The 54,108-nt window shown below is 62.7% G+C and carries 60 protein-coding genes and 1 pseudogene (2 of these 61 running past the window's edge); 31 read left to right on the top strand and 30 right to left on the bottom strand.

The window, feature by feature from the left end:
• On the bottom strand, positions 1-468 hold the 5' portion of the coding sequence (ubiA, locus tag UB48_RS18000; protein ID WP_045199529.1) for a 4-hydroxybenzoate octaprenyltransferase. It extends 420 nt beyond the left edge of the window; only the first 468 of its 888 coding nucleotides appear in the window; its start codon is at positions 466-468; its stop codon lies off the left edge, out of view.
• Positions 468-1,031, bottom strand: coding sequence for a chorismate lyase (locus UB48_RS18005; protein ID WP_045199531.1), 564 nt, complete (start codon positions 1,029-1,031; stop codon positions 468-470). The genes ubiA and UB48_RS18005 overlap by 1 nt, the downstream gene beginning before the upstream one ends.
• A 168-nt stretch (positions 1,032-1,199) precedes the next feature.
• Between UB48_RS18005 and UB48_RS18010 the strand changes: the two genes are divergently transcribed.
• From UB48_RS18010 to UB48_RS18055, 10 genes are all read left to right on the top strand, one after another.
• The gene (locus UB48_RS18010; RefSeq protein ID WP_045199533.1) at positions 1,200-1,367 is read left to right on the top strand and encodes a rubredoxin; all 168 of its coding nucleotides are present in this window, start codon (positions 1,200-1,202) and stop codon (positions 1,365-1,367) included.
• 34 nt (positions 1,368-1,401) lie between these two features.
• Positions 1,402-2,550, top strand: coding sequence for an NAD(P)/FAD-dependent oxidoreductase (locus UB48_RS18015; RefSeq protein WP_045199534.1), 1,149 nt, complete (start codon positions 1,402-1,404; stop codon positions 2,548-2,550).
• Between the two features lie 187 nt (positions 2,551-2,737).
• Complete coding sequence (locus tag UB48_RS18020; protein ID WP_003213368.1) at positions 2,738-3,013, top strand: HU family DNA-binding protein; 276 nt, start codon at positions 2,738-2,740, stop codon at positions 3,011-3,013.
• A 181-nt stretch (positions 3,014-3,194) separates the two neighbouring features.
• A complete protein-coding gene (locus tag UB48_RS18025; RefSeq protein ID WP_045199537.1) occupies positions 3,195-3,413 on the top strand; it encodes a hypothetical protein in 219 nt (72 codons plus the stop codon).
• Positions 3,410-3,742 (top strand): hypothetical protein, encoded by a 333-nt coding sequence (locus UB48_RS18030; protein ID WP_045199539.1) that lies wholly within the window; start codon positions 3,410-3,412, stop codon positions 3,740-3,742. The genes UB48_RS18025 and UB48_RS18030 overlap by 4 nt, the downstream gene beginning before the upstream one ends.
• On the top strand, positions 3,739-4,119 hold the full coding sequence (locus tag UB48_RS18035; protein WP_045199541.1) for a hypothetical protein: 381 nt from the start codon (positions 3,739-3,741) through the stop codon (positions 4,117-4,119). Before UB48_RS18030 ends, UB48_RS18035 begins: the two co-directional genes overlap by 4 nt.
• A complete protein-coding gene (locus UB48_RS18040) occupies positions 4,116-4,646 on the top strand; it encodes a hypothetical protein (protein ID WP_052676540.1) in 531 nt (176 codons plus the stop codon). The genes UB48_RS18035 and UB48_RS18040 overlap by 4 nt, the downstream gene beginning before the upstream one ends.
• Positions 4,643-5,650 (top strand): sel1 repeat family protein, encoded by a 1,008-nt coding sequence (locus UB48_RS18045; protein WP_045199543.1) that lies wholly within the window; start codon positions 4,643-4,645, stop codon positions 5,648-5,650. The genes UB48_RS18040 and UB48_RS18045 overlap by 4 nt, the downstream gene beginning before the upstream one ends.
• Positions 5,641-6,030, top strand: coding sequence for a hypothetical protein (locus UB48_RS18050; RefSeq protein WP_045199545.1), 390 nt, complete (start codon positions 5,641-5,643; stop codon positions 6,028-6,030). Before UB48_RS18045 ends, UB48_RS18050 begins: the two co-directional genes overlap by 10 nt.
• A 117-nt stretch (positions 6,031-6,147) precedes the next feature.
• Positions 6,148-6,522 (top strand): helicase, encoded by a 375-nt coding sequence (locus UB48_RS18055; RefSeq protein ID WP_045199547.1) that lies wholly within the window; start codon positions 6,148-6,150, stop codon positions 6,520-6,522.
• 22 nt (positions 6,523-6,544) lie between these two features.
• Here the strand turns inward: UB48_RS18055 and UB48_RS18060 are convergent, their stop codons facing one another.
• The 6 genes from UB48_RS18060 to exbB all read right to left on the bottom strand — a co-directional run bounded on the left by UB48_RS18060 (position 6,545) and on the right by exbB (position 13,275).
• Positions 6,545-7,945, bottom strand: a complete 1,401-nt coding sequence (locus tag UB48_RS18060) for an aminoacyl-tRNA deacylase and HDOD domain-containing protein (protein WP_045199549.1) — start codon at positions 7,943-7,945, stop codon at positions 6,545-6,547.
• Positions 7,946-8,023: 78 nt separating this feature from the next.
• On the bottom strand, positions 8,024-10,099 hold the full coding sequence (recG, locus tag UB48_RS18065; protein ID WP_045199551.1) for an ATP-dependent DNA helicase RecG: 2,076 nt from the start codon (positions 10,097-10,099) through the stop codon (positions 8,024-8,026).
• 9 nt (positions 10,100-10,108) lie between these two features.
• Positions 10,109-11,029 carry a hydrogen peroxide-inducible genes activator gene (locus UB48_RS18070; protein WP_045199553.1) on the bottom strand — a complete coding sequence of 307 codons (921 nt, stop codon included), beginning with the start codon at positions 11,027-11,029 and terminating at the stop codon, positions 10,109-10,111.
• A 93-nt stretch (positions 11,030-11,122) separates the two neighbouring features.
• Entirely contained in the window at positions 11,123-11,860 is a 738-nt protein-coding gene (locus tag UB48_RS18075) for an energy transducer TonB (RefSeq protein WP_045199555.1), read from the bottom strand.
• Positions 11,857-12,282 carry a TonB system transport protein ExbD gene (gene exbD, locus UB48_RS18080; protein ID WP_045199557.1) on the bottom strand — a complete coding sequence of 142 codons (426 nt, stop codon included), beginning with the start codon at positions 12,280-12,282 and terminating at the stop codon, positions 11,857-11,859. Before exbD ends, UB48_RS18075 begins: the two co-directional genes overlap by 4 nt.
• Before the next feature lie 3 nt (positions 12,283-12,285).
• Positions 12,286-13,275: a tonB-system energizer ExbB gene (exbB, locus tag UB48_RS18085; protein WP_045199559.1), complete on the bottom strand. Its 990-nt coding sequence runs from the start codon at positions 13,273-13,275 to the stop codon at positions 12,286-12,288.
• A gap of 195 nt (positions 13,276-13,470) precedes the next feature.
• On the opposite strand from exbB, the gene UB48_RS18090 reads away from it, so the two are divergent.
• Positions 13,471-14,328, top strand: coding sequence for an SDR family oxidoreductase (locus tag UB48_RS18090; RefSeq protein WP_045199561.1), 858 nt, complete (start codon positions 13,471-13,473; stop codon positions 14,326-14,328).
• Positions 14,329-14,331: 3 nt separating this feature from the next.
• Here the strand turns inward: UB48_RS18090 and UB48_RS18095 are convergent, their stop codons facing one another.
• From UB48_RS18095 to UB48_RS18115, 5 genes are all read right to left on the bottom strand, one after another.
• On the bottom strand, positions 14,332-15,069 hold the full coding sequence (locus UB48_RS18095) for a hypothetical protein (protein WP_045199564.1): 738 nt from the start codon (positions 15,067-15,069) through the stop codon (positions 14,332-14,334).
• Positions 15,070-15,130: 61 nt separating this feature from the next.
• Complete coding sequence (locus UB48_RS18100; RefSeq protein WP_014340863.1) at positions 15,131-15,511, bottom strand: RidA family protein; 381 nt, start codon at positions 15,509-15,511, stop codon at positions 15,131-15,133.
• A 23-nt stretch (positions 15,512-15,534) separates the two neighbouring features.
• The gene (gene spoT / locus UB48_RS18105; RefSeq protein ID WP_045199568.1) at positions 15,535-17,643 is read right to left on the bottom strand and encodes a bifunctional GTP diphosphokinase/guanosine-3',5'-bis pyrophosphate 3'-pyrophosphohydrolase; all 2,109 of its coding nucleotides are present in this window, start codon (positions 17,641-17,643) and stop codon (positions 15,535-15,537) included.
• Positions 17,644-17,703: 60 nt separating this feature from the next.
• Entirely contained in the window at positions 17,704-17,973 is a 270-nt protein-coding gene (gene rpoZ, locus UB48_RS18110; RefSeq protein WP_045199570.1) for a DNA-directed RNA polymerase subunit omega, read from the bottom strand.
• A 242-nt stretch (positions 17,974-18,215) separates the two neighbouring features.
• Complete coding sequence (locus tag UB48_RS18115) at positions 18,216-19,094, bottom strand: LysR family transcriptional regulator (protein WP_045199572.1); 879 nt, start codon at positions 19,092-19,094, stop codon at positions 18,216-18,218.
• Positions 19,095-19,341: 247 nt separating this feature from the next.
• Between UB48_RS18115 and UB48_RS18120 the strand changes: the two genes are divergently transcribed.
• The 4 genes from UB48_RS18120 (at position 19,342) to UB48_RS18135 (ending at position 24,662) form a co-directional block, all read left to right on the top strand.
• A complete protein-coding gene (locus UB48_RS18120; protein ID WP_045199574.1) occupies positions 19,342-20,724 on the top strand; it encodes a glutamine synthetase family protein in 1,383 nt (460 codons plus the stop codon).
• Between the two features lie 17 nt (positions 20,725-20,741).
• Positions 20,742-22,235 (top strand): aldehyde dehydrogenase, encoded by a 1,494-nt coding sequence (locus UB48_RS18125; RefSeq protein ID WP_045199576.1) that lies wholly within the window; start codon positions 20,742-20,744, stop codon positions 22,233-22,235.
• A gap of 14 nt (positions 22,236-22,249) precedes the next feature.
• Complete coding sequence (locus tag UB48_RS18130; protein ID WP_045199578.1) at positions 22,250-23,029, top strand: gamma-glutamyl-gamma-aminobutyrate hydrolase family protein; 780 nt, start codon at positions 22,250-22,252, stop codon at positions 23,027-23,029.
• 112 nt (positions 23,030-23,141) lie between these two features.
• Positions 23,142-24,662: an APC family permease gene (locus UB48_RS18135; RefSeq protein ID WP_045199579.1), complete on the top strand. Its 1,521-nt coding sequence runs from the start codon at positions 23,142-23,144 to the stop codon at positions 24,660-24,662.
• A 21-nt stretch (positions 24,663-24,683) separates the two neighbouring features.
• Here UB48_RS18135 and gmk read toward each other — a convergent pair whose 3' ends face one another.
• Together gmk and UB48_RS18145 are read right to left on the bottom strand one after the other, a co-directional pair.
• Complete coding sequence (gene gmk / locus UB48_RS18140) at positions 24,684-25,304, bottom strand: guanylate kinase (RefSeq protein ID WP_045199581.1); 621 nt, start codon at positions 25,302-25,304, stop codon at positions 24,684-24,686.
• A 13-nt stretch (positions 25,305-25,317) separates the two neighbouring features.
• A complete protein-coding gene (locus tag UB48_RS18145) occupies positions 25,318-26,181 on the bottom strand; it encodes a YicC/YloC family endoribonuclease (RefSeq protein WP_045199583.1) in 864 nt (287 codons plus the stop codon).
• Positions 26,182-26,418: 237 nt separating this feature from the next.
• Here UB48_RS18145 and rph point away from each other — a divergent pair, with 237 nt between their 5' ends.
• A complete protein-coding gene (gene rph, locus UB48_RS18150) occupies positions 26,419-27,141 on the top strand; it encodes a ribonuclease PH (protein ID WP_045199585.1) in 723 nt (240 codons plus the stop codon).
• Positions 27,142-27,165: 24 nt separating this feature from the next.
• On the top strand, positions 27,166-27,534 hold the full coding sequence (locus UB48_RS18155) for a DUF4870 domain-containing protein (protein ID WP_045199587.1): 369 nt from the start codon (positions 27,166-27,168) through the stop codon (positions 27,532-27,534).
• Between the two features lie 66 nt (positions 27,535-27,600).
• Here UB48_RS18155 and UB48_RS18160 read toward each other — a convergent pair whose 3' ends face one another.
• Entirely contained in the window at positions 27,601-28,380 is a 780-nt protein-coding gene (locus UB48_RS18160; RefSeq protein ID WP_010225880.1) for an exodeoxyribonuclease III, read from the bottom strand.
• A gap of 80 nt (positions 28,381-28,460) precedes the next feature.
• On the opposite strand from UB48_RS18160, the gene pyrE reads away from it, so the two are divergent.
• Positions 28,461-29,102: an orotate phosphoribosyltransferase gene (gene pyrE / locus UB48_RS18165; protein WP_045199589.1), complete on the top strand. Its 642-nt coding sequence runs from the start codon at positions 28,461-28,463 to the stop codon at positions 29,100-29,102.
• 40 nt (positions 29,103-29,142) lie between these two features.
• On the opposite strand, the gene argB is transcribed toward pyrE, so the two are convergent.
• The 5 genes and pseudogenes from argB to coaBC form a co-directional block, all read right to left on the bottom strand.
• The gene (gene argB, locus UB48_RS18170) at positions 29,143-30,048 is read right to left on the bottom strand and encodes an acetylglutamate kinase (RefSeq protein ID WP_045199591.1); all 906 of its coding nucleotides are present in this window, start codon (positions 30,046-30,048) and stop codon (positions 29,143-29,145) included.
• A gap of 29 nt (positions 30,049-30,077) precedes the next feature.
• Positions 30,078-31,448: pseudogene (locus UB48_RS18175) on the bottom strand (phosphomannomutase/phosphoglucomutase); the annotation flags it as partial.
• A gap of 149 nt (positions 31,449-31,597) precedes the next feature.
• The gene (locus UB48_RS18180) at positions 31,598-32,416 is read right to left on the bottom strand and encodes a hypothetical protein (RefSeq protein WP_045199596.1); all 819 of its coding nucleotides are present in this window, start codon (positions 32,414-32,416) and stop codon (positions 31,598-31,600) included.
• Positions 32,413-32,868 carry a dUTP diphosphatase gene (dut, locus tag UB48_RS18185; protein ID WP_010225872.1) on the bottom strand — a complete coding sequence of 152 codons (456 nt, stop codon included), beginning with the start codon at positions 32,866-32,868 and terminating at the stop codon, positions 32,413-32,415. Before dut ends, UB48_RS18180 begins: the two co-directional genes overlap by 4 nt.
• 6 nt (positions 32,869-32,874) lie before the next feature.
• A complete protein-coding gene (gene coaBC / locus UB48_RS18190; RefSeq protein ID WP_045199598.1) occupies positions 32,875-34,083 on the bottom strand; it encodes a bifunctional phosphopantothenoylcysteine decarboxylase/phosphopantothenate--cysteine ligase CoaBC in 1,209 nt (402 codons plus the stop codon).
• Positions 34,084-34,216: 133 nt separating this feature from the next.
• Between coaBC and radC the strand changes: the two genes are divergently transcribed.
• Positions 34,217-34,891, top strand: a complete 675-nt coding sequence (gene radC / locus UB48_RS18195) for a DNA repair protein RadC (RefSeq protein ID WP_010225870.1) — start codon at positions 34,217-34,219, stop codon at positions 34,889-34,891.
• Here radC and UB48_RS18200 read toward each other — a convergent pair.
• The gene (locus tag UB48_RS18200) at positions 34,888-36,477 is read right to left on the bottom strand and encodes an ABC transporter substrate-binding protein (protein ID WP_045199599.1); all 1,590 of its coding nucleotides are present in this window, start codon (positions 36,475-36,477) and stop codon (positions 34,888-34,890) included. The genes radC and UB48_RS18200 overlap by 4 nt on opposite strands.
• 362 nt (positions 36,478-36,839) lie before the next feature.
• Here UB48_RS18200 and rpmB point away from each other — a divergent pair, with 362 nt between their 5' ends.
• Together rpmB and rpmG are read left to right on the top strand one after the other, a co-directional pair.
• A complete protein-coding gene (gene rpmB / locus UB48_RS18205) occupies positions 36,840-37,076 on the top strand; it encodes a 50S ribosomal protein L28 (protein WP_010225868.1) in 237 nt (78 codons plus the stop codon).
• 11 nt (positions 37,077-37,087) lie between these two features.
• Complete coding sequence (rpmG, locus tag UB48_RS18210) at positions 37,088-37,243, top strand: 50S ribosomal protein L33 (RefSeq protein ID WP_010225867.1); 156 nt, start codon at positions 37,088-37,090, stop codon at positions 37,241-37,243.
• A 95-nt stretch (positions 37,244-37,338) separates the two neighbouring features.
• On the opposite strand, the gene UB48_RS18215 is transcribed toward rpmG, so the two are convergent.
• Positions 37,339-37,542 (bottom strand): hypothetical protein, encoded by a 204-nt coding sequence (locus UB48_RS18215; protein WP_045199601.1) that lies wholly within the window; start codon positions 37,540-37,542, stop codon positions 37,339-37,341.
• An 81-nt stretch (positions 37,543-37,623) separates the two neighbouring features.
• The gene (locus UB48_RS18220; protein WP_045199603.1) at positions 37,624-37,983 is read right to left on the bottom strand and encodes a cupin domain-containing protein; all 360 of its coding nucleotides are present in this window, start codon (positions 37,981-37,983) and stop codon (positions 37,624-37,626) included.
• A gap of 199 nt (positions 37,984-38,182) precedes the next feature.
• Here UB48_RS18220 and UB48_RS18225 point away from each other — a divergent pair, with 199 nt between their 5' ends.
• Positions 38,183-39,676 carry an aldehyde dehydrogenase gene (locus UB48_RS18225; protein ID WP_045199605.1) on the top strand — a complete coding sequence of 498 codons (1,494 nt, stop codon included), beginning with the start codon at positions 38,183-38,185 and terminating at the stop codon, positions 39,674-39,676.
• An 86-nt stretch (positions 39,677-39,762) separates the two neighbouring features.
• Positions 39,763-40,902: an MFS transporter gene (locus tag UB48_RS18230; protein WP_045199607.1), complete on the top strand. Its 1,140-nt coding sequence runs from the start codon at positions 39,763-39,765 to the stop codon at positions 40,900-40,902.
• On the opposite strand, the gene UB48_RS18235 is transcribed toward UB48_RS18230, so the two are convergent.
• Together UB48_RS18235 and UB48_RS18240 are read right to left on the bottom strand one after the other, a co-directional pair.
• On the bottom strand, positions 40,899-42,455 hold the full coding sequence (locus UB48_RS18235; RefSeq protein ID WP_045199609.1) for a phospholipase D family protein: 1,557 nt from the start codon (positions 42,453-42,455) through the stop codon (positions 40,899-40,901). The genes UB48_RS18230 and UB48_RS18235 overlap by 4 nt on opposite strands.
• A gap of 59 nt (positions 42,456-42,514) precedes the next feature.
• Positions 42,515-43,945, bottom strand: a complete 1,431-nt coding sequence (locus tag UB48_RS18240; protein ID WP_045199611.1) for a PLP-dependent aminotransferase family protein — start codon at positions 43,943-43,945, stop codon at positions 42,515-42,517.
• A 178-nt stretch (positions 43,946-44,123) separates the two neighbouring features.
• Here UB48_RS18240 and UB48_RS18245 point away from each other — a divergent pair, with 178 nt between their 5' ends.
• Positions 44,124-44,354 (top strand): DUF1127 domain-containing protein, encoded by a 231-nt coding sequence (locus tag UB48_RS18245; protein ID WP_045199613.1) that lies wholly within the window; start codon positions 44,124-44,126, stop codon positions 44,352-44,354.
• Here UB48_RS18245 and UB48_RS18250 read toward each other — a convergent pair.
• A complete protein-coding gene (locus UB48_RS18250) occupies positions 44,351-45,655 on the bottom strand; it encodes an FAD-binding oxidoreductase (RefSeq protein WP_045199615.1) in 1,305 nt (434 codons plus the stop codon). The genes UB48_RS18245 and UB48_RS18250 overlap by 4 nt on opposite strands.
• 114 nt (positions 45,656-45,769) lie before the next feature.
• On the opposite strand from UB48_RS18250, the gene UB48_RS18255 reads away from it, so the two are divergent.
• Entirely contained in the window at positions 45,770-46,123 is a 354-nt protein-coding gene (locus tag UB48_RS18255) for a YkgJ family cysteine cluster protein (RefSeq protein WP_045199617.1), read from the top strand.
• 3 nt (positions 46,124-46,126) lie between these two features.
• Here UB48_RS18255 and dadR read toward each other — a convergent pair whose 3' ends face one another.
• Positions 46,127-46,615 (bottom strand): transcriptional regulator DadR, encoded by a 489-nt coding sequence (gene dadR / locus UB48_RS18260; RefSeq protein ID WP_008366790.1) that lies wholly within the window; start codon positions 46,613-46,615, stop codon positions 46,127-46,129.
• 156 nt (positions 46,616-46,771) lie between these two features.
• On the opposite strand from dadR, the gene dadA reads away from it, so the two are divergent.
• From dadA to UB48_RS18290, 6 genes are all read left to right on the top strand, one after another.
• Entirely contained in the window at positions 46,772-48,073 is a 1,302-nt protein-coding gene (gene dadA, locus UB48_RS18265; protein WP_045199621.1) for a D-amino acid dehydrogenase, read from the top strand.
• Positions 48,045-48,398 carry a RidA family protein gene (locus UB48_RS18270; RefSeq protein ID WP_010225843.1) on the top strand — a complete coding sequence of 118 codons (354 nt, stop codon included), beginning with the start codon at positions 48,045-48,047 and terminating at the stop codon, positions 48,396-48,398. Before dadA ends, UB48_RS18270 begins: the two co-directional genes overlap by 29 nt.
• 96 nt (positions 48,399-48,494) lie before the next feature.
• Positions 48,495-49,568 carry an alanine racemase gene (alr, locus tag UB48_RS18275; RefSeq protein WP_045199623.1) on the top strand — a complete coding sequence of 358 codons (1,074 nt, stop codon included), beginning with the start codon at positions 48,495-48,497 and terminating at the stop codon, positions 49,566-49,568.
• A 108-nt stretch (positions 49,569-49,676) separates the two neighbouring features.
• Positions 49,677-50,225: a cupin domain-containing protein gene (locus tag UB48_RS18280; protein ID WP_010225839.1), complete on the top strand. Its 549-nt coding sequence runs from the start codon at positions 49,677-49,679 to the stop codon at positions 50,223-50,225.
• Positions 50,226-50,382: 157 nt separating this feature from the next.
• Positions 50,383-50,787: a cytochrome c5 family protein gene (locus UB48_RS18285; protein ID WP_045199625.1), complete on the top strand. Its 405-nt coding sequence runs from the start codon at positions 50,383-50,385 to the stop codon at positions 50,785-50,787.
• 122 nt (positions 50,788-50,909) lie between these two features.
• Positions 50,910-52,823, top strand: a complete 1,914-nt coding sequence (locus UB48_RS18290) for an acetyl-CoA hydrolase/transferase C-terminal domain-containing protein (RefSeq protein ID WP_045199627.1) — start codon at positions 50,910-50,912, stop codon at positions 52,821-52,823.
• Between the two features lie 90 nt (positions 52,824-52,913).
• On the opposite strand, the gene UB48_RS18295 is transcribed toward UB48_RS18290, so the two are convergent.
• Together UB48_RS18295 and rep are read right to left on the bottom strand one after the other, a co-directional pair.
• Positions 52,914-53,486 carry a xanthine phosphoribosyltransferase gene (locus UB48_RS18295; protein WP_045199628.1) on the bottom strand — a complete coding sequence of 191 codons (573 nt, stop codon included), beginning with the start codon at positions 53,484-53,486 and terminating at the stop codon, positions 52,914-52,916.
• A 63-nt stretch (positions 53,487-53,549) separates the two neighbouring features.
• Positions 53,550-54,108, bottom strand: the final stretch of a protein-coding gene (gene rep / locus UB48_RS18300) for a DNA helicase Rep (RefSeq protein WP_045199630.1). The gene runs 1,451 nt beyond the window's last position; 559 of the gene's 2,010 nt are visible here — the last part of the coding sequence; its start codon lies off the right edge, out of view; it ends in the stop codon at positions 53,550-53,552.

Below are 54,108 nucleotides of genomic sequence, written 5' to 3' on the forward strand. Positions count from 1 at the left end.
GTAGGCCGCCCCCAGCACCACCTGCGGGTAGTAGGTGTAGCGCTTCATGAACGGGTAACAGGCCGCCAGCGCCACCGCGCCGAACGACAGCCACACCGTGGTGGCATTGGTGCACAGCACCAGCAAGAAACTCACCCCGACCAATACCGCAAACAGGGTCAGCGCCTCGCGGGCGTTGATCCGTCCGGCGGCCAGCGGGCGGTCGGCAGTGCGTTTGACGTGGCCATCGACCTTGCGGTCGGCGAAATCGTTGATGGCGCAGCCGGCAGCGCGCATCAGCACCACGCCGAGGGTGAATATCAGCACGTTGGCCAGGGTCGGCGCGCCCTTGGCGGCAATCCAGACGGCCGAAAGGGTCGGCCACAGCAGCAGGTAGATGCCAATCGGACGGTCCATCCGGCTCAGCTGGATGAAGTCCCAGGCCCGGGGGTGCAGGCGATTGAACGACTTGAGCAACTGCAGGTACATCAGCGGGTCTCCGATGGGGTGTCGGCGGCAATCCACAGTGTAGGCAAGAACACCTCGGCCACCAGCACGCTCAAGGCGTCGCGATCAAAGCGCGAACGGCGCCCCCACAAGCCGGCATGGCACTGCTCCAGCGGCAGCCAGGCCTGCGGATAGTGGCAGACCTCGATGGGCCGGCGGACAAAGCCCTGTTCGCAGAACAGCAGTTCGCCCAATGAGCGGCTGCCCAGCGCTTCCATGTCCAGGCCGCCACTTTCCAGCGAGCTGCGCGCGGCCACGCTGCGGGCAAACACCCAGGGCTGGCCATGGCCGCGCAAGTACACTTCGCGCACCCAGCCTTCGCTGCCCAACGGCAGGTCAAGGGCCTGGCATTCGTCTTCGCGCAGGCGTTGCCAGCCCTCGCAAAGGGGTGTCACGCAAAAGTGATCGGCGGATAATTGAATCAGGCGGCGGGTCAGGGAGCCCTGGTCGTACAACCAGTCGCGAGTCGTGGGCGATGTGCTGTCTGCCAGGTCAGGATGCTGCAGCCAGAGTGCAGCGGGCGCTTGCAATGTTTCGTACGGCACGGCGGTATCGAATAACAGGCCAGAGAGACGCCGAGCTTAGCATGATTGCCCGATCCGGCTTGCATGCTGGCACCAGGCTCCAGTACAAAGCCCTTTCTTTGATGGCCGCCACTGTAATCTTCACGAGAGCGGCCACTCCAATGCCTGAGTCTTTCGAGGAAGTGCGTTATGAAAAAGTGGCAATGTATTGTCTGTGGCCTGGTCTACAACGAAGCTGACGGTTGGCCGGACGACGGCATCGCTCCAGGCACCAGGTGGGAAGACGTACCCGAAGACTGGCTGTGCCCGGACTGCGGTGTCGGCAAGATGGATTTCGAGATGATCGAAATCAACTGATCACATTTCAATCAGATTTCAAGGAAGGCAGCGCATGACGGCTCCAGTGGTGATTGTCGGTACAGGTCTGGCGGGTTACAACCTGGCTCGCGAGTTTCGCAAGCTCGACGGCGATACGCCGTTGTTGCTGATTACCGCCGACGACGGCCGTTCCTACTCCAAGCCGATGCTTTCCACCGGTTTCGCCAAGAACAAGGACGCCGACGGCCTGAGCATGGCCGCACCCGGCGCCATGGCCGAGCAGCTCAAGGCCGAGGTGCGCACCCACACCCGCATCAGCGGCATCGACCCGGGCCACAAGCGCCTGTGGATCGGTGAAGAGCAGGTCCACTACCGCGACCTGATCCTGGCCTGGGGCGCCGAAACCGTGCGGGTGCCGGTCGAAGGCGATGCTGCTGAGCTGATCTTCCCGATCAACGACCTCGAGGACTACGCGCGTTTCCGTGCCGCCGCCGCTGGCAAGCAACGGGTGCTGATCCTCGGCGCCGGCCTGATCGGCTGTGAGTTCGCCAACGACATGAGCCTGGGTGGCTATCAGGTCGAGCTGGTGGCGCCGTGCGAGCAGGTCATGCCGACCTTGCTGCACCCGATGGCGGCAGCCGCGGTTCAGGCCGGCCTTCAAGAGCTGGGCGTGCGCTTGCACCTGGGCCCGGTACTGACCCGCCTGCAGCGGCTGGAGCAGGGCCTGGAAGCGCACTTGTCCGACGGCAGCGTGATTGCTTGCGACCTGGTGGTTTCGGCTGTTGGCCTGCGCCCACGCATCGACCTGGCCTCGGCTGCGGGGTTGCAGGTCAATCGCGGCGTAGTGGTTGATCGCCAGCTGCGTACCTCCCACGCCAACATCTTCGCCCTCGGTGATTGCGCCGAAGTCGATGGCCTCAATCTGCTGTATGTGATGCCGTTGATGAGTTGCGCCCGGGCGCTGGCGCAAACCCTGGCCGGCAACCCGACAGCGGTCGCCTACGGGCCGATGCCGGTTACGGTTAAAACCCCGGCCTGCCCGCTGGTGGTGTCGCCTGTGCCCCATGGCCGTGAGGGCCAGTGGAGCGTTGAAGGCCAGGGCGCCGACCTCAAGGTGCTCTGCCATGACGCAGACGGCCAACTGCTGGGCTATGCCCTGACCGGCACCGCCGTCATGGACAAGCTGGCTCTAAATCGGCAACTTCCGGCGCTGATGGCGTAAATAACCGGCGTTCTGTCGGATTTCCCCTGCCTTTGCCCCAACAATGGCCGCCCAGAGACTGGCGCGGCCCCTGAGGGCATGCCATTCTCACTCCGTCTGCCGCAGTTTAGAGCCTGCGGTGCCTTGGGCGCTGTTCTTCAAGAGCAGCACGGCATAACAACAAAAAAACCGTCAAAGAGGCTTCACTATGCGTAAACCAGAACTCGCCGCCGCCATTGCGGAAAAGGCTGATCTCACCAAAGAGCAAGCCAACCGCGTGCTCAACGCCGTGCTCGAAGAAATCACCGGCGCCCTGCACCGCAAGGACAGCGTGACCCTGGTCGGCTTCGGTACCTTCCTGCAGCGCCACCGCGGTGCCCGCACGGGCAAAAACCCGCAAACCGGCGAGCCGGTCAAGATCAAGGCCAGCAACACCGTTGCTTTCAAACCAGGCAAATCCCTGAAGGACAGCGTCAATCCGTGATGCCTCGCACAGATCGATTGCAGTGAAAAACGGGCACCGCACAAGGTGCCCGTTTTTTATTGCCGCCGCCCTGGCATCTGGCTAGCATACGCGGCCGCCGTCGCAAGGACGGGGAAGTGTCCAGGGAGGGCCGTGATGAAGACCGAAGGATTCGCACTAACCGCTAGCGCAGGGCAACGCCATGTATGACGGCTTGACCTTGCCCAACTACCTGGCGGGCGTTGCCGACAGCGACCTGTTCGGCAGCCTGGCCTTTGTCTGCCTGATATTGATACTCACCAGCCTGCACCGACGCTGGCGTGACCAGCTCTGGCATCGCCTGCTGACGTTCATTTGCCTGACCACCGTGGTGGTCATGGAACTGGTGGGTTCCTACTATGCGAACCTGCCGCCGGCATGAGCAAAGGCAAAGGGTTGGCCCTGGCGTTGCTGGTACTCCTGCTGCTGCCAGGCGTGACCACGCCGTTGTATTCGAACGCGCTGCTGCTGTGGATGGAGCCTGACAACTTCATCCCCGCCGAATCCTCAATGCTGACCTTCGAGCCCTACCAGATTTCCCAGGGCTCCTCGTCCTACTGGCTGTACGGCCAGGACAAGCACAACTACTACCACTTCACCTACGAAGCCGCGCACCCCTATCGCTATATCCCCCGCGACAACAACTGCCCGGGCTTCGACAGGAACGATGTGCGCAGCTGGTGCCAGGCTTTGCAAGGAAACTCCCGATGATCAAACGCTGGCTGATCGCCCTGGCCGTGCATGCGCTGGCTTGCTTCCTGTTCCTGGTGCTCAACGACATCGGGGTTCATTACTACAAGCAGATCTACGGCGGCTTCACCGCCCGCGGCGTGGCGTCTGGCGCGATTTTCTGGCTGGTGTTCGATGTGATGGTGATCTTCAGCCTGGTGATCGTTTTCGTGCCGAGGCTCAAACACAAACTCATGATCAATGGCGCGCTGGTGGCGTTGATCATCTACTGGCTGATGCCGGATCACCCGGTGCGTACGATGTTTTTCAGCCCGCTGGCCGGTGGTCTGACTTTCCTGGCGATAATGATTGCCCACTGGTTGGGCCGGCTGAATGTATTCAACAAGGATCGGTCTTGAAACGTAGGCACTATTTTGCCCTGGCGATGGTTGGGGCATTGGTACTTTGGGTGGGACACAACATCCAGGTATTGATCGACCGGCCAGGCGAAGTCAGGGTGGTCAGCGAATCGGGCCGTTATCTCATGGAGAATGTGCCGGTTGGTGGCTGGCTGGTGCCTTTCGATGACCTGGCCTACCTGCGTTTCATTGACCGCAGCAATCAAAAGCAGGTTTACCGCACGCCGCTGTTCTCGCAGACCTCTTTGGATATGCGCGATTACGAAGACAACGGCACTGTCGGCATCGTCTGGATCAGCTTGTACAAGGCTGATGGGCATATCGAGATCGCCATACCCAACTGGAATCCCCATTGGCTCAACTACTTCATCAGCAATACGCCCTATGACGTGGCCGACGAGCAAGCCGATTGCCGCAAGCCGGAAAACGTCCTGCGCTTTATCCGCGATGTGCTGGGTTACTGGCTGGGTTTCAGTGACTACTGGTGTACTCCCACTCAACAGCTGATCGACAGAGGCAAACCATGAAAGGCTTTGCGACGACGTGGCGGCAGTGGTTCTGCTCGTTCCTGCTGCTGGCCGGGGCGACAACCTGCGCTGGTGCCCCGGCGGACATGCCGGACTGCTCCGACAACGATTTTGGCGCCTTTTTCGCCGCTTTTGCCCAGAGCGAAGCGCTGCAGCAGTCGCTGGTGGCTGACCCGCTGATCGAGCAGCGGATCTACCCCGGTCGCAAGCAACCGCGTGTGGCGATCCGCAAGCTGGCCCCGGAGCAGCGCCCGTCGCTGGCCTTGCTACAGCCGGCCAAGCGTGCCGCGCTGGGGCTGGTGGTCGAGCAGGAGGGTAGCCGGCAAGTGGTGTTGCACGACACCAAGGGCGAACTGCTCAAGGTCTATACCTTTACCCGCGGCCAATGCTGGGTGTTACAGCGGATCGATGACTGGTCGCTGGCGGGCTTCTTTACCGGGCGCCAGGAGAAGGTTGCCGGCGAGCTGGATGTCGAGCGCGCCAGGCTCTATGAGAATCTGGGCAGGGCAGGGCTCTACGACAACCCTGGGCAACTGATGAACGCCGCCCTCAACAGCCTGCTCAGTGCCGCTGCCAAGGGCAACAACGAGGCCGCGGTCCAGGCGGTCATCCTGACTTTTTCAGGGGATGCCGAACGGCTGCCGGACTCGACCATCGTGCAGCTCCTGGAGGCGGCGATGGTCACTGAACGGGACGCCGGGGCCATGCTGGCGCACTTCGTTTGCTACGGCGAAGAGTATGCCGAGGACCGGGTCTGCCAGGACCCGGGCAAAGCGATTCAAGCCTTGCGCCAATCGGCGAAGCTGGAGTCGCCGCGGGGGCTGGTGGAGCTTGGCTTTGCCTACGAGGCAGGCAAGCTTGGCCAGCAGGACAATGACCGCGCCATGGCGTGCTACCAGCAAGCGGCACTGGAGGCCAGCGGTTACCGCGACAGCGCCGTGGACGGTATCAAGCGCCTGAGCGACAAAGGCGTGGTCGAAGACGAGACACAGAAATGCTTGTAACTCGCCCTTACCGCCTGGCAATCGCCCTGGTTGTGCACCTGTTGGCCATTGTCACTTACCTGTGGCTGCACAACACTGGCATGACAATGTACCGGCAGATGGCCGGCGGGCTGATGTCACGCGGCGTCGCGATCGGCATGGGCATGTACCTGATCTTCTACTTCGTGGTGTTGATGAACCTGGCGATCGCGCTGGTGCCGCGGCTCAAGTGGCGGTTGCTGCTGGCGGCGGCCATTCCTGCCGCAATCCTGCTCTACCTGTTGCCCCAGCATCCGCTGCGCGCAATGTTTTGCAGCGTGCTGGGGTTGTCTACGGCACTGGCGGCTGTCGGCGCGAACCAGTTGATTCTGTACGCGTTGAGCAGGTTCAGGCGTCAGTGAATAACCCGGTTACAAGGCCAACGGCGGCTATCATCGGGTAAAGCGCAGAGAACTATGGCGTTTTTGTAGCGAGACTATAAACTGCTTCGCCAGTCACTTTTTAGCCGAGGCGTGCACATGAAGTTTCGCTTTCTCCTTTGGGCCATGGGCCTGCTGATGGCCAAAGCCAGCCGCAACAACCCTGCCTTTCAGCAGCAACTGGCCGACAAGGACCTGGTGTTCCAGCTGCAGACCCTCGATGGCAAGGCGGCGCGCCATTTCATCGTCAAGGACCTGCGGATCAGCAGCAAATCCGGCACTCACCCTGCGCCAGCTTTCGCTATCGCCTTCAAGGATGCCGCGTTCGGTTTTGCCACCCTGCAGGCCAAGAACAAGCAACTGGCCTTCATGCAGGGGATTCAGGACAAAAGCATCCAGATCAAGGGCAACCCGGCGCTGGTGATCTGGTTCCAGGGCCTGATGAAGTACCTGAAGCCGAAAAAGAAGGCCTGACCGCCAAGGTCAGGCTTACGCCTCAATGCTGGCTGAATTGCGAGGCCAGCTCACGCAGCATGGCTTCGGCTTCCAGCACCTTGTTGACCACGTCCTCGGCTTTTTCGCGGGTCAGGTTCAGACGCTCGAGCAGCTCGTCGGGGATGCTTTCCTGCGGCCCCGAGCCGATTCCGCGCGAGCGCAGCAGGCGTACCGCCAGGCACACCAGGTTGGGGAAGGCGGCGCAGTCGCCGGCATAGGTCGGGTCGTGCTGGAAGCGCAGCGCGGTGGACAGCTCATCCGGCATGTCCCAGTAGCGCATCAGCCAGGCGCCGATCTGCTCGCGGCTAATGCCCAGCAGGTGTTGCTCGACATAGCTGTGGCACAGGTGCGGGTTGACCTCCAGGTGCCGGCAGATCAGCGAGAAATGCGGCGGGAACACATGCGCCAGCAACAGGTAACCGAAGTTGTGCAGCAGCCCGGCCAGGTAGGTCAGGCCCGATTCCGGGCGCTCGGCCCGTGGCATGGCCCGGGTCAGGCCCTCGATCACCGCAGCGGTGTAGATCGATTGCTGCCAGTACGGCGTGGTCTGTTGCGGGTGGTCCTTGGGCAGGCTCAGGGTTTTGCCCAGCGCCAGGCCCAGGGCCAGGTTGATCACCAGGTCAAAGCCGAGCACGCGAACGATGGCGTCTTCTACCGAGCGAATCTTGCCCGGTGAGGCGTAGTAGGGCGAAGCCGCCCAGCTGACCACTTGCGCAGCAAGGGCCGGGTCGGTTTCGACCACGCCGGTGATATCGTCGATGGTAGCGTTGGGGTCGACCCGCAGCTTGATGATTTTTTGCGCGGTTTCCGCCAGCGGCGGGATCTCGATGGTGCTTTCCAGGCGCTGCTGGATGCGCCGGGCGGTGAATGCCTGGACGGCCTGGGAAATTTCTTCGCGGTCGTCGTGGGGGCGGTCGAGATTTGGGCGGATGCTGGTCAGCAGTTCGCCGAAGTTGCCGGCGCTGGCCTTGCTGAGCATCTTCTTGAAGTCGTCGCGCTCGATCTCCAGCAACAACCCGGCTTCACCGGAGTGAATCAGCAGGCGCTCGGGACGCAGCAGGCTTTCTTCGTACAGGCACGGTGAGCTGGTCAGCGCCGGAATCCCCGGGAGGATCTTCAGGCCGTGCTTTTCCAGCATGTGGCGCAGGCGTTCCAGCGGTACCGCAGCCAGCTTGCGGCCGGTCAGCTCGGTCAGGCGGCTGAGGTCGAGCAACTGGTTTTGCGGGAACAGCACCATCAACGCGCCGACTTCGTCGTCCAGCAGTACGGCCTGCACTTTGGCGGCGGCCGGCAGCTGCGGATGGTCGGTCACTTCGCGGTAGGCGATGCCGAGCTTGTCGAGCAGCAACCGGATAACAGACGGAGCGTGGGGGGTTGCGGTGTCCAGAGCAACTTCAGTCATGGTCTGTATCCAAAATTTTTTCAATCGCATGAGTATAACCAGCTTGAACCCCGGGCTGGCCGCAATCTGGGACGGGCGTCACACTTGGCCGTATTGCTGGCCATGGCGCAGCCAGCGTTCCAGCAAGGGGCTGACGTGTGACGGCCAGCGGGCTAGCAGGGCCTGGGCGGCGTCGCGCACGGCAGGCAGCAGGTCAGCGTCGCGCATCAGGTCGGCGACCTTGAATTGCAGCAGGCCGGTCTGGCGGGTGCCGAGCATTTCACCCGGGCCGCGCAGCTCCAGGTCTTTCTCGGCGATGATGAAGCCGTCGTTGGTCTCGCGCATGATCCCCAAGCGTTCGCGGCCGATCTGCGACAGCGGCGGGTGATACAGCAGCACGCAATGGCTCACCGCGCTGCCCCGGCCAACCCGGCCGCGCAGCTGGTGCAATTGGGCCAGGCCCAGACGCTCGGGGTTCTCGATGATCATCAGGCTGGCATTGGGCACGTCGACACCCACCTCGATCACCGTGGTTGCCACCAGCAGCTGCAAATTGCCCTGCTTGAATTCGGCCATCACCGCGGCTTTCTCCGCAGGTTTCATGCGCCCGTGAATCAGGCCGACACGCAACTCGCCCAAGGCGCTGCTAAGTTCCTCGTAAGTGGTTTCGGCGGCCTGGCAGGTGAGCTCTTCAGATTCTTCGATCAGGGTGCAGACCCAGTAGGTCTGGCGCCCTTCGGCGCAGGCCGCGCGCACCCGCTCGACCACTTCGAAGCGCCGGCTGTCGGTTACCAGCACGGTGTTGACCGGGGTGCGGCCTGGCGGCAATTCGTCGAGGATCGAGGTGTCCAGGTCGGCATAGGCGCTCATGGCCAGGGTGCGCGGGATCGGCGTGGCGGTCATGATCAGCTGGTGCGGGCACAGTTGACCGCCCACGCCTTTCTGGCGCAGGGCCAGGCGCTGCTGCACGCCGAAGCGGTGCTGTTCGTCGATGATCGCCAGGGCCAGGTTCTTGAACTTCACTTCTTCCTGGAACAGGGCATGGGTGCCAACCACCATCGGGGCGCCGGCGGCGATCTGTTCCAGGGCGCTGCTGCGTGCCTTGCCCTTGAGCTTGCCGGCCAGCCAGGCGACTTCGATGCCCAGCGGCTCCAGCCAGCGCTTGAAGGTGATGAAATGCTGCTCGGCGAGGATCTCAGTGGGTGCCATCAGCGCCACCTGGTAACCGGCTTCCAGCGCTTGCAGGGCAGCGAGGGCAGCGACCACGGTCTTGCCGGCGCCGACATCGCCTTGCAACAGGCGCAGCATCGGCTCTGGCTGGCTGAGGTCGTAGGCGATCTCGTTGCCCACGCGTTGCTGGGCACCGGTTGGTGCAAAGCCGAGGTTGGCCAGGTACTGCTGGGGCAAGCGGCTGGCCTTGGGCAATACCGGCGCTCGCTGGGCGCGCAGGCTTTCGCGCAGGCGCTGCTGGGACAGCTGGTGGGTCAGCAGCTCTTCGAACGCCAGGCGGTGCTGGGCCCAATGGTGGCCTTCGGCGAGCTCATCGACGTCGGCATCGGCCGGTGGGTGGTGCAGGTAGCGGATCGCATCGTCCAGCGGCGCCAGTTGGTAATCCCGGGCCAGTTCGTCCGGTAGCCAGTCCGGCAGGCTGCGCGGGCCGAGCAGGGCCAGGCTCTGCTGGCACAGCTGGCGCAGGCGCTGCTGGGTCAGGCCTTCGGTGGTCGGGTAGATCGGGGTCAGGGTCTGCTCCACCGGGGCCGGCTCGTCGCCGGTCAGCGCGCGGTATTCCGGGTGGTAGATTTCCAGCCCGGAAGCACCCGGGCGCGCTTCACCGTAGCAGCGCAGGTGGGTGCCGCGCTTGAGGCCTTCCTTCTGCGCGCTGCTGAAGTGGTAGAAGCGCAGGCTCAGAACGCCGCTGCCGTCGCCCAGGCGCACCAGCAGGCTGCGGCGCTTGCCCATGACCACGTCGGTGCCACTGACCACGCCTTCGATCACTGCATCCTGGCCCGGGCGCAGGGCGCCGATGGGCACCACGCGGGTGCGGTCCTGATAGCGCAGCGGCAGGTGGAACAGCACGTCCTGGAGGTTCTCCAGGCCGACCTTGGCGAGTTTTTCGGCCATGGCCTCGCCGACTCCCTTGAGCGCGGTCACCGAGACCTGGGACAACTCCGGCATGGTGCTTTCCTACTGGCTCGCGGCGGGTTTGGCGACCGAGCACAGGCGGATCGAGTCAGCGAGGATCTCGATGGCCTTGGGCCGCGGGAAGCTGGCGCGCCAGGCGATGGCCACGGTGCGAAACGGCGCCGGTGGGCTCAGCGGGCGCACTTCGATCACGCCCGGGGCGTAATGGTGGCTGTGCACTGCCGACAGCGGCAGGATCGATACGCCCAGGCCCGAAGCGACCATGTGGCGAATGGTTTCCAGCGAGCTGGACTCGACCGTGGTGTGCTTGGCGCCGTCGCTGCCTTTGGCCAGGGTCGGGCACGCCTCGAGCACCTGGTCACGGAAGCAGTGGCCTTCACCGAGCAGCAGCAGGCTCTTGTCGTTGAGCAGGCTGGCGTCGATGGTTTCTTTCTGGGTCCATGGATGCTCGCTGGGCATCAGCACGTAGAACGGCTCGTCGTACAGCGGCAGGGTCAGTACGTCGGCTTCGTTGAACGGCAGGGCGATGATCACTGCGTCCAGCTCGCCATTGCGCAGCTTGTCGCGCAGGATGTGGGTGAAGTTCTCTTCGATGTACAACGGCATCTGCGGGGCGACCCGGTGCAGTTGCGGGATCAGGTGCGGGAACAGGTAGGGGCCGACGGTGTAGATCGCGCCGACTTTCAGCGGGGCGGTCAGCTGGTTCTTGCCGGCCTGGGCCAGCTCGCGAATGCCCTGGGCCTGCTCGAGTACCTTTTGCGCCTGGGCAACGATGCCTTCGCCGACCGGGGTCAGGCGTACAGCGCTTTTGCTGCGCTCGAAGATCAGTACACCCAGCTCGTCCTCAAGCTTCTTGACGCCGACCGACAGGGTCGGCTGGCTGACGTGGCAGCGTTCGGCGGCGTGGCCGAAGTGCTGCTCCTGGGCGAGGGTGACGATGTAGCGCAATTCTGTGAGGGTCATAACGTGCGTCCATGAAGTTGCGGCCCCAGCATAGCGGCTGCAATCGATAGACGCACGTTATCAGACTTGCTCGTTTGTGACAGAAACAAAGCGTTAGCGTTTGTCCAGCGAGTAGACGAAAGGCGCGATCACTTCAATGCTGCCGTTGTTGAGCAGTTCTTTAGGCGGCGGTGGCACCGGTTGCGCGCGACGGATCATCTCCAGGGTCGCCCGATCCAGTGCCGCGCTGCCCGATCCACCAGCCAGGGCGTAGGAGAGGATCTTGCCCTCGCCATCGACCACGAAGCGCAGGCGATTGATGCCTTCCATACGCATGCGCCGGGCGTTTTCCGGGTAGCGCTTGTACTTCGCCAGGTGTCGCAGCAGATCGCTCTGCCAGGTCGGCAGGGCATTGCTGTTGGTGGCGATGCTCGGCGCCGGAGCCGCCGATTTCTGCGACGGTGCGGTGGTTGGCGGTGTATCGACCACTTCCTCGTCGGCCGGCTTTTCCTGCGGCGGCTCAGGCTTTTTCTCGGGCTTGGGCGGCTGCGGTTTGGCCTTTGGCTTGACCTGCTTGGCAATGGCGATTTTCGGTTTCGGCGCCTCGGCCAGTTTCGGCAGCGGCGGTTCTTCGACCGGCGCTGGCGGCTGTGGCGGGGTGACCACCTTGGGTGGAGGTGGCGGGGCCGGTTCGGGCATCGGGGCCATTTCGATCATCATTGCCGCAGGCGGCAACTCGATCGCTTGGGGCACCGACCAATTGAGCGTCAGCAACACGGCAACGGCATGGATACCCAGCACAATCGCCAGACTACTGCTGTAACGCGCCAGCTTATGCCGCGTCTTGATCATTTCTTGGCTGCCGTCTCAAGGCCGACCAGACCGACTTTCAGGTAACCGGCCGCGCGCAGCGTGTTCATGACTTCCATCAGATCGCCGTAATCGACACCTTTATCGGCCTGGAAGAAGATCGTGGTGTCCTTGTCGCCCTTGGTCTTGGCGTCGAGAATCGCGCCGAGCTGGTCACGCTGGACCTGCTCGTCACCGACGTACAGGTTCTGGTCAGCCTTGACGCTGAGGAACACCGGCTTCTCGGGCCTCGGCGCCGGTTTTGCGGTCGAGGCTGGCAGGTCGACCTTGATGTCGACGGTTGCCAGCGGCGCTGCCACCATGAAGATGATCAGCAGGACCAACATGACGTCGATGAACGGCGTGACGTTGATTTCGTGGTTTTCGGCGAGGTCGTCGCCACCTTCGTTAAGATGCAGGCCCATGGCTTAGCCCACTTTAACCATGTGAGGTGCCGCGGCGCGATCGCCTGGCTGGTGGTCCAAGTCGCGGCTGACCAGCAGCAGGACTTCGGCCGAGGCATCGGACACCTGCGCCTTGTAACCGGCAATGGAGCGGGCGAAGACGTTGTAAATGACCACCGCAGGGATCGCTGCGACCAGGCCCAGGGCGGTAGCCAGCAGGGCTTCGGCGATACCCGGGGCAACCACGGCGAGGTTGGTGGTCTGGGTCTTGGCGATGCCGATGAAGCTGTTCATGATGCCCCAGACGGTACCGAACAGACCGACGAACGGCGCGGTGGAACCGATGGTGGCGAGGACGCCGGTGCCGCTGCTCATGTTGCGGCCGCTGGCAGCTACCAGGCGCTCAAGGCGGAAGCTGACGCGCTCCTTGATGCCTTCTTTCTCGCGGGTATTGGCCGACAGGCGCATTTCATCCAGGGCATCGTGAACCAGGATGTGGGCCAGGGTGCCTTCTTTGTTGGCGCTGTCGCTGGCTTCCTTGAGGGTGGTGGCACGCTTGAGGGCGGCGATCTCGCCACGCAGGCGACGCTTGGCGCCCAGCAGCTCGAAGCCTTTGGCGATCCAGATGGTCCAGGTAATGATCGAGGCGATGGCCAGGCCGATCATGACGATCTTCACCACGATGTCGGCGTTCTTGTACATGCCCCATGGCGACAGGTCGTGGGCCATGCCCAGGCTGGTATCTTCAACCAGTGCTTCAACGCTTTCGTCAGCCGGGCTGGCGGCCTGGCCATCAACCGGAGCAACAGCAGGCGCGGCAGCCGGATCGGTCGGCGCAGCAGCCTGTTCGGCACCCGGTGCGGCCGGTGCAACGGCGGCGGCTGGAGGGGCGGGTACGGTGGTCGGCTCATCGGCCAGGGCGGCGGGTGCCATCACCAGGCTGAGCATCAGCGCGGCAACGGCGCGCCATGCGCGCGACGTGGTTGGCGAAGCGGAAGGTTGGATACGTGTCATGCTGGCCTGACCTGATGAAGAAGAAAGAGGTGGTTGTCCTTCCAGGCCTCGAGACAGGCCGAGAACAAAATTGGGTGGCCATTATTGCAAGTAATTCTTGTTAGCAGAAGTAATAAAGTTACTTTTTTTCCATCATAGCTAGCCGCCTATCGATTTATTTGGATAGGCTGGGCCTTTGATTTGCGGAGTTTCAGGATGTCTGCGCCCTCAGTTCTGATCGTCGGTTGTGGCGATGTCGGTGGCCGTCTGGCCAAGCAATTGCTGGCCTCTGGCTGGCCGGTGAGCGGCTTGCGCCGCAGTGTTGGCCAATTGCCAGAGGGGGTGACGGCGATCGCTGCCGACTTGAATGACTCGCGTTGCCCGGCCGACTGGCCGGTTGACGCTCCGGATTACCTGGTCTACAGCGTTGCCGCCAGCCAGCATGACGAAGCCGGTTATCAGGCCGCTTATGTCGAGGGCCTGCGCAACGTGCTGGCCTGGCTGGCCGAGCGCGGGCAAAAGCCGCGGCGCCTGCTGTTTGTCTCGAGCAGCAGCGTGTATGCGCAGAAGGACGGCGAGTGGATTGACGAAACTGCTGCCGTGGCGCCTGAAGGCTATTCGGGCAAGGTCATGCTCGAAGCCGAGCAACTGGCCCTGGCCAGCGGCATCCCGGTGACCATCGTGCGCCTTACGGGCATCTACGGCCCGGGTCGCGAATGGCTGCTCAGCCAGGTCCGCCAGGGTTATCGAGTAACCGAAGAGCCGCCGCTGTACGGCAACCGCATTCACGCTGAAGATGCTGCCGGGCTGCTGGCGTTCTTGCTCAAGAGCGATCAGCAAGGCAAGGCTGTGGACGACTGCTACATCGGTGTCGATGACGCACCGGCGCCGCTGTTTGACGTGGTTGCCTGGCTGCGCGAGTACATGGGCGTTACCCAGTGGTCGGAACAGGAGCGGGTGCGCCGTGCCGGCAGCAAGCGCTGCAGCAACGCCCGGGCCCGGGCACTGGGCTGGGCGCCACAGTACCCAAGCTACAAGGAAGGCTATGCGGCCATCCTTGCCGGAAGCAATTAACCCTTACTGACGCTCAAGCAGCCAGCGACGAGGGCCAGGTTGCAGATCGGGCATCTCGTCGGCCTGGGCCTTGTTGACGGCCTGGAAGATTTCCAGCTGTTTGCCGTCACGCTTGAAGATCCACGGGTTGCCCTGCTGGTTGCGTTCCAGCCACAGGCTGTCGTGCTCGCCGCTCATGGCCGCGCAATCACCAGCCAGGCACAGCGCGTAGCGATCCAGGCCGGGCAGGCCGTCGAGGCTGCCGTTGGCGCGAAAATGCGCCACTGCACCCTGTCCCGGGCCCTCGACAATCTTCCAGTCGCCACCCATGTAAGCCTTGTACAGCTCGGTTTCAAAGGTGGTGCCAGCTGGCGCATCAATGGGTGCCGGGGTTTCGGCGCGCTGGAAGCTCTGCTGCGGGTTGGCGTCACTGGCCGCTTGAACCAGTTCGTCGCCGTCCAGGCTCAGCGTCTCGGCGTAGTTACCGTAGAAATCGACTTCCCACTGGCCATCTTTGAGCGCCTTGAGCTTGCCGTCGCCCGCTTCAAAGCCATTGCTGAAGGTGGCCTGGCTGGCGGCAACGTTGACCTTCCACTCAAGGTTCGGGCCGTTGGCGAGCAGGGCCTGGCGCAGGTTGGAGCCTTTGGCGGCAGCGTCGATGGCGTTCTGGTTGATCCAGGTACCGTTGAGGTCTTCCGGGCTGTGGCTGGCGCAGCCGCTCAACAGGGTGGCGAGCAGCGACAGGGCGAGCGCGTAGCGCATGGCGGGGGTCCTTGCAGGGGCGGGGGATGAGGGCGCACCGGGCGGCGCGCCCTCGGGGGTGTTACTCGATGACCAGGATGGCATCCATTTCAACCTGCGCGCCTTTCGGCAGGGCAGCAACGCCAATGGCGGCGCGGGCCGGGTACGGCTGGTCGAAGTACTTGCCCATGATCTCGTTGACCTTGGCGAAGTGGCTGAGGTCGGTGAGGAAGATGTTCAGCTTGACGATGTCCTTGAACGAACCGCCAGCGGCTTCAGCAACGGCCTTGAGGTTTTCGAAGACCTGGACGGTCTGGGCTTCGAAGCCTTCGACCAGTTCCATGGTTTTCGGGTCCAGCGGGATCTGCCCGGACATGTACACCGTGTTGCCGGCCTTGATCGCCTGGGAATAGGTGCCGATGGCGGCTGGGGCCTTGTCACTGGTGATGACGGTCTTGGTCATGATGACTCCTTGCTGTTATTGGGCTACGCACGCATGCGGGTGATTCGGATCACCCCGGTCAGGGCGCGCAGTTTCTTGATCACGCGTGCCAGGTGCACACGGTCGTGCACGCTGACCACCAGTTGGACCACGCTGATGCGACCATCGCGTTCATCCATGCTGATTTTCTCGATATTGCCGTCGGCGGCGTTGACGCTGCTGGCCAGCAGCGCGATCAGGCCGCGCTGGTGCTCAAGCTCGACGCGCAGCTCGACGTTGAATTCGCCGGTGACATCCTTGGCCCAGGACAGCTGGATGCATTTTTCCGGGTTGTGGCGGATTTCGCTGATGTTGCGGCAGTTTTCCAGGTGCACCACCATGCCTTTGCCCGCCGACAGGTGACCGACAATCGGGTCGCCCGGGATCGGCGTGCAGCATTTGGCGTAGCTCAACACCAGGCCTTCGGTGCCGCGAATGGCCAGCGGGCCTTCCGGGCTTGGCAGCTGCTCGCCCTCGGTGGACAGCAGGCGTCGGGCCACTACGTAGGCCATGCGGTTGCCCAGGCCGATGTCTTCGAGCAAGTCTTCGATCAGCTCCAGGCGGTATTCGCCGAGCATGGCCTGGATGCGCTCCTGGGGGATCTTGTCCAGGGCGCTGTCGAAGCCGTTGAGAACCTTGTTCAGCAGGCGTTCGCCAAGGCTGATGGATTCCGAGCGGCGCTGCAGCTTGAGCGCATGGCGGATGTGCGTACGGGCCTTGCCAGTCACCACGAAGTTGAGCCAGGCCGGGTTCGGTCGCGCCCCCGGGGCGCTGACGATCTCGACCGTCGAGCCGCTCTGCAGCGGTTCGGACAGCGGCGCCAGGCGGCGGTTGATGCGGCAGGCAATGCAGCTGTTGCCGACGTCGGTGTGCACCGCGTAGGCGAAGTCGACCGCCGTGGAGCCTTTGGGCAGCTCCATGATCCGGCCCTTGGGCGTGAACACATAGACCTCGTCCGGGAACAGGTCGATCTTCACGCTCTCGATGAATTCGAGGGAGTTGCCCGCGCGTTGCTGCATTTCCAGCACGCCTTTGACCCATTGGCGCGCCCGGGCATGGGTGCCCTTGGGCTGCTCGTCGTCACTGGACTTGTACAGCCAGTGGGCGGCGATGCCGTTGTTGGCCATCTCTTCCATTTCGCGGGTGCGGATCTGGATCTCGATCGGGACCCCGTGCATGCCGAACAGCGTGGTATGCAGCGACTGGTAGCCGTTGGCCTTGGGGATCGCGATGTAATCCTTGAAGCGCCCCGGCAGCGGCTTGTACAGGTTGTGCACGGCGCCCAGCACGCGGTAGCAGGTGTCGACCTTGTCGACGATGATGCGGAACGCGTAGACGTCCATGATCTCGTTGAAGGCCCGGCGTTTGCCGCGCATCTTCTTGTAGATGCCATAGAGGTGCTTCTGCCGGCCGCTGACTTCGCCTTCGATACCGTCGACCGCCAGGCAGTGGGCCAGCGACTCTTCGATCTTGTTGACGATTTCCTTGCGGTTGCCGCGGGCGCGCTTGACCGCCTGGTAGATGCGCGCCGAGCGCATCGGGTGCATGGCCTTGAAGCCGAGGTCTTCGAACTCTACGCGCACACTGTGCATGCCCAGGCGGTTGGCGATGGGGGCGTAGATTTCCAGGGTTTCTTTGGCGATGCGCCGGCGCTTTTCGCCGGACAGCACTTCGAGGGTGCGCATGTTGTGCAGGCGGTCGGCCAGCTTGACCAGGATCACACGGATATCCCGGGCCATGGCCATGGCCATTTTCTGGAAGTTTTCCGCCTGGGCTTCGGCCTTGGTCTCGAAGTTCATCTGGGTCAGCTTGCTGACGCCGTCGACCAGTTCGGCCACGGTTTCGCCAAATTGCGAGCTGAGTGCTTCCTTGGCGATGCCGGTGTCTTCGATCACGTCATGAAGCATGGCGGCCATCAGGCTCTGATGGTCCATGTGCATGTCGGCAAGGATGCTTGCCACCGCCAGCGGGTGCGTGACGTAGGCTTCGCCGCTGCGACGGCGCTGGCCGTCGTGGGCTTGTTCGGCGTAGAAATACGCCCGGCGCACCAGGTTGACCTGGTCGGCGCCGAGGTAGGTCGACAAGCGATCGGCGAGGGCGTCTATGCTCGGCATGGGATTACCTCTTGCCAAGGGACGATGACCGGTGCCGTACTACGTCGACCAGGCATGGGCTTAGACCGCCTCGTTGGTCTCGTCACCCTCGCCGAACGCGAACATTGGCTCAACTTGAGTCTGGATCGACTCTGCAGCCATGAACTCATCAGTGCAGATGCCTTCAGCGATTTCGCGCAGGGCCATGACGGTAGGTTTGTCGTTTTCCCATGGCAGCTTCGGCTCTTTGCCGCCGGTGGCCAGTTGACGGGCACGTTTGGTGGAGAGCATGACCAGCTCAAAACGGTTAGCCACGTGTTCTAGGCAGTCTTCAACGGTTACGCGGGCCATGGTCTTCCTCAAGTAGCAAATGCGGAGTTCAGCCCGAAAGGGCGAGCGGACTCGATAGTTTAAAAAATCACCAGCCTTTAGGGAAGCGCTGATTTCATTTCGAGCCCTTGATACCTCGACGATACCTACTTGCAGGGCTCTAGCACAACTGTCTTGTATGCGTGCTCAATTCAATAGCATCGCGGGGCAAGCCCGCTCCTACAGAGGTTCTGTGGGAGCGGGCTTGCCCCGCGAGGACGATTTCACTGGCGACCCAAGGCATCGCGCAGGCGCGGGGTCAATTCGTCGAACAGCGTCTGCACTGAACGCAAGGCGCGGCAATCGGGGCGGGTCAGCAGCCAGACTTCGGTGTCGCAGCCGGGCAGGGCAGCGCTCAGCGATTCGACGCCGGGCAGGGTATGGGCCATGTAGTCTGGCAGGGCCGCCACGCCCAGACCGGCGGTTACCAGCTGGGCAATCGCCGAGATGCTGCTGCAACGGTAGCGCGGCATGACCCCGGGCAGGTGTTCGCTGCGCCAGACCACGGTGGGGTGGTCCTGCATGGTGTCGTCCGGGGCTATCCACGGCAGCGCCGCCGGCGCGTCCTTGAGCTTGTCGCGAAACTCTTCGCGGCCGCACACCACATAGGACGCCGATCCCAGGCAGCGCCCGACCAGGTGCTCCGGCGGGGTGTTGGTCAGGCGCAGGGCCAGGTCGGCATCGCGCCGGCTGAGGTTGGCAAAGGTGTTGGAGGTCGCCAGCTCCAGCGACAGCGCCGGATACGCCGGCATGAACTCGGCCAGCGCTGGCAGCAACAGGCTGTGCAGCACGGCGTCGGTGCAGGTCAGGCGCACCGTGCCGCTGACTACCTGCTCACCGAGTTCCAGCGCCACCCGCGCGGCATCCAGTGCCTGCTCGGCGCGTTCGGCCTGCTCGGCCAGGGCCTGGGCGGTACCGGTGGGGATGTAGCCTTTGCGGCTTTTGACGAACAACGCGGTACCCAGGGCGGCTTCCATGCGGCGGATCGAACGAAAAACAGTCGATACATCGACCTTCAGCAGCTCGGCGGCCTTGGCCAGGGAACGGCCGCGGACCAGTGCAAGCACCAGGGAAAGGTCGGCGTGGCTGATCTGATATTGCATGGATGCACTCTTTACTTGCCTAAATGCCAATGTCTGTTGCGTGGGGGCCATTCTATAGTGAGGCGGCAGTCGTGAATCAAGTCGCGACGTTGTCAGAAAAATCTGGAACGTCCGTGCGAACCCACGGCGTTCAGCTGTTCCCCACGATGGGACCACTTAAAAAGAACAAATGAAACCATCGCCGCTCTCGATAGCGCAGTAGTACCTCCTCCATGTCGTTCGATAAAAAATCAAAGGATGCCTAGCCATGACGTCGGTCTCCCCGTGCGCCATCCCTCTCGATGAGATGGGCGAATTTCTCCAGGCCCACCCTGAGGTGCAATTTGTCGATCTGCTGATTGCAGACATGAACGGCGTGGTGCGTGGCAAGCGCATCGAGCGTGCAAGCCTGGTTAAAGTCTACGAAAAAGGCATCAACCTGCCGGCTTCGCTGTTTGCCCTGGACATCAACGGCTCGACCGTCGAAAGCACCGGCCTGGGCCTGGACATCGGCGACGCCGACCGCATCTGCTTCCCGATCCCCGGTACCTTGGCCTACGAGCCGTGGCAGAAGCGTCCGACCGCGCAATTGCTGATGACCATGCACGAACTGGACGGTACGCCATTCTTCGCCGACCCGCGGGAAGTGCTGCGCAGCGTGGTGGAGAAGTTCGATGCGCTGGGCCTGGATATTTGCGCGGCGTTTGAGCTTGAGTTCTACCTGATCGACCAGGACAACCTCAACGGCCGCCCGCAACCGCCGCGTTCGCCGATCTCCGGCAAGCGCCCGCAGTCGACCCAGGTGTACCTGATCGACGATCTCGACGAATACGTCGATTGCCTGCAGGACATGCTTGAAGCCGCCAAGGAGCAGGGCATCCCGGCGGATGCGATCGTCAAGGAAAGCGCCCCGGCGCAGTTCGAGGTCAACCTGCACCACGTTGCCGACCCGATGAAGGCCTGCGACTACGCGGTGTTGCTCAAGCGCCTGATCAAGAACATCGCCTACGACCATGAAATGGACTCCACTTTCATGGCCAAGCCCTATCCGGGCCAGGCCGGTAACGGCCTGCACGTGCACATCTCGTTGCTGGACAAAAAAACCGGCAAGAACATCTTCACCAGCGAAGACCCCGAGCAAAGCGAAACCCTGCGCCACGCCATTGGTGGCGTGCTCGAGACCATGCCGGCGTCAATGGCCTTCCTCTGCCCGAACATCAACTCCTACCGGCGTTTCGGTGCCCAGTTCTACGTGCCCAACGCGCCGAGCTGGGGGCTGGACAACCGCACCGTAGCGGTCCGCGTGCCGACCGGCAGCAGCGATGCCGTGCGTATCGAGCACCGGGTTGCCGGCGCCGATGCCAACCCGTACCTGATGATGGCGGCCATTCTCGCCGGCATCCACCACGGCCTGACCAACCAGATCGAGCCGGGAGCGCCTATCGAGGGCAACTCCTACGAGCAGTTGGAGCAGAGCCTGCCGAACAACCTGCGCGATGCGCTGCGTGAGCTCGATGACAGTGAAGTGCTGAACAAGTACATCAGCCCCGACTACATCGATATTTTTGTCGCCTGCAAGGAAAGCGAGATGGCCGAGTTCGAGGTGTCGATTTCCGACCTCGAATACAACTGGTACCTGCACACGGTGTGACGCCGGAGAAAACAACAATGACAACAGCACCACGCCAACACTGGGAACAGCTTTTCCAGGGCCTGAACATCGAAGGCCGCGCCTTCATCGACGGCCAGTACTGCGCCAGTGTGTCCGGCGAGACTTTCGAGTGTTCAAGCCCGGTCGACGGCCGCCAGCTGGCGCAGATCGCCAGCTGTGACAGCGCCGATGCCGAACGCGCCGTCGCTGCGGCCCGGCGCAGTTTCGACAGTGGCGTCTGGGCCAACCAGGCGCCGGCCCAGCGCAAGCGGGTGCTGATTGCTTTTGCAGATTTGCTTCTGGCCAATGCCGAAGAACTGGCATTGCTCGAGACCCTGGACATGGGCAAGCCGATTGCCGATGCCCTGAGCATCGACATTCCGGCGGCGGCCAATGCCATCCGCTGGAACGCTGAAGCCATCGACAAGATTTACGACGAAGTTGCTGCGACCCCGTCCGACCAGCTGGGTTTGGTCACCCGCTCGCCGGTCGGCGTGGTCGCGGCCATTGTTCCGTGGAACTTTCCACTGATGATGGCCTGCTGGAAACTCGGCCCGGCCCTGGCCACCGGTAACTCGGTGATCCTCAAGCCGTCCGAAAAATCGCCGCTGACCGCCATTCGTATCGCCCAACTGGCGATCGAAGCCGGTTTGCCGGCCGGTGTCCTCAACGTGCTGCCAGGTTACGGCCACACCGTCGGCAAGGCCCTGGCCCTGCACATGGACGTCGATACCCTGGTGTTCACCGGCTCCACCCGCATCGCCAAGCAGCTGATGGTCTACGCCGGCGAGTCGAACATGAAGCGCGTCTGGCTCGAAGCCGGTGGCAAGAGCCCGAACATCGTCTTCGCCGACGCCCCGGACCTGCAGGCCGCCGCCGAAGCTGCGGCCAGCGCTATCGCCTTCAACCAGGGCGAAGTGTGCATTGCCGGTTCGCGCCTGTTGGTTGAACGCTCGATCAAGGACCAGTTCCTGCCGATGGTGGTCGAGGCCCTCAAGGCCTGGAAGCCCGGCCATGCGCTGGACCCGGACACCCGCGTCGGCGCCCTGGTCGACACCACCCAACTGGACACCGTGCTCGGTTACATCGAAGCCGGCAAGGCTGACGGTGCCACCCTGGTCACCGGTGGCGAGCGGGTGCTGGAAGACACCTGCGGTGTTTACGTGCAGCCAGCGATCTTCGATGGCGTGACCAATGCCATGCGTATCGCCCGCGAAGAAATCTTCGGCCCGGTGCTGTCGGTGATCACCTTCGATAGCGCCGAACAAGCCATCGACATTGCCAACGACTCGCCCTTCGGCCTGGCGGCGGCGGTGTGGACCAGCAACATTTCCCGTGCCCACAACACCGCTCGCGCCCTGCGTGCTGGCAGTGTCTGGGTCAACCAGTACGACGGCGGCGACATGACCGCACCGTTTGGCGGCTTCAAGCAGTCGGGTAATGGCCGGGACAAATCGTTGCACGCTTTCGACAAATACACCGAACTCAAGGCGACCTGGATCAAGCTGTAAGGGAGGGTGAACCCATGCAAACTACCGCAGCAATGCCGCCTTTGATTGGCGTTTCCGCTTGCCGCCAGCAACTGGGCAAGAACTCGTCGCACACCGTGGGCGACAAATATGTCGAGGCCGCAGGCTTTGCCGGGATCCCCCTGATCCTCCCGGCCAGGGCCGAGCCCAGCGACCCGCGCCGCGTACTGGAGCGGCTCGATGGCATTCTTTTTACCGGTTCGCCTTCAAATGTCGAGCCGCATCATTACAATGGCGCCCCCAGCGTGGAAGGGACCCAGCACGACGTGTTTCGCGATCGACTGACCCTGCCGCTGCTGCAGGCGGCGATTGCCGACGGCGTGCCGGTGTTCTGCATCTGCCGTGGTTTCCAGGAACTCAACGTGGCCCTCGGTGGCACCCTGCACCAGCGGGTGCAGGAACTGCCGGGTTACCTGGATCATCGTGAGCCGCAGGACGCCCCGCTGGAAGAACAGTACAGCCCCCGTCACCTGGTCACTGTCCAGCCCGGCGGGTTGTTCGAACGCCTGGGGATGGAGCACAGCTTCATGGTCAATTCGCTGCACAGCCAGGGTATCGATCGCCTGGCTGGCGGCTTGCGCGCCGAGGCATTGGCCCCCGACGGGCTGATCGAAGCGGTGTCGATGCAAGACGCCCCGGGCTTTGTGGTCGGCGTGCAATGGCACCCCGAGTACCGTTTTGCCGACAACCCGGTCTCGCTGCGCCTGTTCCAGGCATTTCGTGAGGCATGCCTGACCCGTGCCATGGGCGAGCGGATCCGGGAGAAGATCCTATGAGGTCAGCCGGTTGATCCGGGCTTGAAGTACCACGCAACAGGTTTCAATGAGTGAAAGCGGACACCCCGCGGGGCGTCCTGAAAAACAATACCAATATTGGCGGCAACTACTCATGAGTGAACACAAAGCAGGCCTGTCCCCAGGTGAGGGCGGGCGATCCAAGGGGCTGGCCAAGGGCCGGCTCGGACTGCTGGCCAGCATCGTGCTGGGCATTTCCACCATCGCTCCGGTCTACACCCTGACTGGTGCGTTGGGCCCGACCGTGCGTGAAGTCGGGGCTCATCTGCCGGCGGTATTCATCGTTGGCTTCCTGCCGATGCTGCTGGTGGCCCTGGGTTACCGCGAACTGAATGCGGCCGAGCCGGACAGCGGTACTTCCTTTACCTGGTCGGCACGGGCGTTCGGCCCGATGATCGGCTGGATTGGCGGCTGGGGGCTGGTTACCGCAACCACCATCGTGCTGTCCAACCTGGCCGGGGTGGCCGTCGACTTCTTCTATCTATTCCTTGGGCAGATCACCGGCAGCCACGAGGTGGCTGCGCTCAGCGACAACCTGTTGGTCAATGTCGTCACCTGTTGCGTGTTCATCGCCATGGCGGTGTGGATCTGCTGTCGCGGCATCGCCACGACCATGACCGTGCAGTACGGCCTGGTGGCCTTGCAGCTGGTGGTGCTGGTGGGCTTTGCCATGGCTGCGTTTGGCGAGTCGTCGGCGACGCCACCGCTGGCGTTCGACCTGGACTGGTTCAACCCCTTCGGCGTTGAGTCGTTCTCGGCCTTTACCGCCGGCCTGTCGCTGTCGATTTTCATTTTCTGGGGCTGGGACGTGTGCCTGAGCATCAGTGAAGAATCGGTCGGCAGCGGTGATACCCCTGGCCGTGCGGCGACCCTGACGGTGCTGCTGATTCTTGGCCTGTACCTGGTCACAGCAATCGCTACCCTGCAATTCGCCGGTATCGGTGACATTGGCCTGGGCCTGAACAACCCGCGCATCCAGGAAAACGTCTTCGCTCACCTGGCCGGCCCGGTCATGGGGCCGTTGGCTATCCTGATGTCGATCGCGGTGCTGGCCAGCACTGCTGCCTCGCTGCAGTCCACTTTCGTATCGCCGGCGCGCACGTTGCTGGCCATGGGTTACTACGGCGCTGTGCCCGAGCGTTTCGCCAGCATCTGCCCGCGCTCGAAAACCCCGCGCTACGCCACCATCTGCGCCGGCATGGCGGCAGGTGTGTTCTACGTGACCATGCGTACCTTGAGCGAAAACGTCCTGGCAGACACCATCACCGCCCTGGGCATGATGATCTGCTTCTACTATTCGCTGACTGCCTATGCTTGCGTCTGGTACTTCCGCCACAGCCTGTTCGACAGCGTGCGGCATTTCCTGATGCGCGGCCTGTGCCCGCTGCTTGGCGGTGGCATCCTTTCGGTGATTTTCCTGCAGACAGCCATCGACAGCGCTTCGCCGTCGTTCGGCAGCGGTTCGCATGTGGGCGGGTTGGGCCTGGTGTTCGTGATCGCAATGATCATCACCGTACTCGGCCTGGTGCTGATGATGCTGTCGCGTCTGCGTGCGCCGGCGTTCTTCCTGGGCATGACCCTGCATCGTCACGCCACGGTCTCCAGCCGCCGCTAAGCGGCTGGAGCGGCAGGTTGCTCAGGCAAGCAATTGCTTGAGCAGCTGGCCATGACGCTGCTGCTGGTTGGCTTGCAGCAGGCGATTGGCGCGGAACACCGCCTTGAGGTCTTCCAGTGCCGTGGCGAAGTCATCGTTGATGATGACAAAGTCATACTCGTCGTAGTGACTCATCTCGCTCACTGCTTCACGCATCCGTCCTTCGATGATCTCGTCGCTGTCCTGGCCGCGGTTGGTCAGGCGCTGGCGCAGGGCTTCCTGGGTCGGCGGCAGGATGAAGATCGAGCGCGCCTCGGGCATCAGCGTGCGCACCTGCTGGGCGCCTTGCCAGTCGATCTCGAGGATCAGGTCCTGGCCCTGGTCGAGCGCCTGTTGCAGCGCGCTGCGCGAAGTCCCGTAGAAGTTACCGAAGACTTCGGCCTGTTCGAGGAAGTCGCCTTGCTCGATCATCAGCTTGAACTCGGTGTGTTCGACGAAGTGATAGTTCACGCCGTGCACTTCGCCCGGGCGCATGGCCCGGGTGGTGTGCGAGACCGACACCTGGATGCTGTTGTCAGCATCGATCAGGGCTTTGACCAGGCTGGTCTTGCCGGCGCCGGAGGGGGCCGAAACGATGTAAAGGGTGCCGCTGCTGTGATTCATGGTCGGGGTGGCCTTACTCAATGTTCTGTACTTGTTCACGCATCTGCTCGATCAGTACCTTGAGGTTGACCGCGGACTGGGTGCTGCGTGGGTCGAAGGCTTTGGAGCCCAGGGTATTGGCTTCGCGGTTGAGCTCCTGCATCAGGAAGTCCAGGCGCCGGCCGGCGGCACCGCCGGACTTGAGCACGCGGCGCACTTCGGTGACGTGGGTGCTCAAGCGGTCGAGTTCTTCGGCGACGTCGCTCTTTTGCGCGAGCATGACCATCTCTTGCTCCAGGCGCTGCGGGTCGAGCTCGGCCTGCATGTCGCTGAAGCGGTCGAGGATCTTCTGCCGTTGCGCCGCGAGCATCTGCGGCACCAGGGCGCGCAAGGTGGTGACCTCGCTGGCCATGTTGTCCAGGCGCTCGTTGATCAGTCGCGCGAGTTCTGCGCCTTCGCGGTTGCGGCCGTTCTTCAGCTCGTTCAGGGCCTCTTCGAACAGGGCCATGGCCTCGCTGTTGAGCGCCTGCGGGTCGGCGGCATCGGCCACCAGCACGCCGGGCCAGGCCAGAACCTCGAGCGGGTTGAGCGGCGCCGGCTGCTTGATCAGGCTGGCGACTGTCTCGGCGGCGGCAACCAGTTGCGCGGCGCGCTCGCGATCAACCTGCAGGGCCTTGCCGTTGTTTTCTTCGTTGAAGCGCAGGGTGCATTCGACCTTGCCGCGCGACAGGCCCTGGCGCAGGCTTTCGCGCACGGCGCCCTCGAGGTCGCGGAAGGCTTCTGGCAGGCGCAGGTGCGGCTCCAGGTAACGATGATTGACTGAGCGCAGTTCCCAGATCAGGGTGCCCTGGCTACCGGCGCGCTCGACTCGAGCAAAAGCGGTCATGCTGTGCACCATGGGAAGTACCTCGCGCAAAAGATGAAGGAAAGCCAAGCGGCTGAAGGCGCAGGATTGTAGCGCAGTGCGGCGCTGGCTCCCAATCAACTGATGTTACAAACCCTCACGCGGTTCCCGGAAAAACCCGACCTGCGGCCCTGGGCCGTCTGTTTCGGGGCCTGCGACAATAGGCGTGTCCTCATCGCCCGGCGCGCTCTATAATGCTGGGCAGATTCAAGTCCAGTACAGGTATCCCAAATGAAACGTCCAAGTGGTCGCGCTGCCGATCAGCTCCGCTCGATCCGCATCACCCGCAACTACACCAAACACGCCGAGGGGTCAGTACTGGTCGAGTTCGGTGACACCAAAGTCATCTGTACCGTCAGTGTCGAGAACGGTGTCCCGCGCTTCCTCAAAGGCCAGGGCCAGGGCTGGCTGACGGCCGAATACGGCATGCTGCCGCGTTCTACCGGCGAGCGTAACCAGCGCGAAGCCAGCCGTGGCAAGCAAGGCGGTCGCACCCTCGAAATCCAGCGCCTGATTGGCCGCTCCCTGCGCGCTGCGCTGGACATGAGCAAGCTGGGCGACATCACCCTGTACGTCGACTGCGACGTGATCCAGGCCGACGGCGGCACCCGCACCGCTTCGATCACCGGCGCCATGGTTGCCCTGGTTGATGCCCTGCGCGTGGTCAAGAAGCGCGGCGGCCTGAAGGGCGGTGACCCGCTCAAGCACATGATCGCAGCCGTCTCGGTAGGCATGTACCAGGGTGAGCCGGTGCTCGACCTGGACTACCTCGAAGACTCGGCAGCCGAGACCGACCTGAACGTGGTGATGACCAGCGCAGGCGGCTTCATCGAAGTACAAGGCACTGCCGAAGGCGCGCCATTCCAGCCGCAAGAGCTCAACGCCATGTTGGCACTGGCGCAAAAAGGCATGGTTGACCTGTTCGAACTGCAGCAGGCCTCGCTGGCTGACTGATACACCCACGCCCAGGAGCAGAGCATGACCGAGCAGCCCTTGCAGTTGCCCACTCCCAACGCCGAAGTCCGGCAATGGGCGATGTTCTGTCACCTGGCTGCCTTGCTCGGCCTGGTCTTCCCCTTCGGCAGCCTGTTGGGGCCGCTGGTGATGTGGATCTGGAAAAAGGACGTCGACCCGTTCGTCGATGCCCAGGGCAAGGAGGCACTGAACTTCCAGATCACAGTATTCATCGCCGGAATCATCTGTGGGCTGCTGATGTTTGTCCTGATCGGCATCGTGCTGTTTGGCATGCTGATGATCGCCGTGCTGATTCTGACCATCATCGCCGGGGTCAAGGCCAACGAAGGCCAGCCCTATCGCTACCCGCTGACCTGGCGGCCGATCAAATAATGATCTGATAAAAGCTGAAGCCACAAAAAAACCGACATGAAGTCGGTTTTTTTGTGGCTGCACGACTTAGATGGTCAGCGTCCAGTCGTAATCCACGATCAGCGGCGCGTGCTGGGAGAAGCGCGGCTGGCGTGGCAGGCGTGCGCTGCGAACAAAGCGGCGCAGGCCCGGGGTCAGCAGCTGGTAGTCGAAGCGCCAGCCCAGGTTGAGCATCTCGGCCTGCTCGTTGTCTGGCCACCAGCTGTACTGGTCGCCTTCACGGCTGACTTCGCGCAGGGCATCGACATAGCCCATGTTGCCGACAATCTCGTCCATCCAGGCGCGTTCCGGCGCCAGGAAGCCTGGAGACTGCTGGCCATCGCGCCAGTTCTTGACGTCGAGCTTCTGCTGCGCCACGTACAACGAGCCGCAATAGATGTACTCGCGACGCTTGCGCCGCTGCTTGTCCAGGTACTTGGCGAAGTCGTCCATCAACTTGAACTTCTGGTTCAAGTCTTCATCGCCGTTCATTCCCGAAGGTAGCAACAGGGTTGCAATACTTACCTTGTCGAAATCGGCCTGCAGGTAACGTCCGTAGCGGTCGGCTGTCTCGAAGCCCAGGCCGCTGATGACTGCCTTGGGCTGCAACCGCGAATAAAGTGCCACGCCGCCTTGGGCGGGAACTTCTGCGTCGCAGGCATAAAGGAAGTAGCCATCGAGCTGGAAAGCTGGGTCGTCGAGTTCAAAGGCCGAGGCGCGGGTATCCTGAAGGCAGATGACGTCAGCATTCTGGGCTTGTAGCCAGCTGAGCAAACCACGCTCAACGGCAGCCTGAATGCCATTAACGTTCACACTGATGATCCGCATAAATGGCCCCAAAAATCTCGTGCGTGTATGATACCCGAGCTGTACTCAATTAGCTAAATCCGTGGTATCCGGGACTCTTCATGCAGCCGTATCAGCGCGACTTCATTCGTTTTGCCATCGACCGCGGGGTTCTGCGCTTCGGTGAGTTCACCCTCAAGTCCGGGCGCACCAGCCCGTACTTCTTCAACGCCGGCCTGTTCAACAGCGGTTCGGCCCTGGCTCAGCTCGGGCGTTTCTATGCTGCGGCAATCGTCGACAGCAAGATCCCGTTCGACGTGCTGTTCGGCCCGGCCTACAAGGGTATCCCCCTGGCGGCAGCCACTGCCGTGGCCCTGGCCGAGCACCATGACCTCGACCTGCCGTGGTGCTTCAACCGCAAAGAGGCCAAGGCCCACGGTGAAGGCGGCAGCCTGGTCGGCGCACCGCTGACCGGCGATGTGCTGATCATCGACGACGTGATCACTGCCGGTACCGCCATCCGCGAAGTCATGCAGATCATCCAGGCCCAGCAAGCCAAGGCTGCTGGCGTGTTGATCGCGCTGAACCGCCAGGAGCGCGGCAACGGCGAGCTGTCGGCGATCCAGGAAGTGGAGCGCGACTTCGGCATTCCGGTGGTGAGCATCGTCTCGCTGACCCAGGTGCTGGAGTTCCTCGCCGACGACCCGGCGCTCAAGCAGCACTTGCCGGCCGTCGAGGCCTACCGGGCCCAGTACGGTATCTGAGGCAAAAAAAAGGCGACCCGAGGGTCGCCTTTTTTGTGCCTTAGCGCGGCTTGTGGTTGGTAATCAGGGTGCCTACGCCGCTGTCGGTGAAGATCTCCAGCAGTACCGCGTTCGGCACCCGGCCATCGATGATGTGCGAGCTGTTGACCCCGCCTTGCACCGCTTCAAGGGCGCAGCGGATCTTCGGCAGCATGCCGCCGTAAATGGTGCCGTCGGCGATCAGTTCGTTGACCTGCTCGGTGGTCAGGCCGGTGAGCACGGTGCCTTGCTTGTCCATCAGGCCGGCGATGTTGGTCAGCAGCATCAGCTTTTCAGCTTTCAGTGCTTCGGCAACCTTACCGGCCACCAGGTCGGCGTTGATGTTGTACGACTCGCCGTTGGCGCCCACGCCGATCGGCGCGATCACCGGAATGAAGTCACCTTTGACCAGCATGTTGAGCAGGTCGGTGTTCACTCCGACCACTTCGCCCACATGACCGATGTCGATGATTTCCGGAGTGGTCATCTCTGGCGTCTGGCGGCTGACGGTGAGCTTCTTCGCGCGAATCAGCTCGGCATCCTTGCCGGTCAGGCCGATGGCGCTGCCGCCATGACGGTTGATCAGGTTGACGATGTCCTTGTTGACCTGGCCGCCGAGGACCATCTCCACCACGTCCATGGTTTGCGCGTCGGTAACGCGCATGCCGTCGATGAAGTGGCTTTCGATCGACAGGCGCTTGAGCAGGTCACCGATCTGCGGGCCGCCACCGTGCACGACCACCGGGTTGATGCCGACCGCTTTCATCAGCACCACGTCGCGGGCAAAACCGGTTTTGAGCTCTTCGCTCTCCATCGCGTTGCCGCCGTATTTGATCACCAGGGTCTTGCCGACAAAGCGGCGGATATAAGGCAGCGCTTCGGACAAAACCTGGGCGACATGGGTGGCGGCATCGCGATCGAGGGTCATGCAGGGCTCCAGTTGGAACAGATAGTCGGTCAGAACTCGGGTTGCAGGTCAGGGGCAACGCGCTTTAGCTGGGCGCGGAATACCTCTTGGATACGCTGCAGTTCGGCGTCAGTGTCGGCCTCGAAGCGCAATACCAGCACCGGCGTGGTGTTGGAGGCGCGAACCAGGCCCCAGCCTTGTGGGTAGTCGACCCGCACACCATCGATGGTGGTCAGGTTGGCGTCGTTGCCCCAGTCGGCGTTGCGTTGCAGTGCATCAATGATGCTGAATTTACCCTCGTCGGTCACATCAATGTTGATTTCCGGCGTGGAAATATCGTTCGGGAACGCCGCGAACAGCTGTTCGGCATCGGTTTTGGCCTTGCTGAGGATCTCCAGCAGGCGCGCGGCACTGTAAATACCATCGTCAAAACCGTACCAGCGTTCCTTGATGAAAATATGGCCGCTCATTTCACCGGCGAGCAGGGCGCCGGTCTGTTTCATCTTCTTCTTGATCAACGAGTGACCGGTTTTCCACATTAGCGCGCGGCCGCCGTACTGCTCGATCAGCGGGGTCAGGCGGCGGGTGCATTTGACGTCGAAGATGATCTCGGCGCCCGGATTGCGCTCCAGCACGTCCTGGGCGAACAGCATCAGCAGGCGGTCGGGGTAGACGATGGTGCCGGTGTTGGTGACCACGCCGACGCGGTCGCCATCGCCATCGAAGGCCAGGCCCAGGTCGGCGCCGGTTTCCTTGACCTTGGCGATCAGGTCGACCAGGTTCTCAGGCTTGCCCGGGTCCGGGTGGTGGTTGGGGAAGTTGCCATCGACCTCGCAGAACAGCGGGATCATTTCGCAGCCCAGGGCTTCGATCAGCTGCGGGGCAATCACGCCAGCCGCACCGTTGCCGCAGTCCACCACCACCTTGAGCTTCTTCGCCAGCTTGATATCGCCGGTGATCTGTTTGAAATAGCGCTCGAGGATTTCGACTTTCTCGACGCTGCCTTCGCCGCGGCTCAGGTCGTTGGTTTGCAGGCGGATCAACAGAGCCTGGATCTGCTCGTTGGCCAGGGTGTCGCCGGCGATGACGATCTTGGAGCCGTTGTAGTTCGGCGGGTTGTGGCTGCCGGTGAGCATCACTCCGGACTTGCCGGCCAGTACGTTGGCGGCGTAGTAGAGGGCTGGGGTCGGCACCAGGCCGACGTCACTGACCTTGCAGCCGGCTTCGACCAGGCCCTTGATCAGTTGCTCGACCAGCATTGGCCCCGACAGGCGCCCGTCGCGGCCGACCGAGATGTTCGGCTCACCCTGGGCCAGCGTCTGGGCGCCGATGGCGCGGCCGATCCAATAAGCGGTTTCGGCGGTCAGGGTGTCATCGACCACGCCTCGGATATCGTAGGCGCGGAAGATGCTCGCGGGAAGGTTCGGGGTCACTCGTTCCATGCTGGTCACCTGGGAAACTCCAATCTAAAAGGGTTGCTGAGAGCGTCAGCGGCAGCCACTGCGCGAGTCAATATGTCCGCCTTTGACGGCATTTTCGCGACAGAGTTCGCCGGTAAAGTCTGTTCTGTCTACATTGAGCTGATGTTTACGGCCCCATTCCGGGAGCGTCTGGCGGTTAACCAAAAGCCGCCGAACAGGCCGGACAACGCTAGAAAGGTGGCGAGCAGCAGCCAGGGGTTGAACCTGTATGCCGAGGCGTTCTCGATCAAGGGGCCGGGCTGAAACCCCAAGGCCCAGGTGGCGTTGGCAGTGCCCAACTGGTGCAATGCCGGCGCCTGGCTGTGGCCGTGGCTGAAAAGCTCGACGGGCGGGTCGTTGAACACCAATTGTGTCAGTCGCATCTGACCAATCGTACCCGCATCGCGCTGCAGTGGGTCAGTGAAGCGTGAGAGCGCGAATGTGAGCACCAGAATGGCCTGTACGGGGGCGTCAGCAGACTCACGCAGTGCGGTGACGCTGAAAACCCGTTGCTGTCCAGCCTCAGGATAGGCTTCAAGGGCAGGTGGAATGCCGCGCTCGGCGCGCCGGATCATGTCGAGCACGGGCTCGCTCATGGGTGGGCTCGAGGCGGCCTGTCCAGGTTTGAGCAACTGCGCCGCCATCAGGCCGTCGAGGTGGGCGAATGCGCCGAGCAGCTTTTTGGGGTCAGGTGATTGAATCAATGCCAGTACCGCCGGGCTTCTCGCCAGGGCGTTCACTTCGCTGCTGACGGCAATGATCGAGGCGTCCAGGTGCGATACGAGTGCACCGGCCTGGGCGTAAGCCAGGTTGTTGCGGTGCTCACGCTGGCCAGGCAGTACTGCGGTGAACCAAGTCAGTAGTACGCCCGCAAGCAGGCCAGCCAGGGCTATCAATAGCCCCGGCAGCACCTGCTGGAAGCGCCTCAATGGCTACCGGAATGACCGAAGCCGCCAGCGCCACGCTGGCTTTCGTCGAAGGTTTCGACGATATCGAAGTGCGCCTGTACCACGGGTACCAGCACCAGCTGCGCAATGCGCTCGCCGATGGCGATGGTGAATGGGGTCTGGCCGCGGTTCCAGCACGAGACCATCAGCTCGCCCTGGTAGTCGGAGTCGATCAGGCCGACCAGGTTGCCGAGGACGATGCCATGTTTATGGCCAAGGCCCGAGCGCGGCAGGATCAGCGCCGCCAGGCCCGGATCGCCGATGTACACCGACAGGCCGGTAGGGATCAGCAGGGTCTGGCCTGGCTCGAGGACGGTGTCTTGCTTGAGCATGGCGCGCAGGTCAAGGCCGGCCGAACCCGGGGTGGCGTACTGCGGCAGCGGGAACTCGCTGCCGATGCGTGGATCGAGAATCTTGGCTTGTAGTGCGTGCATGCGAAATTAAACCTGGTTGAGACGTTCGGCAATGAAGGCTACCAGCTGGCGGGCGATCTTGCCCTTGCTGGTCTGCGCGAAAACTGTTGCGTGAAGTTGACGGTCGATGACGCTGCAGGCGTTCTCCTCGCTGTTGAAGCCGATGCTGGGGTTGGCCACATCGTTGGCGACAATCAGGTCGAGGTTCTTGTCCTTGAGCTTGCGCGCGGCGTAATCGAGCAAGTGTTCGGTCTCGGCGGCAAAGCCGACGCTGAACGGGCGGTCAGGACGGGTGGAGATGCTGGCAAGAATGTCCGGGTTGCGGACCATCTGCAGCAGCAGGCCGTCACCTGTCGTAGGGTCTTTCTTGAGTTTCTGCGGGGCCACTACTTCTGGGCGGTAGTCTGCGACTGCTGCCGAGGCGATGAACACATCGCAGGGGATGGCGGCTTCACAGGCGGCAAGCATGTCGCGGGCGCTGACCACGTCGATGCGGGTGACGCGGTCGGGTGTCGGCAGATTCACCGGGCCGGTCACCAGGGTCACCTTGGCGCCAGCTTCCACGGCGGCTTCAGCCAGGGCAAAGCCCATTTTCCCCGAGCTGTGGTTGGTGATGTAGCGCACCGGGTCGATGTTTTCCTGGGTCGGGCCGGCAGTGATCAACACGTGCTTGCCGGTCAGCGACTCGCGCTTGAAAGTCTCGGCGGCGCACCAGGCCAGGTCGGTGGCTTCGAGCATGCGGCCCAGGCCCACGTCGCCACAGGCCTGGCTGCCGGAAGCCGGGCCGAACACCTGGATATTGCGGCTTTGCAGCAGCTCAAGGTTGGCCTGGGTGGCCGGGTCGCGCCACATTGCCTGGTTCATCGCCGGGGCCACGGCCACGGTGGCATCGGTAGCCAGCACCAGGGTGGTCAGCAGGTCATCGGCGACACCCTGGGCCAGGCGCGCGAGCAGGTCGGCGGTGGCTGGGGCGATCAGCACCAGGTCGGCCCACTTGGCCAGCTCGATATGGCCCATCGCCGCTTCGGCAGCAGGGTCCAATAGGTCCATGTGCACCGGGTGGCCGGACAGGGCCTGCATGGTCAGCGGGGTGATGAATTCGGCCCCGCCACGGGTCATGACGACGCGCACTTGGGCGCCGTGTTCCAGGAGTCGGCGAACCAGCTCGGCACTCTTGTAGGCGGCAATGCCGCCGCCGACGCCGAGAACGATGCGCTTCCGATACAGCCGCTGCATAGGCTTGCCTTTTGCTCAGTGATTGCACGCGGCGACGACGCCTCCCCAGGCCGGTTCGTCGCGTAAAAATGAGCGGCTAATGTAGCACAGGGCTCAAACCGGGAGCAGTAACCGAAAGACAGAGGGAATTGTCATGAGTATCAGGGATTGGCCTGCGGCGGAGCGCCCGCGGGAAAAACTGCTGGAGTCGGGGGCGGGCAACCTGTCGGATGCCGAGCTGCTGGCGATTTTTTTGCGCACCGGGGTGCGTGGGCGTAGCGCGGTCGACCTGGCCAGGCATCTGCTCGGGCGCTTCGGCAGCCTGCGCGGGCTGCTGGAGGCAGACAGCCGCAGCTTCAATGGCGAGCTCGGCCTGGGCCCGGCAAAGTTCGCCCAGTTGCAGGCCGTGCTGGAAATGTCCCGGCGCCACCTGGCCGAGGGCCTGCGGCGCGATTCAGCCCTGCAGAGCCCGCAGGCGGTCAAGGACTACCTCAAGGCGCGCCTGCGCCACGAGCCGCATGAGGTCTTCGGTTGCCTGTTTCTCGACAGCAAGCACCGGGTGCTGGCCTTCGAGGCGCTGTTCCAGGGCTCGATCAACAGCGCCAGCGTCTATCCGCGGCAGGTGATCAAGCGCGCCCTGGCCCATAACGCCGCGGCGTTGATCCTCTGCCACAACCATCCTTCAGGCGTGAGCGAGCCCAGCGATGCCGACCTGGTCCTGACCCGGCGCCTGACCAAGGCGCTGGACATGATCGAAGTGCGCGTGCTCGACCACTTCGTCATCGGCGACGGCGAGCCACTGTCGATGGCCGAGCACGGCTGGCTCTAGCGCGAGGTGCTGACCCCGGCGAAGTCCTGGCGACCGAACGGGCTGACCTGGTAACCCTGGACATCCTTGCGCGCCAGTACGGCGGCGGTCGGGTGGGCCAGGGGCAGCCACAAGGCCTGCTGCTGAATCAGCGTCTGCGCCTGTTGGTACAGACGGCTGCGCACGCTCTGGTCATTGGTGGTCTTGCCGGCGCTGATCAACTGGTCGAGGCGCTGATCGCAGTAACGGGCGAAGTTGGTCCCGGACTTGACCGCCGCGCAGGAAAACTGCGGGCTGAGGAAGTTGTCCGGGTCGCCATTGTCACCGGCCCAGCCCATGAACAGCAGGTCGTGCTCGCCAGCCTTGGCCCGGCGGATCAGCTCGCCCCATTCGATCACGCGGATTTCAGCCTTGATGCCGATCTTGCCCAGGTCGGCCTGCAGCAATTGCGCGCCGAGGCTGGGGTTGGGGTTGAGCAAGCTGCCTTGCGGGCGGGTCCAGATGGTGGTGCTGAAGCCGTCCTTGAGGCCGGCCTTGGCCAGCAGGGCCCGAGCCTTGTCGAGGTTGGCCGGATAGCCTGGCAGGTCCTTGGCGTAGCTCCAGGTGTTGGGCGGATACGGGCCATTGGCGGCGACGGCGGTGCCTTCGAACACGGCCTTGAGGTAGCTGGCCTTGTCGAAGGCGAGGTTGATGGCCTGGCGTACTTCCGGCTTGTCCAGCGGTGCGTGCTGGCTATTGAGGGCGACGAAAGCGGTCATGAAGGCTTCGGTCTTTTCCACCTTGAGGGTCGGATCCTCGCTGGCCGCGGCGATATCCAGCGGTTTCGGCGACAGGGCGATCTGGCATTCATTGCGCTTGAGTTTTTGCAGGCGCACGTTGGCATCGGGGGTGATGGCGAAGATCAGCGGGTCGACACCCGGCTTGCCGGCAAAGTAGTCCGGGTTGGCGCGGTAGCGGATCACCGCGTCCTTCTGGAAACGATTGAACACAAACGGCCCGGTGCCGATCGGCTGGCTGTTGAGCTTCTCCGGGGTGCCGGCCTTGAGCAACTGGTCGGCGTACTCGGCAGAGTAGATCGAGGCAAAGCCCATGCTCAGGGTGGCCAGGAACGTGGCGTCGGGATGGTCGAGGGTAAAGCGCACGGTCAGCGGGTCGACGGCCTCGATCTGCTTGATCAGGCTGGGTAGCTGCAGCGACTGGGCGTGCGGATAGCCGCTCTGGGCGATCTTGTGCCAGGAATGGGCGGGGTAGAGCATGCGCTGAAAACTGAACAGCACGTCGTCGGCATCCAGCGTGCGCCCGGGCTTGAAGTAGGCGGTGCTATGGAACTTTACCCCCGGGCGCAACTTGAACTCATAGATCAGGCCGTCTGGCGAAACCGTCCAGCTTTCGGCCAGGCTCGGCACCACCTGGCCCTGGCGCGCATCGAACTCGACCAGGCGGTTCATCAGTACGTCGGCCGAGGCATTGGTGGTGGTCAGCGAGTTGTACTGGACCACGTCGAAGCCTTCGGGGCTGGCTTCGGTGCACACACTCAGCGCAGCCGCTTGGGCGAAAGCCGGGCCGAGCAAGGTGACGAACAACAGGGGTAGAGCGGCAGCACGCATGGGGATTCCTTGGCTGATCGATGGCCCATCTGCCAGTGCAGTCTGGAAAAGTCCTACCCTAGTGTGCCGTGAGACAAATGACCATATCCTTTTTTGCCGATCGAGCGACGGGCGGTCGACAGCCGGCCGGGCCAGTGGTTATGCTGCTCCGGCGTGTCGAACAGCAAGTCAAAGCACATCTTCTGTTGTTGTGCTCTGGTCTTTCTGGTATAAAGCAGCGCTCTTTTCTAGGGGCTCGGCTTGTCGCATCTGCTGACCGAGTCGATAAGACCCTGAAGAAACACGGCGCCTGGCGCCAAAGACTGAGAGATTAAGCGGCCAACCCATGCCGGGTTGGGCATGTGGTTTTAGAGGGCTGAGGCATGTCGAGAGTCTGTCAAGTTACCGGTAAGGGTCCGGTAACCGGGAATAACATTTCCCACGCAAACAACAAAACCCGTCGTCGTTTCCTGCCGAACCTGCAGCATCATCGCTTCTGGGTCGAGTCCGAGAAGCGTTTCGTGCGTCTGCGCGTATCTGCCAAAGGCATGCGTATCATCGACAAGCGCGGCATTGATGCCGTTCTGGTCGACATTCGCCGTAACGGCGCTAAGGTCTAAGGGAGAGAATCATGCGTGAATTGATCCGTCTGGTGTCGACCGCTAATACCGGCCACTTCTACACCACCGACAAGAACAAGCGCACCACTCCGGACAAAATCGAAATCAAAAAATTCGATCCGGTTGTTCGCAAGCACGTGATCTACAAGGAAGCCAAGATCAAGTAATTGATCCGGCTGACGAAAAAAGGGCCCGTATCTCTGGATACGGGCCCTTTTTTTATGCTGCTTTTTCTGCACCTGGGCCTAAACCCGGCCGTCGATCAGTTGAAGGCGAACGCTTTAATCCTGCCGTCCGCATCTCCCTCGATCTGAATCCGCTCTGGATCATACTCGCGAGTCGAGCTTTCATCGATGCCGACGACGCGGTCACGACCGGTCAGCTCGCTGACGTAGGCTTTGACGCTGGTCACATAGCGGCTACCGATAAGGTGATCGATCTGTTGCAGGGCTTCTTCATTGGTCATGACGTTGCTTCCTTCGTGATTGAATGCCCGGTTGGGCAACGCCATGCTCTGTTGGGCAAGCCCTGCTCGAGCGGTAGTTATCTATTTTTGCTCGAACATCACATAGATCTTGCGGCACGGCTCCAGCACTTCCCAGGTGCCCTTGAAGCCCGCCGGGATCACGAAGCGGTCGCCCGCGCGCAGGGTTTTTGCCCCGCCTGCCTCGTCGCGAAGCACCGAGACGCCTTGAACGATCTCGCAATACTCGTGTTCGGTGTAATTGACGGTCCATTGACCGACTTCGCCTTCCCAGACGCCGGCGGCGAATTGTCCGCAAGGGCTGGCATAGTGGTTATAGACGGCTTGATCCGGTTCGCCCTTGAGTATCTTTTCCGCGGCAGGACGGTAGCGTTCAGCCTCGGTCAGCACTTGGGCGAAGTCGATGATCTGGTCAATACGCATGATCGGGTCCCCTTTTTGTTGTTTAATAAAATGAACATCAGTAGGTGTTTGGTGTGATTATGTCAAATATATTGAAAATTAGGGCGCCGGTGGTTTAGGGTGGCAGGTGCCTGTGCGCCTGTGTCGCCCAGCCAGAATTTTCGACAGTGCCCCTAAGCCCTCGCGCGGCACTGCACCTTAACAAGAGGAGGAGTTTCGTATGACCACCCTGACTCGTGCGGACTGGGAACAGCGTGCCCAGCAACTGAAGATCGAAGGCCGTGCTTTCATCAATGGTGAATACACCGCTGCCGTTTCCGGCGCCACGTTCGAGTGCCTCAGCCCGGTCGACGGACGCCTCCTGGCGCAGATCGCCAGCTGTGACGAGGCCGACGCCAACCGCGCCGTTGAAAACGCCCGTGCCACCTTCGCCTCCGGCGTCTGGTCGCGCCTGGCCCCGGCCAAGCGTAAGGCCACCATGATTCGTTTCGCCGCGCTGCTCAAGCAGAACGTCGAAGAGCTGGCCCTGCTGGAAACCCTGGACATGGGCAAGCCGATCAGCGACTCGCTGAACATCGACGTGCCAGGCGCCGCCCAGGCCCTGAGCTGGAACGGTGAAGCGATCGACAAGATTTACGACGAAGTCGCCGCTACCCCGCACGACCAGCTCGGCCTGGTGACCCGCGAGCCGGTGGGCGTCGTTGCCGCCATCGTGCCGTGGAACTTCCCGCTGCTGATGGCCAGCTGGAAACTCGGCCCGGCCCTGGCCACCGGTAACTCGGTGGTGCTCAAGCCTTCGGAAAAATCACCGCTGACTGCCATCCGTATCGCCCAACTGGCAATCGAGGCCGGCATCCCGGCGGGCGTACTCAACGTGCTGCCAGGCTATGGCCACACCGTTGGCAAGGCCCTGGCCCTGCACATGGACGTCGATACCCTGGTGTTCACCGGTTCGACCAAGATCGCCAAGCAGCTGATGATTTACGCGGGTGAGTCGAACATGAAGCGCGTCTGGCTGGAAGCCGGCGGCAAGAGCCCGAACATCGTCTTCGCTGACGCCCCCGACCTCAACGCCGCCGCCGAGGCCGCCGCCAGCGCCATTGCCTTCAACCAGGGCGAAGTCTGCACCGCAGGTTCGCGCCTGCTGGTCGAGCGCTCGATCAAGGACAAGTTCCTGCCGCTGGTGCTCGAAGCACTCAAGGCCTGGAAGCCGGGCAACCCGCTTGACCCAGCTACCACCGTCGGTGCTCTGGTCGATACCCAGCAGATGAACACCGTGCTGTCCTACATTGACGCTGGCCACAGCGATGGTGCCAAGCTGCTGGTGGGCGGCAAGCGCATTCTCGAAGAAACCGGCGGCACCTATGTCGAACCGACCATCTTCGACGGCGTGACCAACGCCATGAAGATCGCCCAGGAAGAGATCTTCGGCCCGGTCCTGTCGGTGATCACCTTCGACACCACCATCGAGGCGATCAACATCGCCAACGACACCCCATACGGCCTGGCTGCCGGTGTGTGGACCGCCGACATCTCCAAGGCGCACCTGACCGCCAAGGCCCTGCGTGCCGGTAGCGTGTGGGTCAACCAGTACGATGGCGGCGACATGACCGCACCGTTCGGCGGCTTCAAGCAGTCGGGCAACGGCCGTGACAAGTCGCTGCACGCGCTGGACAAGTACACCGAGCTGAAGGCGACCTGGATCAAGCTGTAAATCCAGACGGACCTGTCGCGGGGCAAGCCCTCTTCCACAGTGTGGGAGCGGGCTTGCCCCGCGATTTTTTTGCGAGGAAGACGCCGATGCGTTGGGGAACCTATTTCGCCGTGCTGGCGGCCGTGCTCAGTGTCGGCCTGGCCCTGGGCGTCAGTATGCCGCTGGTGTCGTTGCGCCTGGAGGGTTGGGGCTACGGCAGCTTTGCCATTGGTGTGATGGCGGCGATGCCGGCCATTGGCGTGCTGGTCGGTGCCAGCCTGTCCAGCCGTCTGGCCGCGCGTTTTGGTACGCCGGGGCTGATGCGCCTGTGCCTGTGGGCAGGGGCGTTGTCTATCGGCTTGCTGGCGTTGCTGCCGAGCTATCCGTTGTGGCTGGCCTTGCGCCTGTTGATCGGGATCATCCTGACTATCGTGTTCATCCTCGGCGAAAGCTGGATCAACCAGCTGGTGGTCGAGCAATGGCGCGGGCGTCTGGTGGCGCTGTATGGCAGCAGTTATGCCTTGAGCCAGTTGGCCGGGCCATTGTTGCTTGGCGTGGTGGGTTCGGAGGATGACCTGGGCTTCTGGATCGGTGCCGGTCTGCTGATTGCCGCGCCATTGGTGCTGCTCGGGCGCGACGGTGCACCGAGTGCCGAAGCCTGCAGCGTGACCTTCACCGACCTGTTCGGTTTCTGCCGGCGATTGCCGGTGATCGCCTGGGCTATTGCCCTGTTTGCTGCCTTCGAGGCGATGATCCTGACCTTGCTGCCGGTTTATTGCCTGCAGCAGGGGTTCACTACCGAAATCGCCCTGTTCATGGTCAGTACCGTGGTGGTCGGTGATGCGCTGCTGCAACTGCCGATCGGCGCACTGGCCGACCGCATGTCGCGGCGCACGCTGTTCAGTGGCTGTGCCTTGACGCTGCTGGCTTCGAGCCTGGCAATCCCGCTGGCGCTGCAAACGCCGCTGATCTGGCCTTTGTGGGTGTTGTTCGGCGCCAGTGCCGGCGGCCTGTTCACCTTGTCGCTGGTGCTGATTGGCGAACGCTACCGCGACGACGCACTGGTGCGCGCCAATGCTCATGTTGCGCAGCTGTGGGGCATCGGTTGCCTGATCGGACCGCTGGCGGCAGGGGCGGGCAGCCAATGGGTCAGCGGGCATGCGCTGCCGCTGTTCATGGCCGTGGGGGCCTTTGGCCTGGTGCTGCTCGCGCGGCGGCCCAATGCTTTTGAGCCGGCGCCGGTCTAGAGCATCTTCTCCAGGCCCACAGCCTTGCTGATCCAGGCGTTGAAGCGCCGCCACAGACCGCCGGGCTCGGTGGTCAGGGTGTGCAGGCGGTGGTTGTCCTCGGTCACCCAGACCAGCTGGCCATCGACCAATTGTGGCTGGTAGCTGACCGCCGGGGCCATACCCTGGGCGGCTAGCTCGCGGGTGTATTCGGCCAGTTCCGGGCTGTCGACCAACACCCCGACCTCGGTGTTCCACAGCACCGAGCGCGGGTCGAAGTTGAACGAGCCAATGAAGGTCTTCTTGCGGTCGAAGACGATCGCCTTGCTGTGCAGGCTCGAGTCCGAGCTGCCATGAAAGCGCAAGCCGCGGCGCGAGCCCGGATCGCCTGGCTGGCGGCGTAGTTCATACAGGTGCACGCCGTGCTCGAGCAGTGCCTTGCGATAGGGTGCATAGCCGCCATGCACCGCCGGCACATCGGTGGCTTCCAGTGAATTGGTCAGCAATTTTACCGATACGCCTTTGTCGGCATGGCTGGTCAGGTAGAGCAGGCCGGACTCGCGGGGCACGAAATAGGCCGAGATCAAGATCAGCTCGTGCTGGACGTTGTTCAGGTCCGGTGCCAGCTGTTGGGTCATCAGCAGTTGCGGGTCCGGCTCGTCACGGGCCAGTACCTTGCTCGGCGCGTCCCAGAGCGCCTGGTTATGGGCCCAGATCAGCTCGTTGCGCCACACGTCGAGGCGCGGCCGGGCTTGATAGGCCATCAGCCGCTCATACAGAGCCTTGCGCTTGACCCGCGCATCGGCCAGTGACGCCTCAAGGCGCTGGCGGCTGTTGCGCAGGTCGTCGGCATCGGGTTGGGTGAACAGAAAATCGCCAATCGGCCTGCTCAGCGCGCTGTTCCAGTACTGGTCGAAACTGTGCCCCAGCTGTTCGGCCACCGGGCCGACGCCGAGCAGGTCGATGTCAGTAAAGTTGAGGTTGGGTTCGGCATCGAAATACTCATCGCCCAGGTTGCGCCCCCCGACAATGGCCATGCTGTTGTCCACCAGCCACAGCTTGTTGTGCATTCGCCGGTGCTGCAATGACAGGTTGAACAGCCGGCCCATGGCCCGGGTTACGCCAGTGCTGCGGCCCAGGTGCAAGGGGTTGAACACGCGGATGTGAATGTTCGGATGCGCGGCCAGGGTGCCGATCATTTCGTCGAGGCCATCGCTGGTGGTGTCGTCGAGCAGGATGCGCACGCGCACCCCGCGGTCGGCGGCCTGCAGCAGCTCGTGCACCAGCGCGCGGGTGCTGAGGCCGTCGTGGACGATGTAGTACTGCAGGTCGATGCTCGACTGGGCGTTGCGAATCAGCTCGGCGCGGGCGCGGAAGGCTTCGTTGCTGTTGGGCAGCAGGCGAAAGCCGGAACGCCCGTCATAGGCCGAGGCCTGGCGCTGCACTGAACGGCCAAAGGCCGAGTCACTGGCCGGCAGCGCCTGGCTGACTTCCCGTGGCTGGCTGACGCTGGCGCAGCCGCCCAGGCCGAGCAGTAGCGACAGCAGTAGTGGCAGCACCCGCTGGCTTTTCAAAAAGATCGTCCTGTTACAACTGAGGCGTAAGAATATGGACCGCGAGCGGCGGCGCAAAGTTACCCGGTGCCGTGCTCCTGGGCCAGTAGACGAATGGCGGTTTCGCCAACCTTGCGCACTGCCGCTTCGATTTCGGCACTGGGGCGTGCGGCGAAGTTCATCCGCAGGCAGTTACGGTACTTGCCCGAGGCCGAGAAAATACTGCCGACGGCAATCTGCACGCCCTGCCCAAGTAAAGCCCGGTTCAGGCGCAGTGTGTCGAAACTTTCCGGCAATTCCACCCACAGCATGAAACCACCCTGGGGCCGGCTGGCGCGGGTGCCCGGTGGAAAGTAGCGGGTAACCCAGTCGCTCATCTGGTCGCGCCCGCGCTGGTACTGGCTGCGCATGCGCCGCAGGTGCGGCTGGTAGTGGCCGCCTTCGATGAAGTCGGCAATTGCCAGTTGCGGCTGGGTGGCGGTGCAGCCGGTGCTGATGTACTTCATGTGCAGCACCCGCTCCAGATACCGTCCCGGGGCCGCCCAGCCAATGCGCAGGCCTGGCGCCAGGGTCTTGGAGAACGAGCTGCAGAGCAGCACTCGACCGTCCTCGTCGAACGACTTGATGGTCCGCGGTCTGGGATAGGTGTAGGCAAGGTCGCCATACACATCGTCTTCCAGGATCGCTACGTCGAAGCGTTGCGCCAGGGTCAGCAAGGCCTTCTTGCGCGCCTCGGGCATGATGTAGCCGAGCGGGTTGTTGCAGTTCGGGGTGATCTGGATGAGCTTGATCGGCCACTGCTCCAGGGCCAGTTCCAGGGCTTCGAGGCTGATCCCGGTGAGCGGGTCGGTGGGGATCTCCAGGGCCTTCATGCCCAGGCCCTTGAGGGTTTGCATGGCGCCATGAAAGCTGGGCGAATCCACCGCGACGATATCGCCGGGCTGGCACACCGCGCGGATGCTGCTCGACAGCGCCTCGTGGCAGCCGGTAGTCACCACCAGGTCGGCCGGGCTGACAGTGCAGCCGGAGTCGAGCATCAGCCGGGCGATCTGCTCGCGCAGGGCGCGGGTGCCAGAGATGGTGTCGTAATACAGGCCGGGCATGTCCTGGCGTCGGCTGAGCTGGGCCAGGCTGCGCAGCAGCGGCTTGAGGGTCGGGCTGTCGATATCGGGCATGCCGCGGCCCAGTTGCACCACGTTTTTATTCGGCTCGCTGCGGATCAGCTCGATGACCTGCTCCCATTGGGAAATATCCACCGGCCGTTGTGCCGGGCGGCTGACATCGGGGAGGGCGGGCAGGCTGCGGTTGTTGGGCACGAAGTAGCCGGATTTTGGCCGTGGTGCGGCCAGGCCGTTGTCTTCCAGCAGGCGATAGGCCTGCTGCACCGTGCTCAGGCTGACACCATGTTCGATGCTCAGGGCGCGTACCGAAGGCAAGCGGTCGCCGGGACGGTACAGGCCTTGTTCGATACGGGCACCGAGCAGCTCGGCGAGGTTGATGTACAACGTCATGGCATACTCCGGAAAACGACTACAGCAACAGACCAATACAGATGAGGAAAAAATACAGCATTCAGTAGGAAATCTACCAATTCTGTATGGAAATAATAGTCGGTCTTTGGATCTGTAATGGTTTTGCCTTGACGCGCATGCTTTCTCCACGGTTCACACACCCTGGAGGTAACAAGCAATGAGCGGCATGAGCGATGTGCGCCTGAAACTGTATGCCGAAGAACTGAGCCGCGAGCAGCGTACCCAGCTGTTCAGTGCGCCCACCGGTCTCAGTCGCTGGGGCCTGATGGCGCACCGTTGGCATACCCGCAGGGCACTACTGGCGCTGGACGCAGCGCAACTGCGCGACGTCGGCCTGACTCCTGAGCAGGCCCGCGAGGAAGGCTTGAAGCCGTTCTGGCGGTCTTAGACCAGCTCTTTCATCCGATGCCAGAGCATGCCCAGGGCCAGCAGCGGCGAGCGTAGGTGTTTACCGCCCGGGAAGGTGATGTGCGGCACCCGCGCGAACAAGTCGAAGCGCCCGCTGTGCTGGCCACTGATGGCTTCACCGAGCAGCCTGCCGGCCAGGTGCGTGGCATTCAGGCCGTGGCCGGAGTACGCCTGGGCGAAGTACACGTTGGGCTGGTTGGGTAGGCGGCCGATCTGCGGCAGGCGATTGGCACCGATGCCGATCATTCCACCCCATTGATAGTCGATGCGCACATCGGCGAGCTGCGGGAACACCTTGAGCATTTTCGGCCGCATGTAGGCGGCGATGTCTTGCGGATCGCGTCCGGAGTAATGACAGGCACCGCCAAACAGCAGCCGGCGATCGGCCGACAGACGGTAGTAATCGAGGGCCACGCGCTGGTCGCAGACGGCCATGTTTTGCGGCAGCAACTGGCTGGCCTGGGCTTCGCTCAGAGGCTCGGTGGCGATGATGTAGCTGCCGGCGGGCAGCACCTTGCCACCGAGTTCGGGGTTCAGGTCGTTAAGGTAGGCGTTGCAACCGAGCACCAGGGTGCTGGCCGATACCGAACCTTGCGCGGTGTGCACGCGCACCTGCTGGCCATAGTCGATGCGCGTCACCGCAGACTGCTCGAACAGGCGCACGCCCAGCTTGCCAGCCACCAAGGCCTCGCCCAGGGCCAGGTTGAGCGGGTGCAAATGCCCGGAGCCCATGTCGATCAAGCCGCCAACGTAGCGGTCCGAGCCGACCACGCTGTGCATCTGCTCCGGCGCTACCAGGCGTAGCTCGTGGCGGTAACCGAGGTTGCGCAGTTCTTCGGCATCCTCGGCGAAACCTTGCAGGTCGCGCGGTTTGTTGGCCAGGTCGCAGTAACCCCAGGTCAGGTCGCACTCTATGCTGTGCCGCTCGATACGCTCGCGGACGATGTCTACCGCTTCCAGGCCCATCAGCTTGAGCTCGCGCACGCCGTCGCAACCAAGGATCGACGTGAACTGCTCAAGGCCGTGGCCGACGCCACGAATAAGCTGCCCGCCATTACGCCCACTGGCGCCCCAGCCGATTTTGCGCGCTTCCAGCAGGATCACATTGAGGCCGCGCTCGGCCAGTTCGATCGCCGTGTTCAGCCCGGAAAAACCACCGCCGACAATACAGACGTCGCAACTCAGTTCGCCCTGCAGCTGTGGATAATCCGCTTGTGGGGCGCTGCTGGCAGCGTAGTAGGAAGCGGTGTGTGAGGCGGGCTGCTGAACGCCGGCGTTCATGGCGATGTCCTGGTTCTGAGTGTTTGGAAAATTTTACGCAGGATAAGCTGCGCTTTCAGGGGTGGGCAACCGTAGGGCAAAATAGAGCGCCAGACTTCTTTGCCGCAGGCCGCCATGAGTTGCAACAGCCACAAGATCCGCTTCCTGCGCGAGCAGATCCCGTCGTTTGAATGTGTGCCGGGCTGTCACGACTGTTGCGGGCCGGTCACCACTTCGTCAGAAGAAATGGCCCGCCTGCCGCGCAAGAGCGCCGCCGAGCAGGAAGCCGCGCTGGCGGAACTGAACTGCGTGCACCTGGGCCCCAACGGTTGCACCGTGTACGAAGAGCGGCCGCTGATCTGCCGCCTGTTCGGTACCACGCCGAAGCTGCCATGCCCCAATGGCCGCGGCCCGGCCGATATGATCGATCCGCAGGCCGAGAAGCTGGTCCACCAGTACATCGCCAGCACCCGCCAGGTGCTGGTCTGAACCTCAGTCCGGAATCGGCAGGTTGAGGCTTTCCTTCACCTCTTCCATGACGATGTAGCTCTTCGACTCGCGCACATGCGGCAGCTTGAGCAGGATGTCGCCAAGCAGCTTGCGGTACGAGGCCATCTCGGAAATCCGCGCCTTGACCAGGTAATCGAAGTCGCCCGAGACCAGGTGACACTCGAGCACGTGCGGCAACTTCAGCACGGCACGTCGGAACTCTTCGAAAGTGTCGCCCGACTTGTAGTCGAGGCTGATCTCGACGAACACCAGCAGGCTGCCCTTCAAATGCTGAGGATTGAGCCGGGCGTTGTAGCCCATGATGATCCCTTCGCGCTCCAGGCGCCGGACCCGCTCGGTGCAGGGGGTGGTCGACAGGCCGACCTTTTCGCCCAGTTCAGTAAACGAGATGCGTCCATCGGCCTGCAGGATGCGCAGGATATTGCGGTCGATCTTGTCCAGTTCACGCTTGCTTTGGTGCTGGGTTCTCATAGTGGATGCCCCTCCGTAAAAGCCAACCTTGCCGAGAATTCTCGCCAAATATAGGCTTTTATATAGTGAAAAGCACTGGTCATACCTTCCTATACTGCGCGCATCTACGCCATTAACAACAAATGTCAGCGGTACGCTGCGTCGAGGGTAATAAACATGCGAGTTCTGGTACTTGGTAGCGGTGTGATTGGAACCGCCAGTGCCTACTATCTGGCACGGCAAGGGTTCGAAGTCGTCGTGGTCGACCGTCAACCGGCAGTCGCCATGGAAACCAGCTTTGCCAACGCCGGCCAGGTCTCGCCTGGTTACGCTTCGCCCTGGGCTGCCCCGGGCGTGCCGCTCAAGGCCATCAAGTGGCTGCTGGAGCGCCACGCGCCCCTGGCCATCAAGGCCACCGCCGACATCGACCAGTACCTGTGGATGGCGCAAATGCTGCGCAACTGCACCGCCAACCGTTACGCGGTGAACAAGGAGCGCATGGTGCGCCTGTCCGAATACAGCCGTGACTGCCTCGACGAGCTGCGCGCTGAAACCGGCATTGCCTACGAAGGCCGCACCCTGGGTACTACCCAGCTGTTCCGCACCCAGGCGCAACTGGATAACGCCGCCAAGGACATCGCCGTCCTCGAGCAGTCCGGCGTGCCGTACGAAGTCCTCGACCGCGAAGGCATTGCCCGCGTCGAGCCGGCCCTGGCCAACGTGACCGATATCCTTGCCGGTGCCCTGCGCCTGCCCAACGACCAGACCGGCGACTGCCAGCTGTTCACCACCCGCCTGGCGGAAATGGCGATCAAACTTGGTGTCGAGTTCCGCTTCGGCCAGGACATTCAGCGCCTGGACTACGCCGGTGACCGCATCAACGGTGTATGGATCGACGGCAAGCTGGAAACCGCCGACCGCTACGTGCTGGCCCTGGGCAGCTACTCGCCGCAGTTGCTCAAGCCGTTGGGCATCAAGGCCCCGGTCTACCCGCTCAAAGGCTACTCGCTGACCGTGCCGATCACCGATCCGGCCATGGCCCCGACCTCGACCATTCTCGACGAAACCTACAAGGTCGCGATCACCCGTTTCGACAACCGCATCCGCGTCGGCGGCATGGCTGAAATCGCCGGTTTCGACCTGTCGCTGAACCCGCGTCGGCGCGAAACCCTGGAGATGATCGTCAACGACCTTTATCCTCGTGGCGGCGACCTGAGCCAGGCCAGTTTCTGGACCGGCCTGCGCCCGACCACCCCGGACGGTACGCCGATCGTCGGTGCTACCCCGTTCCGTAACCTGTTCCTCAACACCGGTCACGGTACCCTGGGTTGGACCATGGCCTGCGGTTCCGGTCGCCTGCTGGCCGACCTGATTGCGCGCAAGAAGCCGCAAATCAGCGCTGAAGGCCTCGATATCTCTCGCTACGGAAAACACCAGGAGCCTGCCAAGCATGTCAGTCCAGCGCCAGCTCACCAATGAGCGCATGAGCCAGATCGTTACCCACAACGGCACCGTGTACCTCGCGGGCCAGGTCGGTGACGACATGAACGCCGGGATCGAGCAGCAAACCCGCGAGACCCTGGCCAACATCGAGCGCCTGCTGGACCTGGCCGGCACCGACAAGAGCCGCCTGCTTTCGGTGACCATCTATCTCAAGGACATCGACGCGCATTTTCAGGGCATGAACGCGGTGTGGGACAAGTGGCTGCCAAAAGGCGTCGCCCCGGCCCGTGCCACCGTTGAAGCCAAGCTGTGCGAGCCGGAAATCCTTATCGAGCTGTCGGTGGTCGCCGCACTGCCGTAATACCCGATCCCTCACCCGGTGCCGCCGGCGGCCGACCAGCTGCCTTCGAGCACCGGGCTTTTTACTTCTAACCAGACTGCCCAGAAGGCTGCCGTCATGCGTCCCGCCCGTGCCCTGATCGATCTTCAAGCCCTGCGTCACAACTATCAACTTGCCCGCGAACTGACCGGAGCCAAAGCCCTGGCCGTGATCAAGGCCGATGCCTATGGTCACGGTGCCGTGCGTTGCGCCCTGGCCCTGGAGCAGCACGCCGATGGTTTTGCCGTGGCCTGCATCGAAGAGGCGCTGGAGCTGCGCGCAGCCGGGATCAAGCCGCCGGTGCTGTTGCTCGAAGGCTTCTTTGAAGCCAGCGAACTGCAACTGATCGCCGAGCATGACCTGTGGTGCGTGGTGCATTCGCTGTGGCAACTGGAGGCTATCGAACAAGCGCACCTGAGCAAGCCGATTACAGTCTGGCTCAAGCTCGACTCGGGCATGCACCGGGTTGGCCTGCATGCCAAGGACTACCAGGCCGCGTACCAGCGCCTGCTGGCCAGCGGCAAGGTTGCGCGCATCGTGCTGATGAGCCACTTCGCCCGTGCCGATGAGCTCGACAGCGAGGCCAGCAACGAACAACTGGCGGTGTTCCAGGCCGCACGCCAGGGCTTGAGCGCCGAGGTCAGCCTGCGCAACTCGCCGGCCGTGCTCGGTTGGCCGAACCTGCCCAGCGACTGGGTGCGCCCGGGCCTGATGCTGTACGGCGCCACGCCGTTCGAAGTGCCCCAGGCTCAAGCGGCGCGCCTGCAGCCGGTGATGACCGTGCAATCACGGGTGATCAGCGTGCGTGAGCTGCCAGCCGGCGAGCCGGTAGGCTACGGTGCCAAGTTTGTCAGCCCGCGGCCGACTCGGGTTGGTGTGGTGGCCATGGGTTACGCCGATGGCTACCCGCGCCAGGCGCCAAACGGTACGCCGGTGCTGGTGGCCGGCAAACGTACCCAGCTGATTGGCCGGGTATCGATGGACATGCTCTGCATTGATCTCACCGACGTGCCTGAAGCGGGCCTCGGCAGCCCGGTGGAACTGTGGGGCAAAAACGTGCTGGCCAGCGAAGTGGCCATGCACGCTGGCAACATCCCTTACCAGATTTTCTGCAACCTCAAGCGCGTACCGCTGGACTACAGCGGCGATTAAGGCGCCAAAGCGGACAGGCTGCGGGTCGAAGTGTTGTAAATACTGAACGCTGTTGCGATGATAACGTTCAATTTCGACCCCACTCGTTCGTTTAGGAGGGCTCCAGCTTTGGACGTCGGTGAACGACTGCAAGCCATACGCAAGCTCAAGGGCCTGTCACAGCGTGAACTCGCCAAACGTGCGGGCGTCACCAACAGCACCATCTCGATGATCGAGAAGAACAGCGTCAGCCCTTCCATCAGCTCGTTGCGCAAGGTGTTGAGCGGTATTCCGATGTCCATGGTCGAGTTCTTTTCCGAAGAGCTGCAACCGGAAAACCCCACCCAGATCGTCTACAAAGCTCACGAGCTGATCGACATTTCGGACGGCGCGGTGACCATGAAACTGGTCGGCAAGGCGCACCCGAGCCGGGCCATTGCCTTTCTCAACGAGGTTTACCCACCGGGTGCCGACACCGGCGAAGAAATGCTCACCCACGACGGCGAAGAAACCGGCATCCTTCTTGAAGGTCGTCTCGAACTGGTAGTAGGCCTGGAAACTTTCATCCTCGAAGCGGGCGACAGCTACTATTTTGAAAGTACCAAGCCGCACCGTTTCCGCAATCCTTACGATGAGCCGGCCCGGCTGATCAGCGCGGCGACTCCGGCCAACTTCTAGCGGGTATTGCGCGGCGGATTGTCGCGGCTAAGACCCTTTGGACACTAGGGTTGTTTCGGTGAGGCAGGGTTCCCGTTATACTTGCGCCGCCTGCGAAACCGTGGCCGCGGGCGTGACTAGCCACCATGAGGGTGTACGCGTGAATCTAATCAAGAAAATGCTGGCCGTACCAGCTGCCGTATTGGCCCTTTGGGCAGTCAGCGCTCAAGCTGCGACCAACGACGACATCGCCAAGCGACTGGAACCGGTCGGCCAGGTGTGTGTTCAGGGGCAGGAATGCAAGGGAATGGAAGTCGCAGCCTCTGCTGCTGGCGGCGGTGCCAAGACCCCGGATGAAATCATCGCCAAGCACTGCAATGCTTGCCATGGCAGTGGCCTGCTCGGCGCGCCGAAAATCGGCGATACCGCCGCCTGGAAAGAGCGCTCCGACCACCAGGGTGGTCTGGACGGCATCCTCGCCAAGGCCATTACCGGTATCAACGCCATGCCGCCGAAAGGCACCTGCGCCGACTGCTCGGATGACGACCTGATGGGCGCCATCAAGAAGATGTCCGGCCTGTAAGCCCAGCGCTTGCCCAACAAAGCCCGCCGCGTGCGGGCTTTGTGCTTTTTAGCGCTGGCCAGCGCAGCAATCTGGCGGCATGCTCGGTCCAACCTGTTCAAGGAATGCCACAGGAGGCCGCGATGGCGTACAGCTGTTCGATCGACGATGCCGTAGACCAGGTGCTGGCGCGCCTGCCCGCGCATATCCACATGGGCCTGCCGCTGGGGCTGGGCAAGCCCAACCGCTTCGTCAACGCCCTGTATGCGCAAATCCGCCAGTTGCCCGAGCGGCAACTGACCATTTACACCGCTTTGAGCCTGGGCCGCCCGGACCTGGGCGACGGCTTGCAGCGGCGCTTTCTTGAGCCCTTCATCGAGCGGGTGTTCGCCGACTACCTTGAGCTGGACTACCTGCACGACCTGCGCCGCGACCAGTTGCCGGCCAACATCCGTGTCGAGCAGTTCTTCATGCAACCCGGCAGCCTGTTGCACAGCTCCATGGCCCAGCAGGACTACGTCAGCAGCAACTACAGCCACGCCGCCCGCGATATCAACGCCAAGGGCTTGAACCTGGTGGCGCAGCTGGTAGCCGAAGATCCGGCACATCCCGGCCAGTTGAGCCTGAGCTGCAACCCGGACATCACCCTCGACCTGCTGCCAATGATTGCCCGCCGCCGGGCAGCCGGCGAAACCATCCTCATGCTCGGCCAGGTGCATGCCGAACTGCCGTACATGCCGGGCGCGTCCGAGCTGCCCCGCAATGACTTCGACCTGCTGATCGACCGCCCGGAAAACACCCGGTTGTTCTCCACGCCGAACATGCCGGTGACCACCCAGGACCATTTCATCGGCCTGCATGCCAGCACCCTGGTACGCGATGGCGGCACCCTGCAGATCGGCATTGGTGCCATGGGCGATGCGCTGACCGCAGGGTTGCTGGCGCGACAGGCTGACAGCGAGGCGTACCAGGCATTGCTGGCAGATATCAACCTGACGCCCTGGCATAGCCTGATCGAACGCGAAGGCGGCCTCCAGCCCTTTTCCCGCGGCCTGTACGGCTGCAGCGAAATGTTCGTCAACGGCCTGCTGGCACTGGTCGAAGCTGGAATCATCCGCCGCCCGGTGTACCCGGACGAGTCGCGCCAGCAGGCGGCCAACAACGGCGAGCTGGATGACCAGGGTGTGCTGGTGCATGGCGGCTTCTTTCTTGGCCCTCAGGCGTTTTACCAGCGCCTGCGGGAAATGCCGCCAAGCCAGCGCAAACGCTTCGCCATGAGCGCCATTAGCTACATCAACGAGCTGTATGGCCAGGAGTCGCTCAAGCGCCTGCAGCGCCGGGATGCGCGCTTTATCAATACAGTGTTCACCATGACCTTGATGGGCGCCGGGGTCGCCGACCAGCTGGAAGACGGCCGGGTGCTCAGCGGGGTCGGCGGGCAGTACAACTTCGTTGCCCAGGGCCATGCCCTGGAAGGCGCGCGTTCGATCCTGCTGCTGCGCAGCTGGCGTGAGTCAGGCGGGGAGGTCAGTTCCAACCTGGTCTGGGAATACGGTCATTGCACCATTCCCCGCCACCTGCGCGATATCGTCGTCACCGAATACGGAATCGCCGACTTGCGCGGGCAGACCGATGCTGAGGTGATTGCCCGTTTGCTGGCGATCACGGACTCGCGCTTTCAGCCCGAACTGATCGAGCGGGCGCAGAAAGCTGGCAAGTTGCCCAAGGACTTTTGCCTGGCCCCGCGCTTCAGCGACAACACCCCGCAGCGTTTGCAGGCGCTGCGTGACCGCCACGCACGGTTGTTCCCCGAGTATCCGCTGGGCAGTGATTTCACCGCCGAGGAGCGCGATTTGCTGCGGGCGCTGAACTGGCTCAAGAGCAAGTTCAAGTTGAGCGAGGTGCTGGAGCTGGGCAAGGCGGCGCTGGATGCACCGGCGCCCGAGGCGTTTCCTGCGCAGTTGGCGCGGATGGGGTTGGCGCAGCCCCAGGGGCTGAAGGAGGACTTGTATCAGCGCTTGGTGCTGGCGGGGTTGCAGGCAACAGCGTTCCGTTGAGGACGCTGTCGCTGGCAAGCCAGCTCCCACAAGGTCCGCGGTATGCAGTACCTGTGGGAGCTGGCTTGCCAGCGATGAGGCCAGCGCAAATTACTCGATGAAAGTAACCACGCCATCTTTCAGCGACTTGACCCGGGCCAACGATTCAACGCGGTAGCCCTGGCTGTCCAGCTCGGCGCGACCGCCCTGGAACGATTTCTCGATGACGATACCCAGGCCGGCAACAGTGGCGCCGGCTTGCTTGATGATCGAGATCAGCGCCTGGGAGGCTTTGCCGTTGGCCAGGAAGTCGTCGATCACCAGCACGCGGTCGCTGCTGTTGAGGTGGCGCGGGGAGATCGCCACGGTGTTCTCAGTCTGCTTGGTGAAGGAATACACCGAAGCCACCAGCAGGTTTTCGGTCAGGGTCAGCGACTGGTGCTTGCGCGCGAAAATCACCGGGACGCCCAGTTTCAGGCCGGTCATCACCGCCGGGGCAATGCCCGAGGCTTCGATGGTGACGATCTTGGTGATGCCCGAATCGGCAAACCGGCGGGCGAACTCGTCGCCAATCAGTTGCATCAGCGCAGGGTCGATCTGATGGTTGAGAAACGCATCGACTTTGAGAACCTGATCGGAAAGCACGATGCCTTCTTCGCGAATCTTCTGGTGCAGTGCTTCCACTGTGGTATTTCCTCGATGTAGCAAGAGTGGCCACGGCAATACGCCGCAGCAAAGGTTGATTATCTAACGTTTGAGCATGGCACGGATATCGGCCAGTGCGTTGTTGCCGCGAGCGGCCTTCACTTCGGTTGGCGCGTCGTCCAGGCCCTCCCAGGCCAGGTCGTCGTCGGGCAACTCGTCCAGGAAGCGGCTCGGCGAGCAATCGATGATTTCGCCGTACTGCTTGCGCTTGGCAGCAAAGGTGAAGGCCAGGGTCTGACGTGCTCGGGTAATCCCGACGTAGGCCAGGCGCCGTTCTTCTTCGATAGTGTCGGCTTCGATGCTGGAACGGTGCGGGAGGATTTCCTCCTCCATGCCCATGATGAACACGTAGGGGAACTCCAGGCCCTTGGAGGCGTGCAGGGTCATCATCTGCACGCCTTCGGCGCCGTCTTCCTCTTCCTGCTGGCGCTCGAGCATGTCGCGCAAAACCAGCTTGCCGATGGCCTCTTCGATGGTCATGTCGCCGTCTTCGTCTTTCTCGAGGGTGTTCTTCAGCGCCTCGATCAGGAACCAGACGTTGCTCATGCGAAAATCCGCAGCCTTGTCGCTGGAGCTGTTGGTGCGAATCCAGTTTTCGTAG

The sequence above is a fragment of the Pseudomonas sp. 2(2015) genome, from assembly GCF_000955865.1.
GTDB lineage: Bacteria > Pseudomonadota > Gammaproteobacteria > Pseudomonadales > Pseudomonadaceae > Aquipseudomonas.

What these genes read in the sequence shown, in the direction of transcription:
- UB48_RS18230 (WP_045199607.1), top strand. Translation starts at nt 39,763, where the DNA reads ATGCGTTGGGGAACCTATTTCGCCGTGCTGGCGGCCGTGCTCAGTGTC.
- UB48_RS18015 (WP_045199534.1), top strand. Translation starts at nt 1,402, where the DNA reads ATGACGGCTCCAGTGGTGATTGTCGGTACAGGTCTGGCGGGTTACAAC.
- UB48_RS18060 (WP_045199549.1), bottom strand. Translation starts at nt 7,945, where the DNA reads ATGACTGAAGTTGCTCTGGACACCGCAACCCCCCACGCTCCGTCTGTT.
- dadR (WP_008366790.1), bottom strand. Translation starts at nt 46,615, where the DNA reads ATGAGAACCCAGCACCAAAGCAAGCGTGAACTGGACAAGATCGACCGC.
- UB48_RS18045 (WP_045199543.1), top strand. Translation starts at nt 4,643, where the DNA reads ATGAAAGGCTTTGCGACGACGTGGCGGCAGTGGTTCTGCTCGTTCCTG.
- UB48_RS18270 (WP_010225843.1), top strand. Translation starts at nt 48,045, where the DNA reads ATGTCAGTCCAGCGCCAGCTCACCAATGAGCGCATGAGCCAGATCGTT.
- UB48_RS18200 (WP_045199599.1), bottom strand. Translation starts at nt 36,477, where the DNA reads ATGCGTGCTGCCGCTCTACCCCTGTTGTTCGTCACCTTGCTCGGCCCG.
- dut (WP_010225872.1), bottom strand. Translation starts at nt 32,868, where the DNA reads ATGCACGCACTACAAGCCAAGATTCTCGATCCACGCATCGGCAGCGAG.
- exbB (WP_045199559.1), bottom strand. Translation starts at nt 13,275, where the DNA reads ATGACACGTATCCAACCTTCCGCTTCGCCAACCACGTCGCGCGCATGG.
- UB48_RS18010 (WP_045199533.1), top strand. Translation starts at nt 1,200, where the DNA reads ATGAAAAAGTGGCAATGTATTGTCTGTGGCCTGGTCTACAACGAAGCT.
- argB (WP_045199591.1), bottom strand. Translation starts at nt 30,048, where the DNA reads ATGACCCTCGATCGCGATGCCGCCACCCATGTCGCCCAGGTTTTGTCC.
- UB48_RS18030 (WP_045199539.1), top strand. Translation starts at nt 3,410, where the DNA reads ATGAGCAAAGGCAAAGGGTTGGCCCTGGCGTTGCTGGTACTCCTGCTG.
- radC (WP_010225870.1), top strand. Translation starts at nt 34,217, where the DNA reads ATGAGTATCAGGGATTGGCCTGCGGCGGAGCGCCCGCGGGAAAAACTG.
- UB48_RS18025 (WP_045199537.1), top strand. Translation starts at nt 3,195, where the DNA reads ATGTATGACGGCTTGACCTTGCCCAACTACCTGGCGGGCGTTGCCGAC.
- UB48_RS18285 (WP_045199625.1), top strand. Translation starts at nt 50,383, where the DNA reads ATGCTGGCCGTACCAGCTGCCGTATTGGCCCTTTGGGCAGTCAGCGCT.
- UB48_RS18120 (WP_045199574.1), top strand. Translation starts at nt 19,342, where the DNA reads ATGACGTCGGTCTCCCCGTGCGCCATCCCTCTCGATGAGATGGGCGAA.
- UB48_RS18250 (WP_045199615.1), bottom strand. Translation starts at nt 45,655, where the DNA reads ATGAACGCCGGCGTTCAGCAGCCCGCCTCACACACCGCTTCCTACTAC.
- UB48_RS18160 (WP_010225880.1), bottom strand. Translation starts at nt 28,380, where the DNA reads ATGCGGATCATCAGTGTGAACGTTAATGGCATTCAGGCTGCCGTTGAG.
- UB48_RS18095 (WP_045199564.1), bottom strand. Translation starts at nt 15,069, where the DNA reads ATGCGCTACGCGCTCGCCCTGTCGCTGCTCGCCACCCTGTTGAGCGGC.
- UB48_RS18125 (WP_045199576.1), top strand. Translation starts at nt 20,742, where the DNA reads ATGACAACAGCACCACGCCAACACTGGGAACAGCTTTTCCAGGGCCTG.
- UB48_RS18145 (WP_045199583.1), bottom strand. Translation starts at nt 26,181, where the DNA reads ATGGTGCACAGCATGACCGCTTTTGCTCGAGTCGAGCGCGCCGGTAGC.
- rph (WP_045199585.1), top strand. Translation starts at nt 26,419, where the DNA reads ATGAAACGTCCAAGTGGTCGCGCTGCCGATCAGCTCCGCTCGATCCGC.
- pyrE (WP_045199589.1), top strand. Translation starts at nt 28,461, where the DNA reads ATGCAGCCGTATCAGCGCGACTTCATTCGTTTTGCCATCGACCGCGGG.
- recG (WP_045199551.1), bottom strand. Translation starts at nt 10,099, where the DNA reads ATGCCGGAGTTGTCCCAGGTCTCGGTGACCGCGCTCAAGGGAGTCGGC.
- UB48_RS18100 (WP_014340863.1), bottom strand. Translation starts at nt 15,511, where the DNA reads ATGACCAAGACCGTCATCACCAGTGACAAGGCCCCAGCCGCCATCGGC.
- UB48_RS18035 (WP_045199541.1), top strand. Translation starts at nt 3,739, where the DNA reads ATGATCAAACGCTGGCTGATCGCCCTGGCCGTGCATGCGCTGGCTTGC.
- UB48_RS18245 (WP_045199613.1), top strand. Translation starts at nt 44,124, where the DNA reads ATGAGCGGCATGAGCGATGTGCGCCTGAAACTGTATGCCGAAGAACTG.
- UB48_RS18240 (WP_045199611.1), bottom strand. Translation starts at nt 43,945, where the DNA reads ATGACGTTGTACATCAACCTCGCCGAGCTGCTCGGTGCCCGTATCGAA.
- exbD (WP_045199557.1), bottom strand. Translation starts at nt 12,282, where the DNA reads ATGGGCCTGCATCTTAACGAAGGTGGCGACGACCTCGCCGAAAACCAC.
- rpmB (WP_010225868.1), top strand. Translation starts at nt 36,840, where the DNA reads ATGTCGAGAGTCTGTCAAGTTACCGGTAAGGGTCCGGTAACCGGGAAT.
- UB48_RS18225 (WP_045199605.1), top strand. Translation starts at nt 38,183, where the DNA reads ATGACCACCCTGACTCGTGCGGACTGGGAACAGCGTGCCCAGCAACTG.
- UB48_RS18130 (WP_045199578.1), top strand. Translation starts at nt 22,250, where the DNA reads ATGCAAACTACCGCAGCAATGCCGCCTTTGATTGGCGTTTCCGCTTGC.
- gmk (WP_045199581.1), bottom strand. Translation starts at nt 25,304, where the DNA reads ATGAATCACAGCAGCGGCACCCTTTACATCGTTTCGGCCCCCTCCGGC.
- UB48_RS18055 (WP_045199547.1), top strand. Translation starts at nt 6,148, where the DNA reads ATGAAGTTTCGCTTTCTCCTTTGGGCCATGGGCCTGCTGATGGCCAAA.
- spoT (WP_045199568.1), bottom strand. Translation starts at nt 17,643, where the DNA reads ATGCCGAGCATAGACGCCCTCGCCGATCGCTTGTCGACCTACCTCGGC.
- UB48_RS18135 (WP_045199579.1), top strand. Translation starts at nt 23,142, where the DNA reads ATGAGTGAACACAAAGCAGGCCTGTCCCCAGGTGAGGGCGGGCGATCC.
- UB48_RS18155 (WP_045199587.1), top strand. Translation starts at nt 27,166, where the DNA reads ATGACCGAGCAGCCCTTGCAGTTGCCCACTCCCAACGCCGAAGTCCGG.
- UB48_RS18290 (WP_045199627.1), top strand. Translation starts at nt 50,910, where the DNA reads ATGGCGTACAGCTGTTCGATCGACGATGCCGTAGACCAGGTGCTGGCG.
- rpoZ (WP_045199570.1), bottom strand. Translation starts at nt 17,973, where the DNA reads ATGGCCCGCGTAACCGTTGAAGACTGCCTAGAACACGTGGCTAACCGT.
- coaBC (WP_045199598.1), bottom strand. Translation starts at nt 34,083, where the DNA reads ATGCAGCGGCTGTATCGGAAGCGCATCGTTCTCGGCGTCGGCGGCGGC.
- UB48_RS18070 (WP_045199553.1), bottom strand. Translation starts at nt 11,029, where the DNA reads ATGACCCTCACAGAATTGCGCTACATCGTCACCCTCGCCCAGGAGCAG.
- rpmG (WP_010225867.1), top strand. Translation starts at nt 37,088, where the DNA reads ATGCGTGAATTGATCCGTCTGGTGTCGACCGCTAATACCGGCCACTTC.
- UB48_RS18255 (WP_045199617.1), top strand. Translation starts at nt 45,770, where the DNA reads ATGAGTTGCAACAGCCACAAGATCCGCTTCCTGCGCGAGCAGATCCCG.
- UB48_RS18115 (WP_045199572.1), bottom strand. Translation starts at nt 19,094, where the DNA reads ATGCAATATCAGATCAGCCACGCCGACCTTTCCCTGGTGCTTGCACTG.
- UB48_RS18020 (WP_003213368.1), top strand. Translation starts at nt 2,738, where the DNA reads ATGCGTAAACCAGAACTCGCCGCCGCCATTGCGGAAAAGGCTGATCTC.
- dadA (WP_045199621.1), top strand. Translation starts at nt 46,772, where the DNA reads ATGCGAGTTCTGGTACTTGGTAGCGGTGTGATTGGAACCGCCAGTGCC.
- alr (WP_045199623.1), top strand. Translation starts at nt 48,495, where the DNA reads ATGCGTCCCGCCCGTGCCCTGATCGATCTTCAAGCCCTGCGTCACAAC.
- UB48_RS18075 (WP_045199555.1), bottom strand. Translation starts at nt 11,860, where the DNA reads ATGATCAAGACGCGGCATAAGCTGGCGCGTTACAGCAGTAGTCTGGCG.
- UB48_RS18220 (WP_045199603.1), bottom strand. Translation starts at nt 37,983, where the DNA reads ATGCGTATTGACCAGATCATCGACTTCGCCCAAGTGCTGACCGAGGCT.
- UB48_RS18090 (WP_045199561.1), top strand. Translation starts at nt 13,471, where the DNA reads ATGTCTGCGCCCTCAGTTCTGATCGTCGGTTGTGGCGATGTCGGTGGC.
- UB48_RS18050 (WP_045199545.1), top strand. Translation starts at nt 5,641, where the DNA reads ATGCTTGTAACTCGCCCTTACCGCCTGGCAATCGCCCTGGTTGTGCAC.
- UB48_RS18215 (WP_045199601.1), bottom strand. Translation starts at nt 37,542, where the DNA reads ATGACCAATGAAGAAGCCCTGCAACAGATCGATCACCTTATCGGTAGC.